The 55,464-nt window shown below is 29.5% G+C and carries 62 protein-coding genes, 1 tRNA gene and 1 other RNA gene (1 of these 64 cut by a window edge); 28 read left to right on the top strand and 36 right to left on the bottom strand.

Going from position 1 to position 55,464, the window contains the following annotated elements:
* Nucleotides 1-360, bottom strand: partial view of a PepSY-like domain-containing protein gene (locus tag L8U37_RS04580; protein WP_133318918.1) — the 5' portion only. It extends 51 nt beyond the left edge of the window; the window shows 360 of its 411 coding nt (coding positions 1-360); its start codon is at nt 358-360; its stop codon lies off the left edge, out of view.
* Nucleotides 361-473: 113 nt separating this feature from the next.
* Here L8U37_RS04580 and L8U37_RS04585 point away from each other — a divergent pair, with 113 nt between their 5' ends.
* On the top strand, nt 474-1,004 hold the full coding sequence (locus L8U37_RS04585; protein WP_263728706.1) for a rhomboid family intramembrane serine protease: 531 nt from the start codon (nt 474-476) through the stop codon (nt 1,002-1,004).
* Nucleotides 1,001-1,492 (top strand): SixA phosphatase family protein, encoded by a 492-nt coding sequence (locus L8U37_RS04590; RefSeq protein ID WP_133318916.1) that lies wholly within the window; start codon nt 1,001-1,003, stop codon nt 1,490-1,492. The genes L8U37_RS04585 and L8U37_RS04590 overlap by 4 nt, the downstream gene beginning before the upstream one ends.
* A gap of 422 nt (nt 1,493-1,914) precedes the next feature.
* Here the strand turns inward: L8U37_RS04590 and L8U37_RS04595 are convergent, their stop codons facing one another.
* Nucleotides 1,915-2,115: a molybdenum cofactor biosynthesis protein gene (locus L8U37_RS04595; RefSeq protein WP_133318915.1), complete on the bottom strand. Its 201-nt coding sequence runs from the start codon at nt 2,113-2,115 to the stop codon at nt 1,915-1,917.
* 93 nt (nt 2,116-2,208) lie between these two features.
* Here L8U37_RS04595 and L8U37_RS04600 point away from each other — a divergent pair, with 93 nt between their 5' ends.
* Together L8U37_RS04600 and L8U37_RS04605 are read left to right on the top strand one after the other, a co-directional pair.
* A complete protein-coding gene (locus L8U37_RS04600; protein WP_263728707.1) occupies nt 2,209-2,892 on the top strand; it encodes an aspartate/glutamate racemase family protein in 684 nt (227 codons plus the stop codon).
* Nucleotides 2,892-3,959, top strand: coding sequence for a tyrosine-type recombinase/integrase (locus L8U37_RS04605; RefSeq protein WP_220566363.1), 1,068 nt, complete (start codon nt 2,892-2,894; stop codon nt 3,957-3,959). Before L8U37_RS04600 ends, L8U37_RS04605 begins: the two co-directional genes overlap by 1 nt.
* A gap of 34 nt (nt 3,960-3,993) precedes the next feature.
* On the opposite strand, the gene L8U37_RS04610 is transcribed toward L8U37_RS04605, so the two are convergent.
* A complete protein-coding gene (locus L8U37_RS04610) occupies nt 3,994-4,851 on the bottom strand; it encodes a DMT family transporter (RefSeq protein ID WP_263728708.1) in 858 nt (285 codons plus the stop codon).
* 84 nt (nt 4,852-4,935) lie between these two features.
* Here L8U37_RS04610 and murA point away from each other — a divergent pair, with 84 nt between their 5' ends.
* Together murA and L8U37_RS04620 are read left to right on the top strand one after the other, a co-directional pair.
* Nucleotides 4,936-6,192 carry a UDP-N-acetylglucosamine 1-carboxyvinyltransferase gene (gene murA, locus L8U37_RS04615; protein WP_263728709.1) on the top strand — a complete coding sequence of 419 codons (1,257 nt, stop codon included), beginning with the start codon at nt 4,936-4,938 and terminating at the stop codon, nt 6,190-6,192.
* A complete protein-coding gene (locus tag L8U37_RS04620; RefSeq protein WP_263661345.1) occupies nt 6,189-7,349 on the top strand; it encodes a molybdopterin molybdotransferase MoeA in 1,161 nt (386 codons plus the stop codon). The genes murA and L8U37_RS04620 overlap by 4 nt, the downstream gene beginning before the upstream one ends.
* Nucleotides 7,350-7,379: 30 nt before the next feature.
* Here L8U37_RS04620 and L8U37_RS04625 read toward each other — a convergent pair whose 3' ends face one another.
* Nucleotides 7,380-7,676 (bottom strand): hypothetical protein, encoded by a 297-nt coding sequence (locus L8U37_RS04625; RefSeq protein WP_263728710.1) that lies wholly within the window; start codon nt 7,674-7,676, stop codon nt 7,380-7,382.
* Nucleotides 7,677-7,784: 108 nt separating this feature from the next.
* On the opposite strand from L8U37_RS04625, the gene L8U37_RS04630 reads away from it, so the two are divergent.
* The 9 genes from L8U37_RS04630 (at nt 7,785) to L8U37_RS04670 (ending at nt 14,901) form a co-directional block, all read left to right on the top strand.
* Nucleotides 7,785-7,859: transfer RNA gene (locus tag L8U37_RS04630), tRNA-Gly, on the top strand.
* A 72-nt stretch (nt 7,860-7,931) separates the two neighbouring features.
* The gene (flgA, locus tag L8U37_RS04635) at nt 7,932-8,600 is read left to right on the top strand and encodes a flagellar basal body P-ring formation chaperone FlgA (RefSeq protein WP_263728711.1); all 669 of its coding nucleotides are present in this window, start codon (nt 7,932-7,934) and stop codon (nt 8,598-8,600) included.
* Nucleotides 8,597-9,175, top strand: coding sequence for a UbiX family flavin prenyltransferase (locus L8U37_RS04640; protein WP_263661346.1), 579 nt, complete (start codon nt 8,597-8,599; stop codon nt 9,173-9,175). Before flgA ends, L8U37_RS04640 begins: the two co-directional genes overlap by 4 nt.
* Nucleotides 9,175-9,654, top strand: coding sequence for a pantetheine-phosphate adenylyltransferase (gene coaD, locus L8U37_RS04645; RefSeq protein ID WP_263661347.1), 480 nt, complete (start codon nt 9,175-9,177; stop codon nt 9,652-9,654). The genes L8U37_RS04640 and coaD overlap by 1 nt, the downstream gene beginning before the upstream one ends.
* On the top strand, nt 9,645-10,229 hold the full coding sequence (gene tmk, locus L8U37_RS04650; RefSeq protein ID WP_263661348.1) for a dTMP kinase: 585 nt from the start codon (nt 9,645-9,647) through the stop codon (nt 10,227-10,229). The genes coaD and tmk overlap by 10 nt, the downstream gene beginning before the upstream one ends.
* Nucleotides 10,222-11,448 carry a histidine--tRNA ligase gene (hisS, locus tag L8U37_RS04655; protein ID WP_263728712.1) on the top strand — a complete coding sequence of 409 codons (1,227 nt, stop codon included), beginning with the start codon at nt 10,222-10,224 and terminating at the stop codon, nt 11,446-11,448. The genes tmk and hisS overlap by 8 nt, the downstream gene beginning before the upstream one ends.
* On the top strand, nt 11,445-13,274 hold the full coding sequence (gene speA / locus L8U37_RS04660) for a biosynthetic arginine decarboxylase (protein WP_263659697.1): 1,830 nt from the start codon (nt 11,445-11,447) through the stop codon (nt 13,272-13,274). The genes hisS and speA overlap by 4 nt, the downstream gene beginning before the upstream one ends.
* Complete coding sequence (gene cysE, locus L8U37_RS04665; RefSeq protein WP_133318905.1) at nt 13,271-13,873, top strand: serine O-acetyltransferase; 603 nt, start codon at nt 13,271-13,273, stop codon at nt 13,871-13,873. The genes speA and cysE overlap by 4 nt, the downstream gene beginning before the upstream one ends.
* The gene (locus tag L8U37_RS04670) at nt 13,870-14,901 is read left to right on the top strand and encodes a UDP-N-acetylglucosamine--N-acetylmuramyl-(pentapeptide) pyrophosphoryl-undecaprenol N-acetylglucosamine transferase (RefSeq protein WP_263728713.1); all 1,032 of its coding nucleotides are present in this window, start codon (nt 13,870-13,872) and stop codon (nt 14,899-14,901) included. The genes cysE and L8U37_RS04670 overlap by 4 nt, the downstream gene beginning before the upstream one ends.
* Here the strand turns inward: L8U37_RS04670 and L8U37_RS04675 are convergent.
* From L8U37_RS04675 to L8U37_RS04695, 5 genes are read right to left on the bottom strand one after another with little or no spacing between them, the layout of a single operon-like run.
* The gene (locus L8U37_RS04675) at nt 14,894-15,511 is read right to left on the bottom strand and encodes a YggS family pyridoxal phosphate-dependent enzyme (RefSeq protein ID WP_263728714.1); all 618 of its coding nucleotides are present in this window, start codon (nt 15,509-15,511) and stop codon (nt 14,894-14,896) included. The two genes, L8U37_RS04670 and L8U37_RS04675, sit on opposite strands and share 8 nt — an antisense overlap.
* Nucleotides 15,512-15,517: 6 nt before the next feature.
* Nucleotides 15,518-16,765, bottom strand: a complete 1,248-nt coding sequence (locus L8U37_RS04680; RefSeq protein WP_133318902.1) for an RNA polymerase factor sigma-54 — start codon at nt 16,763-16,765, stop codon at nt 15,518-15,520.
* Nucleotides 16,765-17,490, bottom strand: a complete 726-nt coding sequence (gene lptB / locus L8U37_RS04685) for an LPS export ABC transporter ATP-binding protein (RefSeq protein ID WP_039618272.1) — start codon at nt 17,488-17,490, stop codon at nt 16,765-16,767. Before lptB ends, L8U37_RS04680 begins: the two co-directional genes overlap by 1 nt.
* The gene (gene tsaE / locus L8U37_RS04690; protein WP_220566375.1) at nt 17,483-17,890 is read right to left on the bottom strand and encodes a tRNA (adenosine(37)-N6)-threonylcarbamoyltransferase complex ATPase subunit type 1 TsaE; all 408 of its coding nucleotides are present in this window, start codon (nt 17,888-17,890) and stop codon (nt 17,483-17,485) included. The genes lptB and tsaE overlap by 8 nt, the downstream gene beginning before the upstream one ends.
* Nucleotides 17,887-18,135, bottom strand: a complete 249-nt coding sequence (locus L8U37_RS04695) for an RNA-binding S4 domain-containing protein (protein WP_066007995.1) — start codon at nt 18,133-18,135, stop codon at nt 17,887-17,889. Before L8U37_RS04695 ends, tsaE begins: the two co-directional genes overlap by 4 nt.
* 115 nt (nt 18,136-18,250) lie before the next feature.
* On the opposite strand from L8U37_RS04695, the gene L8U37_RS04700 reads away from it, so the two are divergent.
* The 8 genes from L8U37_RS04700 (at nt 18,251) to rnpB (ending at nt 24,503) form a co-directional block, all read left to right on the top strand.
* A complete protein-coding gene (locus L8U37_RS04700) occupies nt 18,251-19,471 on the top strand; it encodes an argininosuccinate synthase (protein ID WP_263728715.1) in 1,221 nt (406 codons plus the stop codon).
* A gap of 11 nt (nt 19,472-19,482) precedes the next feature.
* Nucleotides 19,483-19,926, top strand: a complete 444-nt coding sequence (rplI, locus tag L8U37_RS04705; RefSeq protein ID WP_039618280.1) for a 50S ribosomal protein L9 — start codon at nt 19,483-19,485, stop codon at nt 19,924-19,926.
* Nucleotides 19,926-20,468 carry an ATP-dependent protease subunit HslV gene (gene hslV / locus L8U37_RS04710; protein WP_133318899.1) on the top strand — a complete coding sequence of 181 codons (543 nt, stop codon included), beginning with the start codon at nt 19,926-19,928 and terminating at the stop codon, nt 20,466-20,468. Before rplI ends, hslV begins: the two co-directional genes overlap by 1 nt.
* Entirely contained in the window at nt 20,465-21,784 is a 1,320-nt protein-coding gene (gene hslU, locus L8U37_RS04715) for an ATP-dependent protease ATPase subunit HslU (protein ID WP_263672560.1), read from the top strand. The genes hslV and hslU overlap by 4 nt, the downstream gene beginning before the upstream one ends.
* On the top strand, nt 21,781-22,653 hold the full coding sequence (gene era / locus L8U37_RS04720) for a GTPase Era (protein ID WP_263662445.1): 873 nt from the start codon (nt 21,781-21,783) through the stop codon (nt 22,651-22,653). The genes hslU and era overlap by 4 nt, the downstream gene beginning before the upstream one ends.
* The gene (locus L8U37_RS04725; protein WP_263728716.1) at nt 22,643-23,653 is read left to right on the top strand and encodes a hypothetical protein; all 1,011 of its coding nucleotides are present in this window, start codon (nt 22,643-22,645) and stop codon (nt 23,651-23,653) included. Before era ends, L8U37_RS04725 begins: the two co-directional genes overlap by 11 nt.
* Nucleotides 23,616-24,155, top strand: a complete 540-nt coding sequence (locus tag L8U37_RS04730) for a hypothetical protein (RefSeq protein WP_263662447.1) — start codon at nt 23,616-23,618, stop codon at nt 24,153-24,155. The genes L8U37_RS04725 and L8U37_RS04730 overlap by 38 nt, the downstream gene beginning before the upstream one ends.
* Nucleotides 24,156-24,181: 26 nt before the next feature.
* An RNA gene (rnpB, locus tag L8U37_RS04735) (RNase P RNA component class A) lies at nt 24,182-24,503 on the top strand.
* On the opposite strand, the gene L8U37_RS04740 is transcribed toward rnpB, so the two are convergent.
* The 17 genes from L8U37_RS04740 to L8U37_RS04820 all read right to left on the bottom strand — a co-directional run bounded on the left by L8U37_RS04740 (nt 24,498) and on the right by L8U37_RS04820 (nt 39,471).
* On the bottom strand, nt 24,498-24,713 hold the full coding sequence (locus L8U37_RS04740) for a hypothetical protein (protein WP_263659841.1): 216 nt from the start codon (nt 24,711-24,713) through the stop codon (nt 24,498-24,500). The two genes, rnpB and L8U37_RS04740, sit on opposite strands and share 6 nt — an antisense overlap.
* Complete coding sequence (fliS, locus tag L8U37_RS04745) at nt 24,710-25,081, bottom strand: flagellar export chaperone FliS (RefSeq protein ID WP_133318893.1); 372 nt, start codon at nt 25,079-25,081, stop codon at nt 24,710-24,712. Before fliS ends, L8U37_RS04740 begins: the two co-directional genes overlap by 4 nt.
* Nucleotides 25,082-25,099: 18 nt before the next feature.
* Entirely contained in the window at nt 25,100-27,406 is a 2,307-nt protein-coding gene (gene fliD, locus L8U37_RS04750) for a flagellar filament capping protein FliD (protein ID WP_263662448.1), read from the bottom strand.
* Between the two features lie 2 nt (nt 27,407-27,408).
* Entirely contained in the window at nt 27,409-27,750 is a 342-nt protein-coding gene (locus L8U37_RS04755; RefSeq protein ID WP_133318891.1) for a FlaG family protein, read from the bottom strand.
* A gap of 117 nt (nt 27,751-27,867) precedes the next feature.
* Entirely contained in the window at nt 27,868-29,661 is a 1,794-nt protein-coding gene (locus L8U37_RS04760; protein WP_263728717.1) for a menaquinone biosynthesis decarboxylase, read from the bottom strand.
* A complete protein-coding gene (gene hemC / locus L8U37_RS04765; RefSeq protein WP_263728718.1) occupies nt 29,662-30,588 on the bottom strand; it encodes a hydroxymethylbilane synthase in 927 nt (308 codons plus the stop codon). It abuts the gene before it with no gap.
* On the bottom strand, nt 30,579-30,974 hold the full coding sequence (locus L8U37_RS04770; protein ID WP_133318888.1) for an FxsA family protein: 396 nt from the start codon (nt 30,972-30,974) through the stop codon (nt 30,579-30,581). Before L8U37_RS04770 ends, hemC begins: the two co-directional genes overlap by 10 nt.
* Entirely contained in the window at nt 30,971-32,671 is a 1,701-nt protein-coding gene (locus L8U37_RS04775) for a proline--tRNA ligase (protein WP_263728728.1), read from the bottom strand. Before L8U37_RS04775 ends, L8U37_RS04770 begins: the two co-directional genes overlap by 4 nt.
* Complete coding sequence (gene hemA / locus L8U37_RS04780) at nt 32,658-33,965, bottom strand: glutamyl-tRNA reductase (RefSeq protein ID WP_263728719.1); 1,308 nt, start codon at nt 33,963-33,965, stop codon at nt 32,658-32,660. The genes L8U37_RS04775 and hemA overlap by 14 nt, the downstream gene beginning before the upstream one ends.
* Entirely contained in the window at nt 33,965-34,858 is an 894-nt protein-coding gene (locus L8U37_RS04785; protein ID WP_263661363.1) for a polyprenyl synthetase family protein, read from the bottom strand. The genes hemA and L8U37_RS04785 overlap by 1 nt, the downstream gene beginning before the upstream one ends.
* Before the next feature lie 47 nt (nt 34,859-34,905).
* Complete coding sequence (locus L8U37_RS04790) at nt 34,906-35,313, bottom strand: exporting protein (protein WP_263662481.1); 408 nt, start codon at nt 35,311-35,313, stop codon at nt 34,906-34,908.
* Nucleotides 35,314-35,342: 29 nt separating this feature from the next.
* Entirely contained in the window at nt 35,343-35,606 is a 264-nt protein-coding gene (locus L8U37_RS04795; protein WP_258107334.1) for a DUF2018 family protein, read from the bottom strand.
* A gap of 2 nt (nt 35,607-35,608) precedes the next feature.
* Entirely contained in the window at nt 35,609-36,235 is a 627-nt protein-coding gene (locus tag L8U37_RS04800) for an HAD family hydrolase (protein ID WP_263659848.1), read from the bottom strand.
* Nucleotides 36,232-36,564 (bottom strand): hypothetical protein, encoded by a 333-nt coding sequence (locus L8U37_RS04805; protein WP_263728720.1) that lies wholly within the window; start codon nt 36,562-36,564, stop codon nt 36,232-36,234. The genes L8U37_RS04800 and L8U37_RS04805 overlap by 4 nt, the downstream gene beginning before the upstream one ends.
* On the bottom strand, nt 36,561-38,186 hold the full coding sequence (locus L8U37_RS04810) for a cation:proton antiporter (RefSeq protein WP_133318882.1): 1,626 nt from the start codon (nt 38,184-38,186) through the stop codon (nt 36,561-36,563). The genes L8U37_RS04805 and L8U37_RS04810 overlap by 4 nt, the downstream gene beginning before the upstream one ends.
* 25 nt (nt 38,187-38,211) lie before the next feature.
* A complete protein-coding gene (locus L8U37_RS04815) occupies nt 38,212-38,586 on the bottom strand; it encodes a heat shock protein transcriptional repressor HspR (RefSeq protein ID WP_039668403.1) in 375 nt (124 codons plus the stop codon).
* A gap of 12 nt (nt 38,587-38,598) precedes the next feature.
* On the bottom strand, nt 38,599-39,471 hold the full coding sequence (locus tag L8U37_RS04820; RefSeq protein ID WP_263659850.1) for a J domain-containing protein: 873 nt from the start codon (nt 39,469-39,471) through the stop codon (nt 38,599-38,601).
* 152 nt (nt 39,472-39,623) lie between these two features.
* Between L8U37_RS04820 and L8U37_RS04825 the strand changes: the two genes are divergently transcribed.
* From L8U37_RS04825 to tpx, 5 genes are read left to right on the top strand one after another with little or no spacing between them, the layout of a single operon-like run.
* Complete coding sequence (locus L8U37_RS04825) at nt 39,624-41,039, top strand: DegQ family serine endoprotease (RefSeq protein ID WP_133318880.1); 1,416 nt, start codon at nt 39,624-39,626, stop codon at nt 41,037-41,039.
* A gap of 12 nt (nt 41,040-41,051) precedes the next feature.
* Nucleotides 41,052-41,726 carry a response regulator transcription factor gene (locus L8U37_RS04830; protein WP_039626094.1) on the top strand — a complete coding sequence of 225 codons (675 nt, stop codon included), beginning with the start codon at nt 41,052-41,054 and terminating at the stop codon, nt 41,724-41,726.
* A complete protein-coding gene (locus L8U37_RS04835) occupies nt 41,723-42,964 on the top strand; it encodes an ArsS family sensor histidine kinase (protein ID WP_263728721.1) in 1,242 nt (413 codons plus the stop codon). Before L8U37_RS04830 ends, L8U37_RS04835 begins: the two co-directional genes overlap by 4 nt.
* 7 nt (nt 42,965-42,971) lie before the next feature.
* Entirely contained in the window at nt 42,972-44,993 is a 2,022-nt protein-coding gene (locus L8U37_RS04840) for an ATP-dependent helicase (RefSeq protein WP_263666537.1), read from the top strand.
* Nucleotides 44,994-45,053: 60 nt separating this feature from the next.
* Nucleotides 45,054-45,578 carry a thiol peroxidase gene (gene tpx / locus L8U37_RS04845; protein WP_263665710.1) on the top strand — a complete coding sequence of 175 codons (525 nt, stop codon included), beginning with the start codon at nt 45,054-45,056 and terminating at the stop codon, nt 45,576-45,578.
* A gap of 58 nt (nt 45,579-45,636) precedes the next feature.
* Here tpx and msrA read toward each other — a convergent pair whose 3' ends face one another.
* From msrA to L8U37_RS04895, 10 genes are all read right to left on the bottom strand, one after another.
* Entirely contained in the window at nt 45,637-46,137 is a 501-nt protein-coding gene (msrA, locus tag L8U37_RS04850; protein ID WP_220567195.1) for a peptide-methionine (S)-S-oxide reductase MsrA, read from the bottom strand.
* Complete coding sequence (locus L8U37_RS04855; protein WP_220567194.1) at nt 46,127-46,492, bottom strand: hydrogenase maturation nickel metallochaperone HypA; 366 nt, start codon at nt 46,490-46,492, stop codon at nt 46,127-46,129. Before L8U37_RS04855 ends, msrA begins: the two co-directional genes overlap by 11 nt.
* Nucleotides 46,492-47,463: a hydrogenase expression/formation protein HypE gene (gene hypE / locus L8U37_RS04860; RefSeq protein ID WP_220567193.1), complete on the bottom strand. Its 972-nt coding sequence runs from the start codon at nt 47,461-47,463 to the stop codon at nt 46,492-46,494. Before hypE ends, L8U37_RS04855 begins: the two co-directional genes overlap by 1 nt.
* Nucleotide 47,464: 1 nt before the next feature.
* On the bottom strand, nt 47,465-48,556 hold the full coding sequence (gene hypD / locus L8U37_RS04865) for a hydrogenase formation protein HypD (protein ID WP_263728723.1): 1,092 nt from the start codon (nt 48,554-48,556) through the stop codon (nt 47,465-47,467).
* The gene (locus tag L8U37_RS04870; RefSeq protein WP_012661500.1) at nt 48,543-48,824 is read right to left on the bottom strand and encodes a HypC/HybG/HupF family hydrogenase formation chaperone; all 282 of its coding nucleotides are present in this window, start codon (nt 48,822-48,824) and stop codon (nt 48,543-48,545) included. Before L8U37_RS04870 ends, hypD begins: the two co-directional genes overlap by 14 nt.
* The gene (gene hypB / locus L8U37_RS04875; RefSeq protein ID WP_261530076.1) at nt 48,824-49,558 is read right to left on the bottom strand and encodes a hydrogenase nickel incorporation protein HypB; all 735 of its coding nucleotides are present in this window, start codon (nt 49,556-49,558) and stop codon (nt 48,824-48,826) included. The genes L8U37_RS04870 and hypB overlap by 1 nt, the downstream gene beginning before the upstream one ends.
* A gap of 63 nt (nt 49,559-49,621) precedes the next feature.
* Nucleotides 49,622-51,820, bottom strand: coding sequence for a carbamoyltransferase HypF (gene hypF, locus L8U37_RS04880; protein WP_263728724.1), 2,199 nt, complete (start codon nt 51,818-51,820; stop codon nt 49,622-49,624).
* Nucleotides 51,801-53,315 carry a hypothetical protein gene (locus L8U37_RS04885; protein WP_263728725.1) on the bottom strand — a complete coding sequence of 505 codons (1,515 nt, stop codon included), beginning with the start codon at nt 53,313-53,315 and terminating at the stop codon, nt 51,801-51,803. The genes hypF and L8U37_RS04885 overlap by 20 nt, the downstream gene beginning before the upstream one ends.
* A gap of 76 nt (nt 53,316-53,391) precedes the next feature.
* Complete coding sequence (locus tag L8U37_RS04890) at nt 53,392-54,057, bottom strand: M48 family metallopeptidase (protein ID WP_263728726.1); 666 nt, start codon at nt 54,055-54,057, stop codon at nt 53,392-53,394.
* Nucleotides 54,033-55,349, bottom strand: a complete 1,317-nt coding sequence (locus L8U37_RS04895; protein WP_263728727.1) for an MATE family efflux transporter — start codon at nt 55,347-55,349, stop codon at nt 54,033-54,035. Before L8U37_RS04895 ends, L8U37_RS04890 begins: the two co-directional genes overlap by 25 nt.
* Nucleotides 55,350-55,464: the final 115 nt, after the last annotated feature.

Consider the following 55,464-nt stretch of genomic DNA (forward strand, 5'->3'; position numbering starts at 1 on the left):
TTTCATTTGATTATTAAGTTCTATTTTGTAATATGAAATTTTTCTTTCTATTTCAATAATCGCTGCATTTGGATAGGTATTTTTAATGGTATTTTGTATTGCTAAAGGCAAAATAGCATAATTTAAAGATCTGAAATTTTCAGCTTCTTTAAATTCTCCATTGAGTGAAAACTCAATTTCACTTCCATCACTTAAATAAATTTCGTAAGAATATCCATCTTGTTCTACTAGACCAATCTCTGCATTAAAGTAATCTTTAATAAATTGTTTGATATTTACCGGCAAAGAATCAGGTGCTATGACTATACCAGCATTAAGAGTATTTAAACTAATCAAAAAAGCTAAAGCTAGTTTTTTCATTTTTAACCTTATTGTATTTTTGACGATATTGTATCTTATTAATGTGAATTTTATGTGTAAGCTAGAATTTAAATAGCTTTTTGTTATAATTATCAAAAATACAAAGTAGGGCAATGGTAGCTTCATTTTTAATCGCTTTTAATGTTATTGTATTTATTTTTGTAAATTATCTTTATTTTGGTTCTTTAAATTTAGATACTATTTTGGGTTTAAATTTATTTTTTTTTCAAGGATTTTATTGGCAAATTTTAAGCTCAATATTTATGCATGGAAATTGGCCTCATTTGATTTTAAATATGATAGTGCTTTTTCAATTTGGCTCTATGCTTGAAAAATACTTAAAAAGTTTTAAATTTACCCTGCTTTATTTAATCGGTGGAATTCTTTGCTCTTTGCTTAGTGCTTTTTATGTGTATTTAAGTTTTGATGGTAGTTTTGTAAATGTAGTGGGTGCAAGTGGTGCTATATGTGTTTTAATGGGGTATTATGCATATTTGGATAAAACCGCCACCAAAGGACTTATCGTGGCTATATTATTAATGAGTTTTGTGCCTATTTTTATGGGTGTTAATATAGCTTGGTATGCACATATTTTTGGCTTTATATGTGGATATGCTTTGGGTAAATTTAAGGTTATAAGATGAAATATATCTATTTTATTCGTCATGCTAAAGCTCAAAAAGAAAATTACGATCAAGATTTACAACGAGAACTTAGTTCTAGTGGAAAAGATGATTTAAAAACTATGATTTATAGGATTAAGGATTTAGAATTTAAAGCCCAAAGCATTATCTCAAGTCCTGCTAAGCGCTGTATAAAAACAGCACAAAAACTCTGTAAAAGCTTTTCTTTAAAAGAAAAAGATATCAAGATAGAAAAAAGCTTTTATGATGGTAATTTAAAGGATGTGTTAAATTTTATAAAAGAATCAAAAGAGAGTAGGGTAGTGCTAATTATGCACAATCCTTTATTGCAAGAACTTTGTGAGTATCTAGCTCATATAGATTTAGAAAACTTTCCAACTTCTGCTATTTTATGTATGCAATTTGATATAAAAGAATTTAAAGATATAAAAGAACACAGCGGGGAAGTTGTGTTTTTTGATTATCCTAAAAGTCAAGAAAATAACTAATCTACATTTTTAAACTTCAAATTTATTTAAGCAAAAATATAAACTAAAATTTAGTTGAAATGAAAAATATACATCTTTAGTCTTTTATAGCTGCATAAAATAACTTATAATATTTTTCAAAAAATTATACTTATTTTTTTATGGATAAATTATTTTCATCCAAAAAATAAAATGCTTTAAAATATTATATTATAGGTATTTTTAAATATATTTTACTTATGTATAAACAGATAAATATAAAAGTTTGAAAATTATAGTTTTCAATACAAAATATATATAATTTCAATATTTTACTATTTATCATATAATTTTACATATATATTAAGTTTAAGTTAAAATATTTTTATAGACTAAAAAAAGTTAAAATGATGAGTAAAAAAAGAAATTAATACAAAAGTTTAACTTGTGTGGAGTTTTTGATTTTATTTGGATTTTTGAATCAATCTTGAAAGTTGTTTTGCTAAAAGTTTAGCACTATTTTCATTTTTGCTAAGTTTTTTCATATTTTCTCTAAATTCGTAAAGTCTTTTTTCTTGTGCAAAGTCATTATTTAAAGTATTATCTTGTTTTGAAATATTGTTTTGTTTTACTTGCTTTTGCGCGGTTTTTTTCTTAAAAAACATATCATCACCCTATTTTGTTTTTATAATTATAGCTTGATATTTTTTAAGTAAGATTTTTTTATAATTTTTATATTAATTTTAAAAGGAAAAAAATTGAAAACCATAGGTTTAATAGGCGGAATGAGTTATGAAAGCACACTTAGTTATTATGAAATTATCAATAAATTAACAAATGAAAAATTAGGAAAATTACATAGTGCCAAGATAGTTTTAACTAGCGTTGATTTTGAAGAAATAGAAGAATGTCAACGAAAGAATGATTGGCAAAAAGCAAGTGAAATTTTAACCCAACATGCCCTACTTTTGCAAAAAAGTGGAGTTGATTTTATATTAATTTGCACTAATACTATGCATAAATGTTATGAAAATATACAAAAAAACATTCAAATTCCTATCTTACATATAGCCAAAGCTATGCTTTTAGAACTTCAAGAGCAAAATATCGATAAAGTATTGTTATTGGGGACAAAATACACTATGCAAGAAGATTTTTATAAACAACTTTTAATTGATTCAAAGATTGAAGTTTTTATTCCCAAAAATGATGATATTTTAAAGCTTAATGACATTATTTTTAATGAACTTTGCAAAGGTATTATAAATGAAAAATCAAAAAGATATTTATGTGATTTGATTGCTCAATTTCCGGAGATTCAAGGAGTGATTTTGGGTTGTACTGAACTTGGTTTGATTATAAAAGAAAGCTCTAAAAAGCTATTTGATAGTGCTTATATCCATGCAAAAATGGCTACTTTGAAAGCTTTGGAGAATGAGTGATGAAATATCCTCTAGATTGTGAAGAAAATTTTGAAAAGTCATTTTTATTTTGGCTTTGTAGATATGTGAAATTTAAACTAAATTCTTTATCAAATAAAGAATTAAAAGACCCCCAAGCCTTGGCTGTAGTAAATTTAGCCTTAAGTAAGGGTGTTAAAAATATACAAGAGCTTGATGCTTATGTAAAAAAAGCAAGAAATGCAGGACTTAGCGGTGTAAATACATATTTTAATCCTTTGAAAAAACTTTATGAGTATTTGTTATTTTATAAGCTTTATTCGCTAAAACAAATCGATGAAGAGCTTTTAGTAGAAATTTTAGCAAGTATTAGTGCTTCTTTGTCTGATGCGAGTAAGAAAAACTACCGCATAGCTGTGATTAATTTTTTTGCATTTTTAGATAAACAAAATGAAGAAGATCAAAAGGCACACATTTTTGATATTAATCTTAAAAATTGGGCAGGTGTAAGTGGTTCTAAGGGAGTTAAGCTACCTGAGTATATGAGTGAAGATGAAGTGAGTAAATTTTTAGATGCTATTGACAATACAGATTTTAAAAGTAATACCATACGCAATCGCTTGATTATTAAAATCATCATTTTTACAGGAATTAGGGTTAGTGAAGCTATTAATATAAAATTAAAAGATATTAGTGAAGAAAATGATCTTTATATTATACGCATTAGAGCTAAAGGTAATAAATACCGCGTTGTGATGATTAAAAAAGAGCTTATAGAACATCTTTTAAAAGATGTAAAGGTAAATTATCTTTCTTATGATGGACTTTTATTTGTTAATCGCAATGGCAAAGCCCTAACCCAAGCTTATGTTTCGCGTATAGTAGAACAAATTTTATTTAAAGCAGGAATTCGCAAGCAAAAAAATGGAGCCCATATGCTAAGACATACCTTTGCTACCCTGCTTTATAAAAAACAAAAAGATTTAGTTTTAGTCCAAGAAGCACTAGGGCATGCGAGTTTAAATACTTCAAGAATTTATACGCACTTTGATAATGAAAAGCTAAAATTAGCTGCAGAGGTAGCCAAAAAACTTCACGATAGAACCTAGATAGTTTTATCTAGTATTTTTTAATCACTTATTCTTAGTGTTTTTTGGCATTTAAAAACACACTAAGAATGATCAAAGCAAAAGCAAAAAGATCAATCACGCTATAAATAGTTCCTAAAAATAAAAAACTCATAAAAGCAGCAGCCACAGGTTCTATACAAGCTATCATACTAGCTTTAAAAGCTCCTATTAATTCAACTCCTTTTAAATATAAACAAAAAGCCCCTATTGTGCCTATAAATACAATCGCGCTCATAGCCAAAAAGGAATTTAAAGAAAAATCATGTTTTGGGATATTTCCTTGTAACAATACAAAAAGCAAAAAAGAAGCAAATAAACTAGCTAAACCCATGATTAAAAATAAGCCATATTTTGCTATGATAAGCCTAGCACTCAAAGAATAAAACGCTACTCCAAGAGCTCCAAAAAAAGCCCAAATAACACCTCTTATATCAAGTTTTAATGTATTAATATCCCCATTTGTTATAAGTAAAAATAAGGCAAAAAGTATTAAAAACAAAGCGATTAGCTCTATTTTTTTAGGAAAAATTTTATTTTTAAAACACATAAAAAGCATTATGATTAATGGTGCGTTGTATTGTATCATTGTGGCAGTTCCTGCATCGGTATAATAAATAGCTTTAAAATAACCATATTGAGTTATCAATAAACCAAAGATAGAAAAAATTAAAAGAGAGCTAAGTTCTTGTTTTTGCTTTAGTAGTTTTAGTTTGAAATTTTTTACACCCAAAATTATTAAAATAACGCCGGTAAAAAGCAAACGATAAAAACTTACCCATTCAGCAGAATAATGATTTTTAAACAAATACTCAGCCAAAACCCCACTTATGGCCCAAAATATCCCACCAAGTATGACTAGAAAAACTCCCAAAAAACACCTTTAATCTTATTAATTTATATAATATTTGTAGTAAAATATTATTATATCATTATGTATATATTTTAAGGAAAATTAATGACTTATTTAGAGATTGATGGTGTTGAAAAGTTAAATGGAGAAGTGATAATAAGTGGTGCAAAAAATGCAGCACTTCCTTTGATAGCTTCAAGTATTTTAGCTAAAAATGAAGTGCAAATTTCAAATTTACCAAATGTAGCAGATATTTGTACCCTACTTTCTTTACTTGAAAATTTAGGGGCAAATTATACTTTTAAAGACAATTTTGCAAAAATAAATACAAAACACTTAAATAAAACCATAGCAAAATACGACATCGTGCGTAAAATGCGTGCCTCTATACTTACCTTAGGGCCTTTACTAGCTAGATTTGGAAATTGTGAGGTTTCTTTACCAGGAGGTTGTGCTATAGGCCAACGCCCTATTGATTTACACCTTTTAGCTTTAGAAAAAATGGGAGCTAATATTGAGATTAAGCAAGGTTATGTGGTAGCTAGTGGAGAGCTTAGAGGCGCTGATGTGATGTTTGATAAAATCACTGTTACAGGCAGTGAAAATATCATCATGGCAGCAGCTCTAGCTCATGGTAAAACTAGACTTTTAAATGTTGCTAAAGAGCCTGAAGTGGTGCAACTTTGTGAGGTTTTAGCTAGGGCTGAGCTTGATATACAAGGCATAGGATCTTCTGAGCTTGAAATTTATGGTACAAGTGGAGAGCTTTTAGAATTTAAACCTTTTGAAATCATTCCTGATCGTATTGAAGCAGGAACTTATTTGTGTGCAGGAGCTATCACTAACTCAAAAATCACTCTAAAAAAAGTCAATGCAAGCCATCTTAGCGCAGTTTTGGCAAAGCTAGAGCAAATGGGTTTTAGCTTTGATATTAATGAAGATAGTATTAGTATAAATCCTGCTAAAGAAATCAAACCGGTTGAAATTTTAACTAGCGAATACCCAGGCTTTCCAACGGATATGCAAGCACAATTTATGGCTTTAGCTTTAAAAGCAAATGGTACAAGTATTATTGATGAAAGATTATTTGAAAATCGTTTTATGCATGTAAGTGAGCTTTTAAGAATGGGAGCTGATATAAGATTAAACGGGCATATTGCTACTATAAATGGTACTAAAGAGCTTTTGGGAGCTGATGTTATGGCTACTGATTTGCGTGCATCTTCTGCTTTGATTTTAGCGGCTTTAGCAGCTAAAGGCACAAGTAAAATTCATAGAATTTATCATCTTGATAGAGGGTATGAAAATTTAGAAGAAAAATTTAAAAAACTAGGTGCAAGTATAAGAAGGCTTGAAGAATGAGAGATATTTTTGCAACTTTAGATTTTTTAAAAGAACAAATCAAAGCAAAAAATGAATTTCAAAAAGTAAATTTGACACAAGCTTTGGGGTGTATTTTATATGAAGATGTTTTTGTGAAAAAAAACCTACCCGCTTTTGATAATTCTGCCCTAGATGGTTATGCACTAAATTATACACATAAGAATGAATTGCTAGAAATTAAAGGAAGTATTTTAGCAGGCGATAAAAATGATTATATTATAGAAAAAAATGAATGCTATAAAATCATGACAGGAGCTAAAATTCCTCAAAATGCAAATACTATTTTAATGCTTGAAGAAGCTTCGCTTGAAGATGAAAAGCTCAATGCTAAAAATGCTAAAGAAAACAATGCCATCCGCTTTAAAGGCGAGGAAGCAAAGCTTGGAGAATTTTTGTTTAAAAAGGGGCAAAAAATCACTTCAGGCATGGTAGCTATGCTCGCTGCTCAAGGAATTTATGAGTTAAATGTCGTTAAAAAATTGCGTGTTGGGATTTTTTCAAGTGGAGATGAGCTTGTAGAACCTTGGGAAAATGCTGATGAATACAGCATATATAATGCAAATGCTTTTGGAATTTATGCTATTTTGCAAGATTATGCTGATATTGAGTATTTAGGACTTATAAAAGATGATTTAAATACATATAAAAAGCTTTTAGAAAATAAAGAATTTGATATGCTTATAAGCAGTGGTGGAGCTAGCGTGGGTGAGGCTGATTTTATCAAACAAGCTTTGCTTGAGTGTGATTTTAGCCCTATTTTTGAAAAAGTAAATGCTAAACTTTGTAAGCATGTAAAACTTTTTAACAAAATCGATATGCTTTTTCTAGCCCTACCAGGAAATCCTTTAGCCTCTTTAGTTTCAACGCATATTTTTGCAAAAAATATACTCAATTTACTTTATGGTAAAGAACTTTTGGAATTTGATAAAGCAAGATTGACTAAAGATTTAAATTTCAAAGGTCAAAGAAATGATTTTGCTTTTGGAAAATTAGTCGATGGATATTTTAAACCAAGTGAAGCTAAATTTGGCTCAGGTATGCTAAAACCTTTATGTGAAAACACGCATATTTTAATCACGCAAATTGATGATACAAAATTAGTAAAAGATCAAGAAGTTAAAGTTTTAAAAATTTAATAGGGTATTGCACTACCCTATTTTGAATGATTAACTTCTTGCTTTATCTAAAGTTTTAAAAAGATTGTTTAAGATATTTTCTTCATTTTTTTGGTATTTGCTTTGGTGTAATTTCTCCCAAGCATATACGCTATAATCTTTAGAAATCGAACCTATATTTAAATCTGTATTACTAAAAGCATTGTTGCTATCTTTTTTATACTCTTTTTCCTCTTTGTCTTTAAGTGCATTAAGTGTAGCTTGAAATTCATCTGAAGATGTGTTTTTTTCTTTGATTTTTGTCATATTGTTTAAGGCTAGCGGACTATTTTTATCATTTACTTGCATGAGTTGCTCCTTTTAAAATTTAATAATCACAAGCAAAAAACATTCCTTAATTTTAAAAACTTGACAATAAAATAAAGTTTTGATAAAATCACACTTTACTTTCAAAATGCGGGAATAGCTCAGGGGTAGAGCACAACCTTGCCAAGGTTGGGGTCGCGAGTTCGAATCTCGTTTCCCGCTCCACTTCTTTTAACCAAAATCAAACTTTTTTGATGTATTATATAATTAATATATTTTATATAAGAGGTTGCTGTATTGTTTTTTAAACAAATCATTCTAGTTTTATTTTTCTATACTTTAAGTTTTGCTTCGAATTTTGATGAAGTAAAATTAGCTTTGATTAAAGAATTTAAAATAAATTATCCGCAGTTAGAAATCATTTCTTTAGATCTTAACACTCAATCTAGTTTGCCTGCTGATTTTAATCAATATATTTTTTTAAAGCTAGGTAATCATAATTTTGATAGAGCCGATGGCTTTATAAAGGCTGAATTTAAAACTCCAGAGCAGTTTAAAAAAAATATATTTTTTAAGTATTTTTTAAAGGCAAAATTAGAAGTTTTACAAACCACGCGTCCTATTGCGCGTAATGAAAATTTAAGTCCTGCTAGTTTTAAAATTTTAAAAATTCCTTTTGATAAAGCTCCCCAAGGTGTATTAAAAAAAGATGAAATCGCAAATTTAATAGCCAAAAGCAATATAAGAGAAAATATGATTTTAAAATATAATATGTTTAAAACCAAAACCCTTATACAAAGAAATGATTCTGTTTATGGTATTATCAAAGATGGGGATTTAAGCATGATGATAGAATTAAAAGCCTTGCAAAGTGGGAATTTAAACCAAAGAATTCGCCTTAAAAATAAAGATGGAAAAGTCGTGCATGGTAAAGTTATTAGTAAAAATTATGTGGAGCTAAAATGAGAAAAATTTTAGTAGGTATTAGCGGAGCTAGTTCTTGCGAGCTTGGCTTTTTATTATTAAAACATTTAAAAGAAAAAGGACAAATTTATGCTATTGTGAGTAAAAATGCAAAAATAAGCTTTATAAAAGAAAATTCCCTTTTGCAAAATATAGACTTTTTGCAACACATAAAAGATAAATTTGAGCTTGAGCATGTAAATTTTTTAGATAATGAAGACATTAGTCAATGCGTAGCAAGCGGATCTTTTGGCATAGAAACGACTTTTATCACACCTTGCTCGATTAATACTTTAGCAAAAATTGCTTGCGGTATAAATGATACTTTACTTACAAGAGCTGCAGGAGTGGCTTTAAAAGAACGCAAAAAGCTCATACTTGGAGTAAGAGAAATGCCCTATTCTACTTTAAATTTAGAACAAATGGCTAAACTTTCTAGCTATGGAGTTATCATCTCTCCTCCTGTAATGGCAAGTTATGCTAAGATTGATAATTTAGAAAAATTATATGAATTTATCATAGGAAAATGGCTTGATTTAGCAAATATTGAGCATAATTTATACCAAAGGTGGCAGTGATGGCTAGTTGTATATACCCAGGAACATTTGATCCTATCACTAATGGACATTTAGATGTGATCATTCGAGCTAGCAAGATGTTTGAAGAGGTGGTAGTTGCTATAGCTAAAAGTGAAAGTAAAAAGCCTATGTTTAGCTTGGAACATAGAGAAAAAATGGTAAAAATTGCTACAAAAGACTTAAAAAATGTTAAAATTACAACTTTTGATAACTTACTAGTAGATCTTGCTAAAAATTTGCAAATAAATATCATTATAAGAGGCTTAAGAGCGGTGAGTGATTTTGAGTATGAATTACAACTTGGCTATGCAAATCACATGCTTTGGGAAGATTTTGAAACTATATATCTTATGCCAAATTTAAAAAATTCTTTTATTTCAAGCTCCATAGTAAGATCAATTTGTGCTCATAATGGTGATGTGAGCAAGCTTGTGCCAAAAGAAATTATACCTTTATTAAAGGAGAGAGATTGTATATAGCTTTTGAAGGGGTTGATTGTGTGGGTAAAAGCACACAGATAGAACTTTTAAAAAAATATTTTCATAATGCATTTTTTACTAAAGAACCAGGTGGAAGTGAACTTGGAGTGCATTTGAGAAAAATTTTATTAGAAAGTAAAATGCAATTTTCTAAAAAGGCTGAACTTTTGCTTTTTTTAGCAGATAGAGCAAATTTAATCGACATGCATTTAGCGCAAAATAAAAACAAACTTATCATTTCAGATCGTAGTTTTATTTCTAATATGGCTTATGCAAGATGTGATTTTGATCAAAATATTTTATTTGAGTTAAATTCTTTTGCTACAGGTGGACTTTTTCCACAAAAGGTTGTGTTTTTGCATGGTTCTAAAGAGCTTATTGAGCAAAGACTTTTTAAAAAAGATCTAGATAGTATTGAAAAAAGAGGGGTTGAATATTTTTTAAATATACAAAATGCCCTAGAAGAAACTTTAGAGTTTTTAAAAACTAAGATAGATATAAAAATTTTAAAATTAGATGCTTCTTTGAGTATTGAAATTTTACATGAAAAAATTAAGGAATTTATAGATGATTAATGCTTTAAAAGGAATGAAAGATTTACAAGATGATCAAGCTACTCTTTATGAAAAAGTGATAAAAACTTGTGAAGAAGTAGCTAAAAACTATGGTTTTACTTTTATTAATTGTCCGCATTTGGAACTTACTAAGCTTTTTAAAAGAAGTGTTGGAGAAAGCTCTGATATAGTTGGCAAAGAAATGTATGAATTTGTTGATAAAGCAGGCAATGAAGTGTGTTTAAGGCCTGAAGGGACAGCTGGGGTGGTAAGATCATACATAGAAGCTAAAATGGACAAGGCTCAAAGTGTTAAAAGATGGTTTTACCATGGCTCTATGTTTCGCTATGAAAGGCCACAAAAAGGAAGATTGCGTGAATTTCATCAATTTGGAGTAGAAAGCTTTGGCATAGCAAGTGTGTATGAGGATGCGAGCATTATTTTAATGCTAAATGAAATTTTTAAACGCTTAGAAATTCATACAAGCTTGAAAATTAATTCTTTAGGCTGTAAAGAATGTATGGGTGTATATAAAGAAAAACTCATAGATTTTTTAAATTCTAAAGAAGGTTTTTGCGAAGATTGCTTAAGAAGAAAAGACTTAAATCCTATTAGAGTGCTTGATTGCAAAAATGATCATTGTCAAAGTTTAATCGAAAATGCACCAAAACTAAGTGAAAATTTATGCTCATGTTGTAAGAAAGATTATGAAAAATTGCAAAAACTTTTAAAAGAAAATGATGTTGAATTTGAATGTGATGAAAAATTAGTGCGTGGGCTTGATTATTATTCTAAAAGTGCATTTGAGTTTGTTAGCGATGAAATCGGTGCAAAAGCTGCCGTAGCAGGTGGTGGAAGGTATGATAGATTGATTGAATACTTAGATGGTAAAAGTGGTTATGGTGTGGGTTTTGCTATGGGTATAGAAAGGATTATGGCTATTTTAGAGCAAAAACAAAGCATAAAATCAAGAGAAGGAATTTATCTTTGTGCCATGGATGAAGCTTATATAGATACTATTTTTAAATTAGCAAATACTTTAAGAAAAAAACATAAGGTATATTTAAGCTATGAAGCAAAAAAACTTGCAAAGCATTTAAACCAAGCAGATAATGCTAATGCTGAAATCTTTTTGTGTATAGGCGAAGATGAAATGCAAAAAGAAGAGATTTTTTATAAAAATTTAGAAAATAAAGATACTAAAAATATAAAATTAGTAAATTTGGAGAATGAGTTATGATTGATTATGGTATTAATATTTGGGGTGCAAATAATTTTATCATTGAAAATGGCAAAGTATGTGTAAATCATGGTAAAAAACCTGCTATTATAGATATAGTAAATACTTTGCGCGATGATGGTTATAAGGGGCCATTGTTGCTTCGTTTTCCTCATTTAATCCATAAACAAATTGAGCAAATTTATAATAAATTTGCTAAAGCAAAAAAAGAATTTAACTATAAAGGTTCTTTTAACGCTGTATATCCTTTAAAAGTCAATCAATATCCAGGTTTTGTAAAAAATTTAGTTAATCTAGGTAAAGAATACAATTATGGCTTAGAGGCAGGAAGTAAGGCTGAGCTTTTACTAGCTATGGCTTATAATAATGAAGGCGCACCTATAACAGTTAATGGCTTTAAAGATAAAGAACTTATAAATATGGGCTTTATAGCGTGTGAAATGGGTCATAATATCACTTTAACTATGGAAGGACTTAATGAGCTTGAAGCAATGATTGAAATTGCTAAAAATCGTTTTAAGCCAAAGCCAAATATAGGCTTAAGGGTGCGTTTGCATTCAGCTGGAGTAGGAATTTGGGCAAAAAGTGGTGGTATAAATTCAAAATTTGGTTTAACATCCACTGAACTTATTGAAGCGGTAAATCTTTTAAAAGCTAATAAACTTTTAGAGCAATTTACTATGATACATTTTCATTTAGGCTCACAAATTACTGAAATTCATCCTTTGAAAAAAGCTCTAAATGAAGCGGGTAATATCTACACCGAGCTTAGAAAAATGGGGGCAAAAAATTTAAAAGCTATTAATCTTGGTGGAGGTTTAGCGGTAGAATACTCTCAGTTTAAAAACGAAACAAGCAGAAATTACACCTTAAGTGAGTATGCAAACGATGTTGTGTTTATTTTAAAAGGTATTGCAGAACAAAAAAAAGATTTAGAGCCTGATATTTTTATAGAAAGTGGGCGTTTTGTAGCAGCTAATCATGCTGTTTTAGTAGCGCCTGTTTTAGAGCTTTTTTCTCAAGAATACACAGAAAGCAAGCTTTTATTAAAAGATAAAAACCCAAAACTTATTGATGAACTTTATGATTTGTATAAAAACATTAAAGCTTCTAATGCGCTTGAGTATTTACATGATAGCATTGATCATATGGAGAGTATTTTAACCTTGTTTGATTTGGGTTATGTGGATTTACAAGATCGCTCTAATAGTGAAATTTTAGTGCATTTGATTATGAGAAAAGCTATTTCTTTGGTGGGTGATCAAGCTGATTTATCGAGTTTGCAAAATGAAGTGCAAGAAAAATATTTAGTGAATTTTTCAGTATTTCAGTCTTTACCTGATTTTTGGGGTTTAGAGCAAAATTTCCCTATCATGCCACTTGATAGACTCAATAAAAAGCCAACTAGAAGTGCAAGTATATGGGATATAACTTGTGATAGCGATGGGGAAATTTCTTATTCTAAAGATAATCCTTTGTTTTTACATGATATTGATGTAGAAGCTGAAGATTATTTTTTAGGATTTTTCCTAGTGGGAGCTTATCAAGAAGTGCTTGGTATGAAGCATAATCTTTTTACACATCCAACCGAAGCTTGTATAAGTATTAATGAAAAGGGTTTTGAAGTAGAAAGCGTGCTAGAGGCTCAATCTATTTTAGATACCTTAGAAGATCTTGATTATGATGTGCATGCAATTATGGACAATATTAATGAAAAAATTTATGCTTCAAAACTTGTAAATGAAAATCAAAAAAAACATATTTTGGGTGAAATTTATTTATTCTTAAATGATAATGGATATTTAAAAAGCATAGGTTCTAAATGAGTATTTTTAAACTAATCAAAGAAGATTTTTCTATGCCAAAACAAAAAGATCCTGCATATAGATCTTGGGTGGAATTAGTTTTTAACTATCCTGGTGTTTGGGCTGTGGTAAATTATCGTTTTGCACATTTTTTTTATATCAAAAATTATAAACGCATAGCAAGAATGATTAGTGGAATTTCTCAGTTTTTAACAGGAGTTGATTTGCATCCTGGAGCTACGCTAGGTAGAAGGATATTTATAGATCATGCAATAGGTGTGGTAGTAGGTGAAACAGCTATAATTGGTAATGATGTGATTATCTATCAAGGAGTAACCTTAGGTGGTACAAGTTTAGATAAAAATACCAAAAGACATCCTACTATAGAAGATGGTGTGATCATAGGCTCTGGGGCTAAAATTTTAGGTAATATTACCATAGGTAAAAATGCAAAAATAGGTTCAAATGCAGTTGTATTAAAAGATGTTGGGGCAAATTTAACAGCTATTGGTATACCTGCTTATATTAAAGAATTTCAAATAAGCCAAAAAGAGAGAATTCAAAAACTAGAGGAAAGAATTAAATTTTTAGAAGAAAAACTAAATAAAGAGGACAAATGATAGCAATTACAGGTGGAGGCACGGGAGGGCATTTGGCTATAGCTAGATGTTTATTGCAAAGTGCAAGAAAACAAGGCATAGAATGTATTTACATAGGAAGTGAAAATGGCCAAGATAGACTTTGGTTTGAAAATGAAAATGGTTTTTATAAAAAATATTTTCTAAGCTCTCAAGGCGTTGTTAATAAAAAAGGCTTAGCTAAAGTTCAATCATTTTTACATATTTTAAAACTTGCAAGAAAAACAAAACAAATTTTAAAAGAACATAATATTAAAGCAGTTTTTAGTGTGGGTGGATATAGCAGTGCTCCAGGCGCTTTTGGTGCTTTAATGGCAAATACTCCACTTTTAATCCATGAGCAAAATTCAAAAATAGGAAGTTTAAATTCACTTTTAAAGCCTTTTTCTAAAGCTTTTTTTACTGCTTTTGATGATCAAATTAACAAAGCAAATACTTTCTTTTGTCCTTATCCTATCAGCGAGATTTTTTCTCAAAAAGCAAGAGTGAGAAAAGAATTAAAAAATATTATTTTTCTTGGTGGCTCTCAAGGGGCTAAATTTATTAATGACCTTGCTTTAGAAAATGCTTTATACTTTAAAGAAAAAGGTATAAATATCATTCATCAATGTGGTAAGAATGATCATGAAAGATGTAAAAAAGCTTATGAGGATTTAAATGTCAAAGTAGAGCTTTTTGACTTTGATAAAAACATTATGGATAAAATTTTTAAAGCAGATTTAGCTATATCAAGATCAGGCGCAAGTAGTCTTTTTGAGCTTAGTGTAAATTTACTTCCTTGTATTTTTATTCCTTATCCATATGCGGTTAAAAATCATCAATATTTTAATGCTTTGTATTTAAAAGAGCGTAATTTATGTGAAATTTTAACCCAAGAAGAAAAACATCAATTTTTAAATTTAGTAGAAAATTTCTCATTAGAAGAAAAATCTTTAGCCTTGCAAGGATTAAAAAGCGAAAATGGCGCAGATTTTATGATAGAAAAAGCAAAACAAATGGGGTTTATTTAAATAAAATACTCCCCAAACGCACCATATTTGAACCACATTTTATAGCTAGTTCAAAATCCCCACTCATACCCATGGAGCAAATTTTTGCCCCGTGTTTTTGTAAAATTTCATAGATTTTAAAAGTTTGCTCAAAGCTTTCTTGAACTTTTTCCTCATCCATAGAGCCTATACACATAATGCCTGTAAGGTTTAAATTTTTACACTCTTCTTGTATTTGTAAATATTCTTCTATGGCCTTATTTTGCTCTATACCACTTTTAGAACTTTCATTGGCAGTATTAATTTCTAATAAAGTATCTAATTTATAATCAAGTCTTTTATCTACGGCTTTGGCGATTTTTAAGCCATTGCAAGATTGCCAAAGTAATGGGTTTTGTTTGATTAAAAGATTGATTTTGTTACTTTGAAGATTGCCTATAAAATGCCATTTGATTTCTAAATCTTGAAGTTTTTCTTTTTTTAAAGCTAAAGCTTGGACTTGATTTTCTCCAAACTCTACAACACTTTGCTTAAAAAGCTCTCGAATTTGTTCATCTTGAACATACTTGCTAGCTGCTACTAAACGCACATTTTGTTTTATGGTTTTTTCAAAAATACTTTCTAAATTCATCTTTTCCTACATCAATTCATATAATTTTTTACGCTCACTTGAGCTTCCTATACCAAGTTGCATACGATATTTAGTGATAGTCCTACGCCCTAGTTGCACACTTGGGAATTCTTTTTGAGTGAGTTCAAGAATTTTCAAATCACTCAAAGGTTTTTTAGGATTTTCTTTTTTAATTAAATTACTAAGAAAATCTTTGATTGTAGCATTAGAAGTTTCGCCATCATCAACTGCGGTGGTAAAGAAAGATTTTAAAGGTATTAAACCTCTATCACAACTTAAGTATTTGTTTGCAATTGCCCTTGAAATAGTAGAAGCATTTCTTTCAAGATCTTGTGCTAAATCTTTAAGCTGCATAGGTTTGATATCCCCACCCATGAAAAAATCATATTGATATTCTATAATCATAAGCCCTAGTTTATAAAGGGTAGCTTTACGCATAGCTAGTGCATCGATTAAATTTTTTGCATCTTTTAAATAAGCACTTAAAAACTCATGATCTAAACCATCTGCTTCAAAAGCAATTTCAGGATAATAATCATCATTAATTTTAATTTTAATTTCACCATTTTCTTGATAAATAAATATATCAGGAATGATTTCCATGCTCTCTTCAAAATACTCCAAAAAAGGTGGAATGGAGATTTTTTTAATTATCGCTATAGCCTTTTTATACAAAGGATCTTTGATAAAATCTTTTGCATTTTCTAAATTTAAAATTAACATTTTGCAAAACTCATAAAGCTCATCATCTAAGTCAAAATGTTCTAGTGCAAAAATAAAAGCTTCTTGATTGTCTTTTGCACCTACTCCAATAGGCTCAAGATACTTAAATCTTTGTCTGATTTTTTCTACTTCTAAAGGATCAAATTCACCTAAAATTTCTTCATCATATTCAAAATAACCTTCATGATTTAAACATTCTATGATTTTTTCAGCAATGGTTTGGGATTTTTTAGTGGGAAAAAATGGTGGTATGATTTGCTCGCTTAAAAGTTCATATACATTTTTTACTTCCAAGCTTTTTGCATCAATCATTTGCGTAGTGGTATTTTTACTAAAATACTCTTGATAATACTTGTTTTGATTGTTTGTAATGCTTGAGTTTTCTTTGATCTCTATAAAAGGATTTTCTTTAGCAAATTCATCTAAACTTTCTTTTAGATCTTCAATATTAGCTTGCAATATAGGAAGCCAAGATCTTAAGGTTTGTGATAGTTTTGCTTTTTGTGTTATAGAGGTTTTTTGTTTAAGCATTATTCAAGTCTAAACTCACTTCCAAGATAATATTTTTTAACATCTTCATTATGCGCAATTTCATTAGCATTACCACTAGCTAGCAACCTTCCACTTCTAATCACATAAGCTCTATCGCAAATTGCTAAAGTTTCTCTTACATTATGATCAGTGATTAAAACACCTATATTCATAGCTTTTAAATCATTAATCAAGCTTTGAATTTCACTCACTGCGATAGGATCAACCCCAGCAAATGGTTCATCTAAAAGTAAAAATTTAGGATCACACATAAGTGATCTTGCGATTTCACAACGCCTTCTTTCACCCCCGCTTAAGCTCATACCTTTTCTGTGCCTAATAGGCTCTATGCTAAGTAATTCTAGCATTTGTTCTATCTTTTGTTCTAATAAATTTTTATCCTTATATATTACTTGGGCGGCTAAAAGTAAATTTTCTTCTACGCTTAAGTCTTTAAAAACACTACTTTCTTGAGGTAAATACCCAATGCCAAGCTTTGCTCTTTTATTAAGCGGTTCTTTTGTGATATCTTGTGAGTCTAAAAACACCTGTCCACTTGTTGGTAAAATAAGCCCACATATCATATAAAAACTCGTAGTTTTTCCTGCTCCATTAGGCCCTAAAAGTCCTACAACTTCTCCACTTTGCACTTCTAGCGAAACATCGTGTATGATTTTAGTTTTTTTAATGATTTTTTCTAAATTTCTAGCTTCTAGCTTACTCATGTATTATATACTTTCTTTTATTTTCATAAGGAATGATTTGTAAAATTATATTAAAAATTTGATATTTATCTAAATATTTTTTTAATTTTTCATCACCCCACTCTACCAAATGCAAACCATCTTCAAAAAAATTTTCAATCAAGCCATTTTTTAAAAGCCCATCAAAACCTTCTTGATAAATATCATAATGATACATTTTACCTTGTTGAAAATCATACTCTTGCATGATAGAAAATGTAGGAGAATTAAGCGTTTTTTCTACTCCAAGAAATTGAGCATAATTTTGCACTAAAGTAGTTTTACCGCTTGCTAAATCCCCTTGAAGTAAAATAACTCCATTTTTAGGTAAAATTTCACAAAGCTTATAAAGCTCATTTTGGCTTAAAATCATTTCTTTCATTGGATTTTTACCACATATTTTTCTTGCATAGCTTTTGGTATGCTTTTGGTTGTTGGTATATCTAAGACTTTATAGGTATTGGTATATTCTATAAATTTAATGCTTATTTCATCGCCAATTTTTACTTCTTTACTAGCTTTAACTACTTGATTGTTTATACTTACTACACCACTTTTACACATATCTTCTGAAATAGCACGACGCTTAGTAATATTAACTACATTTAAAAATTTATCTATTCTCATAAAAATATTTTATCAAAAAATACAAGAAAATGTTATAAAATGTCTAAATATTTTACATTATATTAAGCTAAATTCGTTAAATTTTACAATCATTTTTTTACAAAGAGGAAAGACAATGAAAAAAGATATTAAAAAAGTAGTTTTAGCATATTCTGGCGGACTTGATACAAGTATAATTTTAAAATGGCTACAAGATGAGTATAAATGTGAAGTAGTAACTTTCACAGCAGATATTGGACAAGGCGAAGAGCTTGAACCTGCTAGAAAAAAAGCGCTTTCTTTGGGTGTAAAAGAAGAAAATATTTTTATTCAAGATTTAAAAGATGAATTTGTAAAAGATTATGTGTTTCCTATGTTTAGAGCAAATGCTATTTATGAAGGAGAATATTTACTAGGTACAAGTATAGCAAGACCTTTGATAGCAAAAGCTTTAGTAGAAATAGCAAATAAAACTAATGCAGATGCTATTAGTCATGGAGCAACAGGTAAAGGAAATGATCAAGTGCGTTTTGAATTAGGTGCTTTGGCGCTAAATCCAAATTTAGCCATTATTGCTCCTTGGAGAGAATGGGATTTAAATAGCCGTGAAAAACTTTTAGCTTATGCGCAAAAACATGGTATTGATATAGCTAAAAAGCCAGGTAAGTCACCTTATTCTATGGATGCAAATTTATTGCATATTTCTTATGAGGGTTTAGTACTTGAAGATCCTGCTGCTAAACCTGAAGCGGATATGTGGCGTTGGGTGAAAGATTTAAAAGAAACTCCAAATGAAAGCGAAGTGATAGAGCTTGAGTTTAGTAAAGGCGATTTATGTGCTATTAATGGAGAAAAAATGTCTCCCGCACAACTTTTGGCAAAACTTAATGAGCTTGGTGCAAAACATGGTATAGGTCGTCTTGATATTGTTGAAAATCGCTATGTGGGTATGAAAAGTAGAGGTTGTTATGAAACTCCGGGTGGAAGCATACTTTTAAAAGCACACCGTGCTATAGAAAGTATCACTCTTGATAGAGAAGCAGCACATTTAAAAGATGAATTAATGCCAAAATATGCAAGTTTAATTTATAATGGCTATTGGTTCTCGCCTGAAAGATTAATGCTTCAAGCTTTAATTGATGAGTCGCAAAAATATATAAATGGCAAAGTTAAACTTGAATTATATAAAGGCAATGTAATGGTAATAGGCAGAGAAAGTGCGAATGATAGCTTATTTAGCGAGGCTTATTGTACTTTTGAAGAAGATGCTGTGTATGATCAAAAAGATGCAGCAGGCTTTATAAGATTAAATGCTTTGAGATTTATCATCGCAGGTAAAAATGGAAGAAAATTTTAAAAAGGAAAACAATGAAAGTATTATTAATTAAAGATGTAAAAAGCTTAGGAAAAGCAGGAGAAGTTAAAGAAGTAAAAGATGGATATGGACAAAATTTTTTGATTGCCAAAGGTTTTGCCAAAGCTGCTACGCATGAAGTTTTAAAACAATATGAAGCAGAGCAAAAGAAAAAGGCTGAAAATTTAAGATTTGAACTTGCAAATTTGGAAAAATTAAAAGAGGAATTATCTAAAATCACTATTTGTATAGCTAAGCCTGTGGGAGCTAATGGAAGCTTGTTTGGTGGGGTTACTAAAGATGAAATCGCACATGCATTAAAAGATCAAAAAGGTATAGAGCTTGATAAAAAAAGCTTAGAATGTGATACCATAAAAGAGCTTGGTGTGCATGAAATTTCAGCAAAATTAGGCCATGCAATTCATGCTGTATTTAAGCTAGAAGTTAAAGGAGAATAATGTTTCACGCAACTACAATTTTAGCTTATAAAGGTAAAAATAAGTCTGTAATTGGTGGAGATGGACAAGTAAGTTTTGGAAACACTGTTTTAAAAAACAATGCAGTTAAAATTAGAAAATTAAACAATGGAAAAGTATTAGCAGGTTTTGCAGGAAGCACCGCTGATGCTTTTAATCTTTTTGATATGTTTGAAAAACTACTTTCTAGTTCTAAGGGTGATTTATTAAAAGCTGCAATAGATTTTTCAAAAGAATGGCGTAAGGATAAATACCTAAGAAAACTTGAAGCAATGATGTTGGTATTAGATAGAGATCATATATTTTTACTTTCAGGAACTGGAGATGTAGTTGAGCCTGAAGATGGTGCTATAGCCGCTATTGGTAGTGGGGGTAATTATGCACTTTCTGCTGCAAGAGCTTTAGCCAAACATTCAAATTTAGATGAAGAAGAATTAGTCAAAGAAAGCTTGCAAATAGCTGGTGAAATTTGCATTTATACTAATACAAATATTAAAACTTATGTAATTGAGGATGATAAATGAATTTAACTCCAAAAGAGATTGTAAAATTTTTAGATGATTATGTAATTGGACAAAAAAACGCCAAAAAAATCATAGCAATTGCTTTAAGAAATCGTTATAGAAGAATGCAGCTTAGCTCTGAACTTCAAGATGATATCATGCCAAAAAATATTTTAATGATAGGATCAACTGGGGTTGGTAAAACAGAGATTGCAAGACGCCTTGCTAAGATGATGGGACTTCCTTTTGTAAAAGTTGAAGCAAGTAAATATACTGAAGTTGGTTTTGTTGGGCGTGATGTAGAGAGCATGGTTAGAGATTTAGCTAATGCTGCTTTAAATTTGGTAAAAAACGAAGAAAAAGAAAAAAATAAAGACAAAATTAATGAATTTATAGAAAATAAAATTTTAGAAAAACTTTTACCACCTTTACCAAAGGGTGTTAGTGAAGAAAAACAAGAAGAGTATCAAAATTCTTTAGAAAAAATGCGCGTGAAATTAAAAGCTGGTGATTTAGATGATAGCACAATAGAAGTTGAAATTTCACAAAGCGTGTTTGATACTAATCCAAATTTACCACCTGAAATGGGTGCTATGCAAGATATAGTGAAAGTTATTGGTGTGGGTAACAAAAAAGTTAAAAAAGAAATGAAAGTAAAAGATGCAAGAATAGCTTTAGCTCAAGAAGCAAGTGAAAAAATTCTTGATATGGAAAGTATTAAAGGCGAGGCTTTAAGAAGAGCTGAAAATGAAGGGATTATTTTTATCGATGAGATAGATAAAGTAGCAGTTTCAAGCTCAAATTCAAACCGCCAAGATCCAAGTAAAGAAGGGGTGCAAAGAGATTTGCTTCCTATAGTTGAAGGTAGTACTATACAAACTAAATTTGGACCTTTAAAAACTGATCATATTTTATTTATCGCAGCAGGTGCTTTTCATCTAAGCAAGCCAAGTGATTTAATCCCTGAACTTCAAGGGCGTTTTCCTTTAAGGGTTGAGCTTGATTCGCTAGATGAGGATGCTTTATATGCTATTTTAACAAGACCTAAAAATTCATTACTAACACAATACATTGAGCTTTTAAAAACTGAAAATGTAGAGCTTGTTTTTGAAGATGAGGCTATTAGAGAAATAGCAAAAATAGCAAGCAAGGCTAATGAAGAAATGCAAGATATTGGCGCAAGACGCTTACACACGGTGGTGGAAAAACTTTTGGAAGATATTAGTTTTGAAGCAGATGAATATGCAGGTAAAGTTTATAAAATAGATGATTTTAAAGTGCAAGTTAAACTTGGAGATATCATAGAAAATAAAGATTTAGCTAGGTATATCTTGTGAAAAGTGGCTTTATAAGCATAGTGGGTAGAACTAATGCGGGAAAAAGTTCTATCCTTAATTCTTTATTAGAAGAAAAAGTGGCTATGGTTTCTCATAAGCAAAATGCCACAAGAAGAAAGATTAATGCAATTATAATGCATGAGAATCATCAGCTTATTTTTATAGATACACCAGGCTTGCATGCAAGCTCTAAAGCTATGAATCAGCTTATGATTGATTTGGCGATTAAAAGCATTGCAGATTGTGATGTGATTTTATTTGTAGCTAGTATTTATGATGATATTAAAGATTATGAAAATTTTTTAAGTTTAAATCCTAAAGTGCCGCATATTGTATTAATCAATAAGGTTGATTTGGTAAAAAAAGAAGTCTTACTTAAAAAATTAAGCGAGTATTCTCAGTTTAACTCACATTTTAGCGCCATTATCCCCTATTCTGCTAAGCAAAAATTTTATAAAAAAATTCTCTTAGATGAGATGATTAAGTATTTGCCTGAACATCCGTATTATTTTGATCCTGAGTTTATTACTACCACAAATGAAAAGGATATCTATAGAGATTTTATTTTAGAAGCCATATATGAAAATTTAAGTGATGAAATTCCTTATAGCACTGAAGTAAAAATAGAAAAAATCAAAGAGCTTGAGCAAATTTATTATATTAACGCTATCATCATTACAGATAGTAATTCTCATAAAGGAATGATACTAGGTAAAGATGGAGCTACAATTAAGCGTATAGGTAAAGAAGCTAGGATGAAGATAGAAAAATTAGCGCAAAAAAAGGTAATGCTAAAATTGTTCGTTCAATTAGAAAAAAATTGGCATAAAAACGAGCAAAATCTCAAAAAAATCCTTTATGATGAGTAAAAAAATCACCAAAAAAGATTTTCTTACTTATGAAAAACTTTTATATGTAAAACTTACAAATCCTATTAGTGAAGATGAAATCTTAAAAAAGAGCTTTGAGGAACTTGGTCTTAAAGATGATTTTTCATATGAGCTAAAGTATTTTCAAGATAAATCTTTTACTCATGTATTTTTGTGCAAATATGAAGATATTTTAGATGTTGATTATGTAATCCCAGAACCCCTGCTCTTTGAAGTGTATTTTAGGAATGATATAAATAGTGAAAATCTTGCATTATTATTTAAGAAAAAATACATAGTTTTAGTGGAGTATTTGGGATGTGAATTTCAAAATTGCAAAGTTATGCCATTAAATACTTATAGTAAAATATATGATGAAAAATTAAAAAATACATATAAAAACATCATAAGTATAGACGATACTCAAAATCTTAGCAGTTTTGATAAATTTAATAGTAATACTTTCTATCAAAAATTATTAAAAAAATATGATCGAGTTAAAATTAATTTTGCCAATAAAGCAAAAATAAATCATTTAAAATCTTTTAGTTTTAAAATTTTATTAGCTTTTACATGCGGGATTTTACTAGCCTTAGTTTATCCTTTGTATTTATATACGCAAAAATCATTTTATGAAAAAGAAAAAATAAAATATGAAAATTTAATCAAAAATCAAGATGATATCTTAGAGCAAGCAAAAATAAATCAAAAACAAAATCAAGAAGTTGAAAAATTACAAGAAAAAAATGAACAAAAAGTTGATTTGTTACAAAAATTTTATGCAAATACGCTCTGCTATAAGGATTTTTATAATTTTTTAAAAGTCTTAAATTCTCATCAAAGTTATATAGAAGCTTTATATATAAAAAATAATGATTTTATCATAAAGCTTAATAAAGATTATGATTTTTATGATGATTTTAAAAAATATCATTTTGTGCTAAAAAATAAAGAAATTAACGATGAAAAAATTACTCTTGTTTTTGAAAAATCTTTATGAAAATTTAGAAAATATCTTTACGAGATTATCTAAACGCGAATTTATATTGACTTTGATAATGGCTTTTGTATTTGGTTTTTTTATAATCTATATGAGTATTTTTGAGTATTTCGAAAAACAAATGAAATTATCAAAAGATGAGTTATTTATTTTACAAGCAAAATATGAGCAAAAACAAGAATTGATTTTTGATTTTAAAGATGAAAAATTGCAATCTTTTGATAATGAAATATCCTTAGAAGAAAGTAAAGATTATCAAAGTGTTTTAAAAAATATAGAAAAAAATCTCACTAAAGTAAGGTTTTTACAAATCCAAAGTCATGAAAGTCAAGATCGGTATTTTACTTATTATGATTTAAGATTGAGTTTTAATGGTGATTTTTATTTTTTAATGCAATTTTTGCAAGAACTAGATCCTTATATAAAAGTCAAAAATTTAGAGCTTGTAAAATATGAAAATGAATTAAAAATTACATTAAATCTTATTTTTACTCTAGTATAAAAATGATTTTTTTGATAAAATTTATCTAAACATGGCAAGCGATCGCTTCTTTTGAAGAGGAAAGTCCGAGCTGCAATAAGACAAGGATTCCATCTAATGGATGGCTAGGGTAACCTAAGGGAAAGTGCAACAGAAAGAAAACTACCATATTATATGGAAAAGGTGAAACGGTAGAGTAAGAGCCTACCAGTAGCTTTGGTAACAAAGCTAGCTATGTAAACCCAATCCGCAGCAAGAAGGGGTGGTTTTAGTCTTATAATATAACCCTTCGCTTGAACTTGTTTGCAAAAACAAGTCTAGATAAATGATCGCTCTTGACAGAACTCGGCTTATCGCCATGTTTTATTTTATATAAGCAGATGCTTTTTTGAGTTTTTGTAAATTTTTTGCTACTTCATCTTGCTTTTTTTTCATAAAAGCTATTGCTTCATTAGTAAGAGCCAAAGCCTCATTGGGACAATCTTTAAAATCAGGTTTTTCTATGAGTTTAACTATTTTTTCCACATCTTCAGTATATACAGCTAGTTTAAACTCATCTATCCATTTTTTTTCACTCATTTTTGATGAACTTCTCTCCAAGCCTCTAACAAGCCTTTGACTACATTGATAACTTCATCTACTCTTGCTTCACTATTTTCTATATTTGCCAAAGAAAGAAGTTGTAATTCTCTAGTGTATAGGCCACTTAAGTAGTGTGCTATTTCTCCGCCTTTTTCATAATCAAGGCAATTTAACAATTCTATAAAAATAGCACTAGCTCTTTTTACATAATACACTCTTTCTTCTATATTTCCATTTTGAATAGCTATTTTTATCCTACTTGCAAAGCGTAAAATCCCGCTATATAACATCTCTATAAGTTTTTCTTGGGATTCTACACCAGTTTGATTTTGTGAATACGCATTATATACTGCACTATTTAGCATTTAAATCCTCTCTATTTTTTAAGAATTTTGATTATTTGCTGCATTAATCATATTTGTAATAACACTTGCTTGGTTATTTAATTTTGCAATTATACCATCATATGCTGCCCATCTTGACCACATTGTGTCATATCTGCTTTCTATGGATTTTTTAGTATTTTCTATAGTTTCGTTTAGATTTTTTGATTCTTTGGTTAAAGAGTCTTTATAACCCCCAAAAGAACCATCAGAGCTCATCATCTCACCCATAGTGTTTTTTAATACCCCAAAGGTTCCAGTTTCTTCTTTATAAACTGAATATATAGTTTTTGGACTTAAGCCAAATTTTTTCAAAAAGTCTTTATCGCCTTGAATTTCTAGGTTACTTCCTGATGTTCCTTTGATTCTAAATTGAATTTGCTGATTATCGTTACCTTGATTAATGATTTCAAAACTAGCCTCTAAACCTTCTAAGCCAAAACTATTTATATGATCAACTAAATTTTTAGCTTTTTCTATATCATCTTTTCCTGTTAGTTTAAAAGGATCTCCATTGGCAGTTTTACTTAAATCTATAGTTTCATCATTATAAGTAATGGTAAAACTACCTTCTTTGAATTCTATATCATTTTCACCAAACTTACTTACTCTATCTCCTGTTAGATCGATGTCTTCAAAGCCATTGTGTCCTACGAAAAATTTCTCAGCCATTTCAGGATCTTCGTTAAATTTAGCATTAAATTTTCCGGAGTCAAAGGTTAAAACCCCATCATTTAAAGTTAAACCATAATCAGCTAGAGATAAACTTACTTTTGAAGAAACTTTAACACCATCTGAAGTATCACTATCTCCAACTGTGATTGTTCCATCTACTGTGATAGTTTGAAGCAAAATATTGTTAATTTGTGATTTTATATTATAAATCGAGCTTACACCTACGAAATTTCCTTTTGTCCCTGCATCAGGATCGTATTTTGTCGCTGCATTAAGATTGATCATCAAATCATTATAAGCAGTAGCTAAACTTTCTAAAGATTGTGCTATGGCTTCAGTATCTTGAGTAACATTGAAACTAATTTCACCCTTTTGTTTAAGCTCTAGGGTAATATCAGGTCCTATATCTGTGATGGTATTAGTTGATCTAATCATCTTAACACCATCTACACTAAAGATAGCATCCATACCTTTTTGGATATGGTTTTCATTGTCTTTGGAAACATTGTAGCCTTGTGGTGTGCTTGTATCTAATTCAATGCCAAATTTATTTTTCAATAGTGAAGTAGCTTTGTTATCTCTAGCATAATTAGCTTGGTCAATATTTCCTTCAGCATCAGTTGCATAGCCACCATCAAAAAGACTTAATTCACCACCATTAGTAGCTCTAAATGTAAAAGTCTTTTTACTCTCATCAAAGCTTAATTCCACTTTTCCATTAGTTTGTTTTTTTAAATCTTCTGCTAAGCTCTTATAAGTAGTGTTCTCGTCTATATCAATAGTAAATCTATCATATCTTTCACCATTTTTAATAACAAAAGTAAAAGAAGTGCTTTCTTCTGCCGAACTAAGTAATTTATCTTCAGGATTTCCGCTAAATGTTCCACTTATTTTATCTTTATCTTTATTTTCAGTACCTGTTGGTCTAAAACCATATAAACCACCCGCACTAATGCTATTTTTATCAAGCTCCCAACCCATAGCTTTTAAAAGCTTATCATCACCTGAAAAAGAAATATTATTTTTAGTTCCTGTTTCAGTGCTTTGTACTACTAAACGATAAGGATTGTCTCTATCTCCAGTATTTACTAGCTTAGCTTCTATTTTACCACCTGTGGCGGAATTGATTTTTTCAGCAAGTTGAGCTACGGTTGTACTTTTATCGATTTCTATTTTATAGTCTTTTCCATCTTGGGTGATAGTAAAAGAAGCTTTGCCGTTAGAATCACCTTCTATACCTAAACTGCCCATGACGGTAGAGGTTTTGTCTTTAAAACCATTGCTTTGATAAACATCTTTTTGAGCAAGTTGATCGACTATGACTTTCATATTTGAAAGATTAGATAAAGAGCCTACAACCAAGCTAGCAGCAGCACTATCGCCACTTACACTAGGAGAAACTTTCTTTTTATTAAATTGAGAAGTATCGCCAAGACTATTTACAGCAGTTTGAAAAGCAAGTAGTTTAGCTTCAAGCTCTGCTAAGTCTTTTTGTCTTGAAGTGTTAGTTTCAAGTTGCGTGTTATAAAGCTTTAAGTGAGCATTCATTTCTGCTTCTTTAAGCTTATTAAGTGTATCGCTTGTTAAAACTCCTGAACCTATACCTAAGCTTCCTAAACTACCTACTGCCATGATTAACTCTCCTTATCAAAAATGGTGCCAATAACACCTTTAAAATGTTCTATTAATTTCATAACTTCTTCACTAGGAATTTTGCGTATTAACCTACCTGTGTCTTTTTCGGTGACATTTACATACATTTCGTTTATTTTATCATTATACGCAAAACGCACATTTGTTTCCAATGTTTCCATTTGTCTATTAAGTTTTTCTGTTGCGTTTTTTAATTTTTCATTTAAATTCTCATCTTGATCATTTAAATCAACCTGTTGCTTATTCTCTTGAGATGGCTTTTCAACACTTTTTGTGTTAAAATGAGTTATATTTGTATCTCTTTGAATATTGCTAATGTCCATTTTAAACTCCTTTTTAAAAGACTCTAAAACACATTATCGACACAATTTTAAAAAACTTAATATTTAAATTAAAAATATATATTTAATAAGCAAAAAGTGTTCTCAAAAAGTTTAAAATTAAAAAATTTCAAACTTTTTGAAGAATTTTTCATCATTTACAAGTAATTTTTTTGCAATAAGTCTGTCTATAACTTCTTTGGAGCAATTTGTCATTAAAGGCCACTCTTTATGATAATCTTCTAATGATCCTTTATTTGTCGCATCAATTGCAACACAATCTTTTTTGATAAATATATCTCTTTTTGCATCGATATTATTTACCACACGCCAAATTAACATATAAGGATTTTCCAAAATAGCATCTGAATCTAAAAAAACTAAAATTCTAAAATGTTTTTTATAAATTTGTAGTTTTTCAAAAATTTGAGCAATTTTTTCTTTTTTATCAATTAAGATCACACAAATTGGAGCAAAGGTTTGGGTGTAAAATTGTTTTAATTTTAAAATATTTTGATCTTTTTCTTTAAAAAGTGAAAACAAAGCTTCATCACTTAGAATTTCAAGTTCAACTTTTTTCTCATCACCACACGCATCAAGTCCTGCTTTACCACCGTAACAATAAGTGCTTGAAGCATGATCGAGTTGATCGCAAATTCCTTCACTTATGAGTAATTTTTCTTCATCAAAGCGATTAAGTATATAAGGTATGAGCTTGTCATAATCTTGCAAGCAAGGTGCATTTTCATCGACAAAAATAGCATGTTTTACAAAACTCATTTGCCCTACTCCCCAAAAAGTATGCATTACTTGTTTTGCATGAGCTGGATATTTTGCTTCTATTTTGGCTAAGATTAAATTATGAAAAACTCCATTTTCAGGCATGTTATAATCTATCAAATCAGGTGCGTTAGTTTGAAGTAAAGGTAGAAAAACTCTTTCTGTACCAAGCCCCATGTATTTATCTTCTAAAGGCGGTTTTCCTACAACCGTAGCTTGATAAATCGCATTTTTTTTAGCAAAGATTTTTTCTACTTTTAAGACAGGACAAAGTTCAATAGGAGTATAAAAGCCTGTATGATCTCCAAAAGGTCCCTCGGGTGCAAATTCATTTGGATTTACAAAACCTTCAATCACAAAATCACTATCATAAGGCACATAGAGGTGATTGCTTTTGCATTTTGCCAAAATAGCAGGTTTTTTCTTAATAAAACCATAAAGTAAAAGTTCAAAAATACCTTTTGGTAAAGGCGCTTGAGCACACCAAATATATAAAGGATCTCCACCTATGGCTATACTTACTGGCATTTTTTGATTTGCTTTTTTATACTCATGAAAAAAATGGCTCGCGTCTTTGTGAATTTGCCAATGCATAAGCAAGGTTTTTTCATCAACTACTTGCAAGCGATACATTCCAAGATTATTTTGTTTTCCATTTATGCTTTGAGTATAAACTTGCCCCATAGTGATAAAAGGTGCAGCGTCTTTTTCCCAAGTTTTTAAAATAGGTATTTCATATAAAGAATTTAAGCTTTTGTAGTTAAATTCTCCATCTTTTTTGATGCGTTTTGGTGGGATATTTTTTAAATCAAGCAAGGTTTTTAAAAAATTTAATTTCGCACCAAAGCTTTGCGGTATGTGCATTTTAAGTAAAGAGCTAATTTCTTTAGCTACATCTTCATAATCTTTTCCAAATGCTAAATTTAAAGCTTTTTTGCTGCAAAAAGTATTTAATAATACAGGATAATCGTATTTTTTGCCATTTTTTACTGCATTAGTAAAAAGCAAGGCTTTAGAGTCTTCTTTTTTAACTTCTATATAAGCTAAATGTGCCATTTCAAGTTCTACATCTACTGGCTCATGGATGGTTTTTAATAAATTATTTTTTTCTAAAAGCTCTATGAATTTTTGCATTTATATCATACTCTCTGCTTCTTTTAAAATTTCTTTTGCACCTTTTGCTATCATTTCTTTGGCTAAAAGCTCGCCTGCATTTGAGTAATTTTGCTTATCAATCACTCTTTTTTCTTTTAAAATTTTACTTGCATCGGGTAAGCCCACTATGGCGCGAATTTCTATTTTTTCATCAATGATTTTTGCATTAATTCCTATAGGTACTTGACAACCACCTTCTAGGGTTTTTATAAAATCTCTTTCTATATAAGTTTCTACAAAGGCATTTTTATCGTTTAAGCATTCAAGGTATTTTAAAATTTGTTTATCATCAATGCTTTCTATACCTAAAGCTCCTTGAGAAGCTGCAGGTATCATCTCATCAAGTTCAAAAGCCCTAATGTACTTTATTTCTTTATCTAAATCCAAGCGTTTAATGCCAGCTAGAGCTAAAATAATAGCATCAAATTCCTTAGCTTTAAGTTTTTCTAAGCGTGAGTTGATATTACCTCTTAAAGAAATGATATTTAAATCAGGTCTTAACGCTAAAAGCTGCATTCTTCTTCTAAGACTTGTAGTGCCTACTTTTGCACCTTTTGGAAGAGCATTTAAGCTTTCATAATACTCACTTAAAAAAGCATCATTTACCACTTCTCTTTTTGAAATAGCAGCTAAAACTAAGCCATCAGGAAAGAAGCTTGGCACATCTTTTAAGCTATGCACAGCTAAGTGTGAATCACCTCTTAACATACTTTCTTCAAGTTCTTTTGTAAAAAGTCCTTTTCCGCCTATTTTAGCTAAAGGAGAATCAAGTAAAACATCACCTTTAGTTTTAAAACCCTCTAAAGAAATTTCTAAATCAGAATGTGTTTGTAATAATTTATTTTTTATATATTCACTTTGCCATAATGCAAGTTGGCTTTTTCTTGTTGCGATGATTAATTGCATTTTTTATGCTCCTGTATGATTTCTACATCTATGATTTCTTCTTCGTTGTTTGTTTGATGATATTTTCTTTTTTGTTTTGTAAATAATTTTAATATCATCATAAAAAATAAGAGTAAAATTCCCAAAAATGTGCTTAAAATTCCTGGTATTAAAAGTAAAATTCCAACTATAGTTAAGGAAAATAATTTAATCATACCAAATAAATTAGTATTGGCATTTTGCATAGTTATGAGATTTGTCCAAGTCTTTGCTAAAAACATTGCTCCTAAAAACATACTTGCAAAAACTATCATAAAAAAATTTAAAAAACCAAAAAAGACTATAAATAAAATACTAGCAATCAATTCTAAAATCAAAAAAGCACTTAAATTTGTTTTTGCTATCATAAAATTTTCTCTAAGTGTGAAATTACTTCTTGGGTTTTTAAAACTTGTTTTTCTAAGGTATTTCTATGGATTAACTCTACTTCATCGCTTTCTAAGCCTTTACCTATAACTAAAGCATAAGGAAAGCCCATTAATTCAAAATCATTAATCTTTACACCAAAACGCTCATTTCTATCATCAAACAAAATTTCTTTATCTTTAAAATGAGTATAAATTTGCTCGGCAAATTCCATAGCTTTTGTATCTTTTATATTAGAAACGATAATATCTAAAACAAAAGGAGCTAGAGTTTTATTCCAAATACAACCTTTTTCATCATGGCTTGCTTCTATAGCAACAGCTACTAAACGGCTCACCCCCATACCATAACAACCCATAGTGAAAAATTGAGCTTTACCATTTTCATCTAAATAGCTTGCATTCATTGCTTTTGAGTATTTATTTCCAAGTTTGAAAATATGTCCTACTTCAATACCTTTGCTTTGTTTAAGCTTGTGCTGACATTTTGGACAAAGATCATACTCTTTAACTGCGGTAAGATCTTTAAAGCGTTCTTTATTTAAATTTACAACATTGATTCCGACTAAATGATAATCTTTTTTATTTGCTCCAATAATCATATTTGTTTCATTTTCAAGCTCACGATCAATATAAAAATCAACTCCATTTAATCCTACAAAGCCGATAAATCCTGGTACCAAACCTGCTTTTTCTAATTCTTCTTCACTTATATCAACTAATTCTAATGCATTTGCTGCATTTAGTGCTTTAACTTCTTGCAGTTCATCATCGCCGCGTATAAAAAATACTACAATTTTTTCTTCATTTTCATAAATAGCTTTTTTAGCAATAGCTTTAACAGTATAGTAAGGATTAATTTTAAAAAATTCTGCCAATTCTTCTATAGTTTTTACATTTGGAGTGTGAAATTGTGTAGCAAAATCAGCTTCTGGCCTTTCATCTTCACAACTTTTTTTAGCTCTTTTTGCTGCTTCAATATTTGCAGCATAATCACAATGCTCGCATAATAATATATCATCTTCGCCATTTTTAGCCAAAACCATAAATTCTTTTGAACCGCTTCCACCAATAGCCCCACTATCAGCTTCAACAGCTCTAAATTCAAGCCCTAATCTTGTAAGAATTTTACTATAAGTTTCATGCATAAGATTAAATTCTTTGTCTAAATCAGCTTCACTGCTATGAAAACTATAACCATCTTTCATTAAAAATTCTCTACATCTTAAAAGTCCAAATCTAGGTCTAGCCTCATCTCTAAATTTAAGTCCTATTTGATATAAATGCAAAGGAAGTTGTTTGTAAGAATTTACTTTATTTCTAACCAAAGCTACTATGGCTTCTTCATGGGTTGGTCCTAAGACAAAATCATTTTCTTTTCTATCTTTAAAGCGTAAAAGCTCTTTACCAAAAACATTAAATCTCCCACTTTCTTTCCAAAGTTCAGCTGGGGTATTAAAACTTAAATTTACTTCTAAAGCCCCTGCTTTATCCATTTCTTCTTTGATGATATTTTTAATCTTATCTAAAACTCTTTTTCCTAAAGGTAAAAAATTATACAAACCACTTCCAATTTGTTCTACAAAAGCACCCTTAACTAAAAATATATGACTTGGCAGGGTAGCATCTTTTGGATTTTCTTTTGTGCTTATGGCATAAAATTTACTAAATTTCATGATTATTCTCCAAATTAAATTCACATTTATAGAAGTTTAAACCTTCCATGCTTTCATTTTTTAAATCAAACACATAACGCATGGCATTTACAACAGAGTCATTTTGCATAGTTCCACTTAGTTTTTTTAAATTTACACTAGGATGATGTAAAAATACATTCATCACCTGTCTTATAAGCTTTCTTGCTTCTTCATGATTTGAGTGTTTTAAATATCCTTTATCTATGGCCTTTTGTAATTGTTCTTTAGCGATTTCATCAGCTTGCAAGCGTAATTGCTTAACCAAAGGTAAGGTTGCTAGTTTGCTTAGATGTTGGAAAAACTCATTTGTCATAGTGCCTACTATAGAATAAGCAATCTGGGCTTGATGTTCTCTTAGTGTTAAATTTTTTCTTACAACTTCTTCTAAATCATCAACAGCATAAACTATATTTTTTTCATTTGCTTTTACATCAATATCCCTAGGCACTGCTATATCAAAAAAATATCTTTTATAATCTTTTTCTTCTAATATGTCATTAGTTATGATAGCATGTGGAGCATTTGTGGCGCTAAAAAATATCTCATATTTATTTAATGCTTCTTTTAAATTTGCGATACTTTCACAACTTGCATTTTCACCCAAATCCTCACAAAGCTTTTGGGCATTTTGTATATCTCTATTTAATATCAATACTTTGGCCTTAGCATTTAATAAATGTTTACAGGCTAACTCGCTCATTTCCCCTGCACCTACTACAACTGCAGTTTTATTTTCTAAATTGATAAGCTCTTTGGCTTTTGCTACCGCTACTGAAGCAACTGAAATAGGATTTTTGGAAATTTCAGTTTGATTTCTAATATTTGCTGCACATTTAAAAGCATAATGGACTGCTCTAGTTAAATGCACACCACATCTTTGTTCTTGTAGAGCAAATTTATAAGCATCTTTTAATTGTCCAGCAATTTGTGTTTCTCCAATAACTAAACTATCAAGTGAGCTTGCCACAGAAAATAAATGATGGATAGCTCCACTATCTTCATAAAAATCAGCTTTTGTGCTTAAATTTTCTTTATCAACCCCACAAAGTAAACTAAGTGTTTTTAAAATATGTTCATTGATATTTTCAATTTCTCCGATAAAAAGAAAAATTTCAACTCTATTGCAAGTGCTAAGCACTAAACTTTCTAGAATTTTATTATTAGTATGGATTAATCTTAATAATTCTCTTTTTTTATCTTCATTGGAAAAGGAAAGTTTTTCTCTAGTAGCAATATCTGTATTTTTGTGCGTAAAACTGATACAATAATAATGCATTAAAATTCCCTTTCTATCATACTTTTAATAATATCTTCTAAATCTTTTATATTGTATTTTTCTATGGCTTTTAAGGCATTATTTGCATAGGTATTTAATTCTTGACCAATTTGATTAAAAATTTCATGCTCTTGCATTTTATTTTTAATCCAAGTAAGTTCATCTATGTTTAAATCTTTCTTGTAATAAGACTTAAGTATTTCTTGATCTTGTGGATTTAATTTTTCATATAAATACATATAAGCAAGGGTAGTTTTACCTTCTTTAAAATCATTCATGGCGGGTTTGCCTAAGGTTTGTTCATCGCCTTTGATATCTAAAATATCATCTACAATTTGAAAAGCCAAGCCCAAGTTTTTACCATATTCTGCAAAATCATCTTCATTTAAATTAGCAAGTATAGCCCCACATCTTGCACTAGCTTCGATTAAAACGGCTGTTTTGTTATATATCATTTGCAAATAAGCGTTTTTATCGGTATTGAAAGTTTCGCTTAAATTTACATCCATTAATTCGCCAACGGAAAGCTTTACAACAGCATTGGAGATGATTTTTGCTAATTTTAAATCTATTAAAGAAAGTTCATAGAAGGCTTTTGAGTATAAAATATCTCCAAGCATGATAGCATTTTTGGCTCCAAATTGTTCATTGATAGATTTTACACCTCTTCTTAATCTTGCTTCATCAATCACATCATCATGTAATAAGCTTGCAGCATGGATTAATTCTATAATGGCACAAATTTTATAACTAATATCGTTTTCGCTAGCTATTTTTAAAAGTAATTTTGAGCGTAATTTTTTACCGCCTTGAAGTTTTGAACTCATTGTTAAAATAGGCTTGTAATTTAATTCAGATAAAAATTCATGCATATATTGATCTATCTTTTGCACCATGCTTTCCTTAATTTTCTTATAATTATATTTTATTAAATTTTACTTTAGTTTTGATTAAGAGTGACTTTTCTAGGATCTAAAAATTCCACTTCTAATCTTTTATCTCTATCTTCTATGTAGATAGTGAAAATAGCCTCACTTTTTTTAAAATCACTAAATTCAAGTATTAATCTTGCTCTATCTATGTGTGGATTTTTATAATCAGGCACTAAAGTTTGATCTACCCAATTTAAATTTCTTCTTAAAGACATCACAAATTGCCTAGGGTATTTTTTATACCTTGAATGAACGATGATATTAGTTTGATCAAATAAAGTCCATGAAAAATCAAAATAATAAATCTCATCAGGATAATCAATTTCTTTTATTTTTACACTTGCTTTTTCATCTTTACTTAAGGTAAATTTATAAGTATAATCAAAAAATACTTCAGCTTTTAAAAAATTAAACATCAAAAATAAAGATAAAAATAAACGCAAAATCAACCCTCATGCCCTAAAATTTCAGCACTTAAGCCTATATAAAAATCATTTTTTCTCTCATCTATTAAGAGTGAATTTTCCATTTGAAATTGTGCTACATCATTTTCATTTAAATTATTTTTTTCTAAAAGCTCTATCATAGCGATATGATCGGCTAATAATTTTTCTAAAACATTTTCTAATGCACCTAAATTTGCATATTTTATTGTTTCGATAAATTTTTCTTTAGGGCTTTTTGCAAACATTTCATCAAAAATATCCATTTTTAACCTTTTATGTAAGTTTGAATTTTTTCTATTAAAGTAGTTTTATCGTTAGCTTCATCTAAGTCTTTAATTTCTTTTTGCCAAGAAATATGTATATAATCCATCTTAGCATTTTTAGCACAAAGTCTGTCTTTTAAGCTATCGCCTATGAAAATACTTTTTTCATATTTTGCTTCATCTGCGATTAATCTTAGCATCATAGGATCAGGCTTAGCTTCTATACCATAACTAACACCTAATATTTTATCAAAATATGAAAGAATGTTTTGTTTTTTTAAAATAGGTACCAAGCTTTCTTGAGGTGCATTTGTGGCTATAGCTAAATAGCAATCATTTTTTTTACAAAATTCCAAAACCTCAAGCACACCATCAAAAAGCACCACGCTTTGATCATAATGCTTAATAAAATACTTCTCATAACCTTCTTTAAAGCTAGTATGTGAGTAAGTATCAACCCCGTAAAAAATCTTAGCATAATTTTGCCCAGGAGTATTGATAGTATCTAAAATAAACTCTCTTTTTAAAGGTTCTAAATTTAAATCCGCTCTTATTTCATTTACCGCACATACTATAGCATTAGCACTATCTATAAGCGTGCCATCCATATCAAAAATTACATTTATCAATATTCATCCTTAAATTTAATTTTATGTTTGTCTTTTTTATAACTTTGATTATTTTTTAGCTTATATAAGGCATTGGCTTTTGAAGCTAAGGTTTTTTGGTCCAAACTTTCATCTAAACACTCATTTACAAAAATCTCCAAAGCCTTAGTATAAGTAGAATCTAAAAACACTGCTTGAATTTTCTCAAAGATTTTAGCATTTTTTTGCATTCTTTTCCTAAAAAGAGTTAAATCAAAATCTTCTCTTTTTAAAGCACTCACAGCAGAATTAGTAAATTTTTCTAAAGCTCTTACATATTTTACTCTTAAAGCTTTTTCATCATTTTTCATTCTGCTGCACTTGTATTGATTCTACATTGTAATGCTTCTTGTACTAAATTTCTTGCTATTGAAGCTTCAGCATCTACAATGTGTAAATGTTTATCAGTATGTGGGAAAATGATCTTAGCACCTGTACCACTTGTTTTTAAAACCGTTTGTATGGGTTTGTTAAAGCTAGAAAGCACTTGATAGAGCATATCAAGCTTAGCTTCATTACTTATAGTTATAATAGCAACTGAGCATTCTTCTATATTTGCTACTTTTAATGTTTCTACTTGGGCTACATTTGCAAAAAAGATATTTTCATTTCTACTGCGGCCAAGTTCAACTAAATTTAAATCACTTTCTAAAACCAAATATGGAATACCTGTTTTTTTGATCTTTTGCACCACTTCTTGACCTAATCTTGTATAACCAAAAATGATAAAATGATCTTTCATTTTTTGATCACATAAATAAAATTTAGCCATATCATTTTGCTCGCCTTCGGCTGCGTTGGCTATTTTTCTAAGATTATTTAAAATAAAAGGCGTTGCAACCATAGTGACGATAGAAACTATAATAAAAATTTGTGCTGTTTTTTCATCTATAAGTGAATTTACTTGCATTAATGAAAATACTGCTAGCGCAAATTCTCCAATTTGAGAAATACTCAAAGCGGTTTTTAACGCTACTCTTTTTCTTGTATAAAGAATTAAAAGACCATAGATTACTACAAATTTTATCAATAAAACCAAGCTTACAAAAACAAAAATCAAAAACCAATTTTCAAAAACTATATGAAAATCAATTTGCAAACCAACACTGATAAAGAAAAATCCTAAAAGCAAATCTCTAAAAGGAACCAAATCTGCTTCTATTTTATGTTTATATTTAGTTTCAGCTATCAAGGCTCCAGCTATGAATGCTCCAAGTGAGTATGAAAAACCAAAAGAATGAGCCAAAAAACTCGCTCCTATTACGGTAAAAAGTATGGTAGCGATGAAAATTTCATTTGCATTAGTTTTAATGATGAATTTTAAAACATAAGTAAAAAGGTATTTGCCTATAAAATAAAGCAAAACAAGTAAAATCACAGCACTGACTAAAGTTGTAAGTAAAAGTTTTGAAATATCAGCATTTTGAGAACTAAATATATCAATCATTAATAGCAGTGGTATCACAGCAATATCTTGAAAAAGTAAAATTCCTAAAGCTTTTCTGCCGTATTCTTCGTTGATATCGCCATTATCATTAAGTATTTTTAAAACTATAGCAGTGGAAGATAAGGCTAGAGCAAAACCTGCTATCATTGCGATATGGCTTGCTATACCTAAAATATAAGTTACAAGTAAAGTACAAACCAAACCACAAGTTAGCATTTGCAAACTTCCATTTAAAAATACTTCTTTTTTCATTGCCAAAAGATGTTTAAATGAAAATTCAAGCCCTATGGTAAACATTAAAAAAACTATGCCAAATTCAGCTACATGTATAACAAATTCATTAGTGCTAAAACCATAAAATTCACGCACAAATAAACCTGTAGCTATATAACCTATAATAGTTGGAATACCAAATTTTTTAAGTATGACATTAAGTATGACAGCAACTGCTACTGCGGTTAAAAATAAAGTTATAAAAGCATCCACTCACCAACCTTTTGTAATGTTTTTATTATTTTATTTTTTCTAAAAAAATTAAATCAAAATTACTTCTATGTTTAACTACTGCTCTTGATTTTGAAGGATTATCTCTTCTATCAAGTTCTAATCTTAACTCTTCAATAGTGTTTTCAAACTCATCAATTTTTGTTTTTAGTTTTAAAATCACATCAACACCAGCTAAATTAACCCCAAGATCTCTTGTTAAGCGTAAAATCATTTTGATTCTATCTATATCTTTTTGAGAATAAAGCCTCATTTTACCATCGGTTCTACTTGGCTCAACTAAACCTTCTTTTTCGTATTGTCTTAGAGTTTGTGGGTGTATACTTAAAACTTTTGCAACAACACTTATAAGATACACCGGTTCATCATAACTATGCTCCATTACTCACTCCTTTCAAGGTAATTTTTCTTCTAAAATTTTTACAAATTCAGGATCAAGGCTATTAATATCAGGTATTTTTACATTTAAAATTAAATACATATCCCCATAAAGATCTGTTTTTCTATTTTGCACTCCATAGCCTTTAAGTCTAATTTTTTGATTGTTTTTAGAATTTGGTGGTATGGTAATTTTAACTTCTTTTCTTGGGGTATGCACACTGATTTTATCTCCAAAAAGCGCTGTTTTTAAGCTAATTTCAACCTTTTTGTACAAATCATCATCTTCTCTTTCATATTCATCGCTTTTTTCAAGTTCAACTTTTAAAATCAAATCCCCTCTTTGCCCTTGAAAGCTTTTTCCTTTACCTCGTATGCGTAGCTTTTCGCCATCTTTTATGCCATGTGGAATTTTGATTTTAACTTGCTCGTTATTTATATTTACCAAATGCTCACCACCTAAAATTCCTTTTTCAAAAGGAATTTTAACACTTGCTTGCAAGTCTAAATCTTCTTCAAATCCTCCAAATCCCCCAAAGCCACTTCTAAAATTATTACTAGAACTAAAACCGCCACTAAATCCTCCAAAGCCTCCACCAAAAATATTTTTTAAAATATCATTGATGTCAGCTCCACCTGCATTTCTTGAAAAATCATGAAAACTTTGCCCGCCAAACATAGAATCGCCATATCTATCATACTGAGCTCTTTTTTTCTCATCACTTAAAATTTCATAAGCGGCGTTAATTTCTTTAAATTTTTCCTCAGCACCATTTTCTTTGTTAATATCGGGATGATATTGTCTTGCTAATTTTCTATAAGCTTTTTTTATCTCATCTGCACTAGCGTTTTGCGAAACTCCTAGTGTTTCATATAAACTATTACTCATTTTTATTATTCCTTAATTTTTTATAAGATTATATCAAAAACTTTAGTCTTAGTCAATCAACTTTTATAAGTTTTAAAACTAAAGGTTTTATTTACAATTGTGTAAAAATAAAATTTTATACTTGCATTAAATGATTTTACAAAGGATAAAACATGAAAAAAACTATGATTCTTTCTTTGGCATTGGCAACTAGTCTTTTTAGTGCTAGTATTGATTTTAAACAAGCAGATGATAATGTAAAAAGAACTTTACCAACTGATAATCAAAATACTATACTTTCTTATCATGATTCCATACAAAAAGTTAAAAATTCAGTTGTAAATATCTCAACTTCTAAAACTGTTCAAAGTAGTTCATTTGGAATTGATGATTTTTTCAATGACCCTTATTTTAGACAATTTTTTGGTTTTGATTTCCCACAAGCTCCAAAAAATAAAAAAAATAAAGAAGTTGTAAGCTCATTAGGTTCTGGTGTAATTATTTCAAGCGATGGTTATATTATAACAAATAATCATGTTATAGAAGATGCTGAAAAAATCACTGTAAATTTACCTGATTCTAGCACTGAATATAAAGCTAAATTAATCGGTGCTGATCCTAAAACAGATTTAGCAGTGATAAAAATAGAAGCAAAAAACTTACCCGCAGTAGTTTTTGCTGATTCAGATAAATTACTAGAAGGTGATGTAGTGTTTGCTTTGGGTAATCCTTTTGGTGTTGGAAGTAGTGTTACAAGTGGGATTATTTCGGCCTTAAATAAAAACAATATAGGTCTAAATCAATATGAAAATTTCATCCAAACTGATGCTTCTATTAATCCTGGAAATTCAGGCGGAGCTTTGGTAGATAGTAGAGGAGCTTTAGTTGGGATAAATTCAGCCATACTTTCAAGAAGTGGTGGAAATAATGGCATAGGTTTTGCAATCCCTTCTAATATGGCAAAATCTATTGCACAAAAACTTATTGAGCATGGAAAAATTGAAAGAGGATATTTAGGCGTAGTCATAGGAGCTTTAACTCAAGATATTAAAAAAGCCTATACTAATCAAGAAGGTGCTTTAATCACTGAAGTACAAAAAGATTCAGCAGCTTATAATGCAGGGTTAAAAAGAGGAGATTTGATTATAAAAGTAGATAAAACTGTGATTAAAAGCCCTATGGATTTAAAAAACTACATAGGAAGTATTGATCCAAAACAAGCAGTAGAAGTAACTTATGAAAGAGATAATAAAGTCAAAACAGCTAAATTTATGTTAAAAACAGATGAAAAGTCGCTACAATATGAAAAAGGTTATATTGATGGTCTAAAATTAGTGGAACTTGACTCTAAGAATAGACAGCAATACCGCATACCTGAAAGTATTAGTGGTATTTTAATTACCGAAGTTACTCCAAAATCAAAAGCTGAAAAAATAGGTTTTGAGCAAGGTGATATTATCATAGGTGTTGATCAGTATGAAATTTCAAATTTTAAAGAATTATCTAAGGCTTTAGAATTAAATAAAGGTAAAGAGTATGTTAAAATTTGGATTAATAGAGGCGGATTTGTAAGAGCTTTACTTTTTTAAGAAAGGAAAAAAATGACAAATATTTTAATGATAGAAGATGATTTAGAATTAGCAGAGATTATAGCTGAATATTTAGAGCAATTTGATATGAAAGTAGATATTGCTCATGAGCCTTATATAGGTCTTTCAAGACTTGCTTTAAATCCTTATGATTTAATCATTTTGGATTTAAGCTTACCTGGACTTGATGGACTTGAAGTATGCGAGGAAATTCGTAAAAAATATGATACACCTATTATCATTTCAAGTGCAAGGCATGATATTAGCGATAAGGTTGCAGCGCTTGATTTGGGTGCAGATGATTATTTACCAAAACCATATAATCCTCAAGAACTTCAAGCAAGAATTAAAAGTCATTTAAGAAGAATTTCAAACACAAAAACTGCTCAAGCTCAAGTTAAAAAAGATCTTGTATATGATAAATATAAACATACTATCACTATGAAAGATCAAGAAATTAGCTTTACTAATGCTGAATTTGATATTTTGAGTTATTTAATTAAAAAAGAAGGTGGAGTGGTAAGCCGCGAAGAGCTTGTGTATAATTGTAGCTCTATTAGTGAAGATTCTAGTAATAAAAGTATAGATGTAATCATTAGTAGAATCAGACAAAAAATCGGAGATGATCCTAAAACTCCAAAATACATTCATTCAATCAGAGGTATAGGATATAAATTAACTCAATGAATAAATCATCAATTTTTTATACTATAACCTTTGTTTTTTTACTTGCAAGCGTTAGTGTAATTTTAGCTTTTTTATGGCTTATAAAATATGATCAACAAAATTACACTAATGAGCTTAATGCAAAATATTCTTTTATAGCTAATGCAAGATTATTATATTTTAATCATGTGATTAGTGAAAGAGAATTTTATGAGCAAACAAAAAATTACAAAATGATAGAATTAACAACTCCATCAGCCATAAGACAAATTATCTATAAAGCTGAAACTATAGCACGGGCTCAAACTAGCACAGGTGTAGTTGAAATCATTACTTTAGAAGATAATGTGTATTTAAAAATCATTTTTGATGGTAAGCTTTATTTGTACAAAGATTTAGAATATCAAGGTTATCGTTATTTTGTGATTAAGCTTATTGCTAGTATAGTGGTAATGGTTTTATTGATTTTATATATTTTTATCATTAGAAAATTAAAACCACTTAGAGCTTTAAAAAGACAAATAGATAAATTTGGCGAAAACAAACTCAATGAAATTCAAAATGTCAGTAAAGGCAATGATGAAATTTCTCAAGTAGCAACAGCCTTTTATGAGTCTATTTTAAGAATTCAAAAACTAAATACTTCAAGGCAGTTTTTCTTAAGAAATATTATGCATGAGCTAAAAACCCCAATTACTAAAGGTTTAATTACTTTAGAAATGCTTGAAGATAGCAAATATAAAGAAAGATTAGTGGGTGCTTTTAATCGTTTAGAGATTTTGATTAATGAATTTGCAGCCATTGAGCAAATTACTTCGGGTGCTGGTTTGATTAATTTAAAAAAATACAATATCTTAGATCTTTTAGATGAAGCTAAAGATATAGCTATGAGTGATGATGAAAAGGTAAAAATTAGTATAAAAGAAAGTTTTAGTGTTAATGTAGATTTTAAACTTTTTACCACTGCAATGAAAAATATGATAGATAATGCGACAAAATACTCTGATGAAAATTGCGTTACTATAGAAATAACTAAAGATTATCTTTGCTTTAAAAACAAAGGAAAAGCCTTAGATAAAGACTTGAAATACTATACTCAAGCCTTTACGCAAGGCAAGAAAAATAAAGATAGTTTTGGACTTGGATTATACATTGTTAAGACTATTTTAGATTCTCATAAACTCACGCTTTATTATGAATATAAAGATGGTGTTAATCATTTTTATTTTAATGATATACAAAATATAATTTTAAACTAGGAAATTCATGCCCTTATCGCGTTTAAATGAAGAACAATATAAAGCCGCTAGTGCTCCTTTTGGACATAATCTAATTATAGCAAGTGCAGGCACGGGTAAAACTTCAACTATAGTTGCAAGAATAGCTTTTTTACTTCAAAATGGTATAAAGCCTGAAAAAATTATGCTTCTAACCTTTACAAACAAAGCTAGTAAAGAGATGATAGAAAGACTTAGTAGGTATTTTGATAAAAGCATTACTTCAAAAATCACAGCAGGAACTTTTCATAGTACTGCTTATTCTCTACTTAAAGAGTTAAATCACGATATTATTTTAAAACCTGCGAGTGAGCTTAAAATTCTTTTGCGTTCTATTTTTGAAAAACGCACTTTTCATCATTTAAGCGATACTAAACCTTATATGCCAAGCTATTTGTATGATGTGTATTCTTTATTTCAAAATACTAATGCAAACTTAGATGAATTTTATAATTGGTTTTGTCAAAATTACGATGAACAAGCTGTTTATGCTGAAATTTATGAAGATATTTTAAAAGAATACGAAGAAGAAAAAATGCGTTTTAACTATGTGGATTTTAATGATTTATTGATCAAATTAAAACATGTTTTAGCTTCACATCATTTTGAATTTGATGAGATTTTAGTAGATGAATACCAAGATACTAACACCTTGCAAGGCTCGTTAATTGATGCTTTTAAAAGTAAAAGTTTGTTTTGTGTGGGTGATTATGATCAAAGTATTTATGCTTTTAATGGGGCTGATATTTCTATTATAGGAAGTTTTAAAGATAGATTTGTCGATGCAAATATTTTTACTTTAAATAAAAACTATCGTTCTAGTAAAAATATACTTGCGTTAGCTAATAAGGTTATTTTAAACAATGAAAGATTATATCCTAAAGAATTAATTGTAACTAGAGAAGGAGATTTTAAAGCGCCAAGTTTGCTAACTTTTAATGAATTATTTGATCAATACTCTACCATAGCAAAAATAATCTTACAAAGCGGGGTTAATCTTGATGAAATTGCTGTGATTTTTAGAAACAATTCTAGTGCAGATGGAGTAGAAGTAGCCTTAAGAGAACTTGGCATAGCAAGCAAAAGAAAAGGTGGAGGAAGTTTTTTTGAAAGCTTGGAAGTTAAAAACTTTTGCTCTATGCTTGCAATCGTGCTTAATCCAAAAGATATCATGGCTTTTATACATTTACTTGAATACACCAAAGGAGTTGGTGGGGTTTTGGCAAAAGATATTTTTGATGCTTTATTAAAATTAGGACATTCTAGTTTAATTAAAGGCTTTTTAAATCCTGATAGTAGCGTAAATTTAAAAAAATACAAAAAACAAAGTTACCAACTAGGACTTTTTGATGATATTGAGGAGCTAGCCTCGCCTTCAAGATTTAACTTAGAAAGCGAATTTAACACCCACCCTATTTTAAGCTTACCCAAAATCAACGAGCTTTGTGCAAAAAATCTTGAAAAAATTTATCTTTTTATTAAAAAAGCAAGTGAGTGTAAAATCTCGACCCAGCTTGTAGATTTGATTTTAGAAAATGATTATTTTAAAGAAATTTGTGATATTTTGGCAACTAAAAGAGCGACTAATAAAAATTCCAATGTTGATTTAAATAAAAAAAATGAAATTTTAGAAAAAATCAACGCGAAAATGTTTGTATTAAAAGAACTTGCTAAAAATTATAGTGATAATTATAAATACTATAACTTTCTTACTCTTGGTGCTAGTGAAATGAGTAGTGGTAGTGGGGTTAATCTTTTAAGTATACATGCAAGTAAGGGGCTTGAGTTTGAACTTGTATTTATAATTGATCTTGCACAAGGAAGATTTCCCAACCAAAAACTCATGAGCATGGGCGGAAGTTTAGAAGAAGAAAGAAGGCTTTTTTATGTAGCTGTAACTAGAGCTAAAGATACTTTATACTTAAGCTATGCAAAATATGATAAGATTAAAAAAAGCAATTATCAACCCTCGTGTTTTCTAATCGAAGCAGGTATGTGCAAAGAAGAATAAAAATAAGACTTTATTAATCTTTTTATATTATGATTAATAAAAATCATTCAAGGAGAAAAAATGAATAGTGTATTATTCAAAGGAAATAAAGTAAATTTAAAAGGAAACAACATCCAAGTTGGCGACATAGCTCCAAATATCACTTTAAAAGCCAAAGATCTTTCAGGTGTTGAAATTGCTCCAAAAGGTAAAACTCAAATTATTATCAGCGTACCAAGCCTTGATACTCCAGTATGTGCAACTGAAGCTAGAGAATTTAATAAAAAAGCAGCAGCAAGTGGTGTAGAAGTAATCGTAGTTAGTATGGACTTACCATTTGCTATGGGTCGTTTTTGCTCAACTGAAGGTATAGATAATTTAACTGTCGCGAGTGATTTTGTTTCTAAAGAATTTGGTGAAAAATATGGTGTTTTAATGGCTGATGGTCCGCTTGAGGGAATTTTAGCTAGAGCAGTGTTTGTAATTAAAGATGGTGTAGTTGCTTATAAAGAATTAGTAAATGAAGTAACAGAACTTCCTAATATGCAAGCTTTAGAAAATTTCTTTAGTCAAAGTTGTGGATGTGGTGGTTGTGGTTGCCACTAAATTTTAAAAGCCTGTAAAAGGCTTTTAAATCTAACTGCAAAAATACTTAAAAACAATATTAGCAATTAACCTTTTCTAATTTTGGAGCAATAACAAATCTACAATAAGCTTGACTAGGATTATTTTTAAAATATTTTTGATGATAATTTTCAGCCTTATAAAATTTTTCTAGTTTTAAAACTTGCGTAACTATGGCTTTAGCGTAATATTTTTGTGCTTTTTGTAAAAAATTGCTAATAATTTTTAACTCCTCATTAGTTTGATAAAAAATAACTGATCTATACTGCGTTCCTTCATCAGCTCCTTGTTTATCTAAGCTTGTTGGATCGTGCATTTTGAGAAAAATTTCTAAGATTTTTTCTAATGAAATTTGTTTTTCATCATAAATTATCTTAGCCACTTCTATATTCCCATCACCATTTATCACGCTTTCATAACTTGGATTTGGCTTACCACCGCTATAACCTACTTCTGTATAAACTACGCCTTTGATTTCATCAAACACGGCTTGAGTACACCAAAAACAACCCGCACCTAAGATAATTTCCTTATTTGTCATTATTTTCCAAATCCTTATTTTCTTTTAAAACAAGTTGCATAAGATAAAGCTCTTCCCCATCTATGATTTTTAAATCTTTATCTTCGCATTTTGGGCACCAAAAGATATTATTTTCAAGCACTCCACTAAAATGGCATTTTTGACACTCAACTACTACTTCTTGAATATGTATAATAAATTTAGCATTCTTACATAAGGGACTATTTTCTTTAAAAGTTTCAAAGCTTCTTTGCAAAAGTGGAGGTTCAATCCCACTTAAACGCCCTATTTTAACATGCACTTCTTCAATAACTTTTCCTTGAGCATATTCTTCACAAAGTTCTAGCAAAGATTCTGTAATACTTAACTCATGCATTAGCAAATTCTTGGTAAAAGCTCGCCTTTTGGAGCTTCTAAAATGCGTTTTGCTCCATAAGCATTTTCTAAAACCACTCTTGCTTTTTTATTAGCTGTGATTTCACCTATAATAGCTGCATTAGTATTAAATTGTTTTAAAATTTCTAATGCTTTTTGTTCATCTTTTTTATCTACACAAATAATAAAAGTTCCTTCATTTGCAAGCTCATAAGGCTCATACCCAAAAAGCTCACAAACCCCTAAAACTTCATCACAAACTGGGATTTTTTCTTCAAATATTAAAAGCTCTAAATTACTTAATTTAGTCCATTCATTTAAAACTGCACTAAGCCCACCACGCGTAGCATCACGCATTGCTTTTATGGAAATATTTGCATTTAAAAGTGTTAAAACTTCATCTTTTAAGCTTTTACAATCACTTTGGATATTTGCCTCTAAATTATTTCTTTCAACCAAAACCGCACAACCATGAGCTCCAATATCCCTTGAAACTAAGATACTACAACCACTTTTTAAGTTTTTGGTATTGATTTTTTGTATATTTTTACCTATACATGAAGTATTAATGTATATTTCATCGCCTTTATTTTTAGGAACAACTTTAGTATCCCCGCAAACTAGCTTTACTCCCGCTTTATCGCATTCTTCTTTTATAGATTTTAGTATAATTTTTAACTTTTCTAGCTCAAAACCCTCTTCTAAAATTAAAGCTAATGATAAATATAGTGGTTTTGCTCCCACCATTAATACATCATTTACGCTACCACAAACTGCTAATTTTCCTATATTTATATCTTTTAAAAAGATAGGATTTAATACAAAAGAATCAGTACTAAAAGCCAAATCATCTAAAATAGCAGCGTCATTTGCTTCTTTTAAAACATCATTTTCAAAAATAGAAAAAATTTCACTTATCAAAGCATTCATTTCTTCGCCACCGCCACCATGGGCTAAAGTAATTTGCTTCATTTTATGCCTTATCTTGATAGTATTTATAATAAGCTGCGCAAGCTCCTTCACTAGAAACCATACAGCTACCTATGGGATTTTTTGGAGTGCAAGCTTTTGCAAACACCTTACAATCGTAAGGCTTGGCTAAGCCTCTTAAAATTTGACCACAAATACAAGCCTTGCTTTCGTTTTTACTTTGTACTTTACAATCAAACACTTTGCTAGCATCTAAGTGTGCAAATTCATCTTTTAGACAAAGCCCGCCATTTACAATCACTCCAAGACCTCTAAATTCAAAATCACAAGGTTTAAAGTATTTTTCCACTAAAGCCTTAGCTTTTAAATTTCCTTCTTTGCTAACTACTCTGTGATATTCATTATAAACTTCAAAAGTATTTGCATTCATTTGCTCTACTATATTCAACACACTAAGCATTATATCAACTGGCTCAAAACCACTCACTGCTATAGGAGTTTTGTATTTTTTAGCAATAGGTTCATAAATGTTTGATCCTGTGATAACGCTTACATGGGAAGGTCCTAAAAAGGCGTCAATTTTTACATTTTCATCTTGCATGATAGCTTCTACTGCAGGTGGAACCAACACATGATTAATATGAAAAAATAAATTTTTTAAATTTAAAGCTATACCTTTTTCTATAATCACCCCACTCATAGGTGTAGTTGTCTCAAAACCTATGGTAAAAAAGATTATATTTTTTTCAGGGTTTTTTAAAGCTATATCTATCACATCCAAAGGTGTATAAAGTGCTCTAATATCAGCCCCTTTAGCTCTAAGATCAATTAAGCTTTCATAACTTCCTGGCACTTTAAGCATATCGCCTAATACGCAAAAGATAGTATTTGGCATACTTGCAAGCTTTAAAGCCACATCAATACGCTCTCTTGGCATAACACACACAGGACAGCCTGGGCCATGAACAAAATTAATTTCTTTTGGCAATAAATCAGGCAAACCAAATTTCATAATACTATGCGTATGTCCACCACAAATTTCCATGATGTTAATAGGCTTAGTAATTTTAGAAGCAATAAGTTCTTTTAGGGTTAAAATTCTTTCTTTATCTCTAAAATCATTAATTAAATCCATTTTTTAGCCCCATATCGCCTTCATTTTCATCGATTTGTCCATTTTGCATTTTCTCTGCTATATCAGCATAAATTTTTAAACTCTCTTGTGCAGCTTGAGTGTCGATTTTCTCCATAGCAAAACCCACATGTATAAGCACATAATCGCCTACTTTTAAAGGCTCACTTATTAAATCCAAACTTACTCTTCTTTTAACCCCTAAAGTTTCTACTATGGCTGAATTTAGCTCATCAATTTCTAAAATTTTAGAAGGTATAGAAAGACACATTAGTTAAGCTCCTTTTTCATTTTTAGATAATTTATCCAAAGATCAAATCCTGTTTTTGTTTTACTATCTAAAATCATAATATCTATTTTAGGATTTAGCCTTTTAGCTGCCATAGAAGCTGCTTTGAAATCAAAGTCAAAATGTTGAGCCAAATCGGCTTTAGTAATGACTAATAAATCAGCCTTTCTAAACATCACTGGATATTTTTCCACCTTATCGCTACCTTCTGTTACTGAAAGTAAAACTACATTTAAATGTTCACCCAAATCATAACTTGCAGGACATACCAAATTTCCCACATTTTCAACAAAAACTATATCGAGTTCGCTAAGTTTAAAATGATGTAAAGCTTCATGCACCATAAAAGCATCTAAATGACAAGTTTGTCCTGTAGTAATTTGATGAGCTAAACCTCCTGCTTTAATAATGCGATTTGCATCATTATTGGTTTCTAAATCTCCTTCAACCACAGCTATTTTTAAATCATCTTTTAAAGTTTTTATAGTTTCTTCTAAAAGCGTTGTTTTGCCGCTTCCTGGGGAACTCATTAGATTAATACAAAGAGTATTATACTCATTAAAATGCTCTCTATTATGAGCTGCTTGATGATCATTTTTTGATAAAATTTTACTAATAACATTAATAGTTTTTTCATCTTTTAAAACTGGATTTTCATGATGGTGATCATGATGATGTTCATGTCCATTAATAGAACAGCCGCAATCTTTACACATAATCTTTCCTTTATATTTTTATTTTATTGTATATAAAAAAGTATTAAAAAAATATGAGTTTTATTAAGTTTTTAAAGATAAATAATGCACAAGTTGCCCAAGTGCAATAGAACTATCATTACAAGGAAATTGTAAAGAAGTTTTATAAGCAAAATTTTTTCGATCTAAAATTTCAAGCAAGGTTTTATTTTGAAATACCCCACCACATAAAAGCACTTCTTCTTTAAAATCTTTTGAATATTCTATAATTAAATTTGCAATGCCATTAAGCAAACCTGTGCTAATTTTAACTTTATCTTTATCTTCTAAAGCTTGCAAAAAAGCATTTTTAAAACAAATTTCTTTTTCTTTGATGTTAAATTTGTAACTATAATCAAGATTTTTATCATAATATTTTTCCATCAAAAGCCCAGTTTGTGCTTCATAATCAAGCTTTTGTATATCAAAAGCAAAAGCGCCAAAAGCATCGATAATCCTACCAAGAGAACTCGTATATAAAGAGCTTTGAGTGTGAATTTTTTTAAGATTATTTAATTTTACTTGAGAAAATTTAGCTAAAAACTCGCTAGCTTTGCTTTCTAAATTAAAATCAAAAATTAAAGCTAAAGCTAAATTTGCGATATTTTTAATATCTGCATTAATTAGTTTGAAATTTTTAAAATGATTTAGCCTTTCATAGCTTTTTAAACTCGCTCTAAAAATCTCCCCACCCCAAATTTTTCCATCATCTCCATAACCTGTTCCATCAAAAACAAAGGCTAAAACATTATTTTTGTAAATTTTGTGTTCAAATAAACAAGCACACAAATGTGCATAGTGATGTTGCACGCGAAAATTTTTATAATCTCTAAATTCTTTTACATAGTTAAATTGTGGGTGCTTATCGCTTAAAATCTGATCAAAATTTAGTTTATAAGAGTTTTGAAAGAAAGTTAAAATTTTAAAAAATCTCTCTTGTATGTCTAAACTTTTCATATCGCCTATATAAGGAGAAATGAAAATTTGATTTTTAAAAAAACAAGCAAATTCGTTTTTTAACTCACTTCCTAGAGCTAGAATATTTTCTTTTGTATTAAAAATACTTGCTGTATTGATATAAAGTGGGTTAAGGCCTCTTGAAGTCCTTAAAAACATAGTTTTTTCGCTAATAACTTGAGCAATGCTATCATCGCTTGAGTTGTGTATTGTTCTATCATAATCAAGATAAAAATCAAATACATCACTAAGTTGCTCTAAAAGTTTTGTTTCTTCATAAATAATGCTTTGTGAGCTTAGATTAGCACTTGTTGCAATGATAGGTTTTTTAAAATGTTCAAAAAGCATTAAATGCGTTCCCATATAAGCTAACATAATACCTATTTTATTGGTATCTGGTGCTAAGCTTTTATGGATATTTTTGCTATTTAAAATAACTATGGGTTTTAAATTTGAAGTTAAAAGTTTTGCTTCAGCTTCATTAATAAAAGCTAATTCTTGAGCCATTTTAAGATCTTTTACCATGATAGCAAAAGGCTTTTTAGGGCGATTTTTGCGTATTCTAAGTTCATTTATAGCATTTTCATTTGTGCTATCACAAATTAAATGAAACCCACCCATACCTTTAAAAGCTATGATTTTACCTTCTTCTAAAAGCTTTGCAAGCAAGATAAAAGCTTTTTCATCTTTGGCTAAAATATTTTGATTTTTATCTTTTAAAAAAATAGTAATTTTACATTTTGGGCATGAGAGTGGTTGGGCATGAAAACGACGATTAGTAGGATCTTCATACTCGCTTTGACAAAAAGAACACATTTTAAACTCATCCATAGTCGTATTAACTCTATCATATGGGAGTTTTTTTATAATAGAAAATCTTGGTCCACAATTTGTACAAGTGATGAATGGATATTTAAAACGCGGATTTTTCTCATCATAAAATTCATTATAACAATCCTCACAAAGAGCAAAATCACTTAAAATCGGGCTAAATTTTTCACTATCTTGTGAAGTACTTATGATAAATTCATTATAAGTTTTTTGAAGTTTTTTATAAGAAAAGCTAAAATCATCTATCCTAGCTAAAGGTGGTAAATTAGCAAAAAGTTTTTCTTTAAAAATTTTTAAATCATCATTGCTACACTCAAGGATTACAACAACACCTAAGCTATTATTATAAACTTCACCTTTTAAATTAAGCTCTTTAGCTATGTTAAAAACAAAAGGACGAAAGCCAACGCCTTGCACTAGCCCTTTAATATGAATTTCATATCCAAAGTGGGACATCACTTAACTTAAAAAATGGTATGTGTTTAAATACATTTTTGCTAAGGCTTTTATGCTCAAACAAGCTCCCACTAAGCACGGCACAATCAACTTGCTCTTTAGCCTTTAAATCATCAAATAAATCCCTTAAAAAATACGCCAAACTCTCAACAACACCTAAGGCTATGATTTGATTTTCTACTCCAGCAAGCTTAAAACTCATCACACTTCTTAAGGTTTTAGTGTAATCAAATTCTTTTTGCTCATTAAGCTTAAAGTCTATCCTAACACCTTTTGCCATTTTACTCTCATCAGCTAAGGCCAAAAGTGCTAATGCTGCTTTTTTCTCATCCTCACCAAGCTCTAAAATCATCCCTACCATGCCAAAAAGATTAAAAAAATTATTAGCCATATTTAGTTCTTTTCGCACAAGAATAAATTCTTTTTCGTAATTAGCTAATAATCTCTTAGCAACATCATCTTGACTTATAGTTTCATAAAACTCATCAAAGCTTTTTGGTAAATTTAGTTTTAAAAGATTGATTTCTTTATCAAGTAAAATAATATCATCATTTCTTTTGCTAAGTTCTAAAAGCAAAGGCTTTTTGTCTTTAAAATCAGACAATATACAAGAAATTCTTGCGAAATTTTTATCCTCTTTTTGAAAAATCAAATTTTTAAACTCGGTTAAAATATAATCATAACCCCTACAAACTACTAGTTCATTTTCGATTAAAGCTACTTCAAAATCATCTTCAAAATGTTCTAGCTTTTTAAAATTTAAAAACTTAATTCCTTCTTTTTCAAGTTCAAAACATAAAGCAAACAAGAAAAGATTATCATATATTTTGATTTTAAAATATTCATGATTTAATTGATGATTTTGTCTAAAAATAGCATTAAATTTAAGCTTCATTAGAGGCTTTTCAATCCCTGCTAAGATTTTAAATTGCTCGTTATTACAAGAAAAAAATGCATTGATATGTTTTGGGTCGCAAGGTATTAAAAAATCATCCAATGCTTCATTAAAAATTTCAAAAGCATATATTCCTTTTGGACTTTTAAAATGCATTTTTTCTTTGTTTTTTAATTTTTCCAAGGCTTTTTTTAAATTATCGTAGAAATTTTCTTTAGTGATTTTTATAAAATCTTCTTCTATTTTAAATTCTTCTTTTACAAAAATACCCCATTCATTTTCTAAAAGCTCGCCATTAGTATAAGCATTTGCATTAAGTCTTGTTAAAAAACTTCTTTTAGTGAAGTTTTTTTCTTTTTTTATAGGTGTAAAATCTTCTTCTATAACTTTTAAGTCAAATTTGTTTAAAAAAACACTATGGCTAATATTTTCTAAATTAGAACAAAAGGCTTGAATTTCATCTTTTTCGCCTTTAATCTTAATGATGATTTTTTCATCTTTTTGCTCATAATCATACACATAATCTTTAGCATAATAAGCTAACAAATACTCAAAAATATCATTTTTAGATTTATAATCAAAAGTAATTTCTAAAAGCAAGTTTAAAACCTTAAAATTAAATTTTTAAAAATATAAATATAACAATTTTAATTCTAAGGAAAGCTTAAAAATATACTTAAAAAATAAGACTTTTTAGAAAAACTTCTCTTGCTTTATAATCAGGCATTAATTTATATAAAAAATCATAAAATTCTTTTTGATGATGTGGGTAGATTAAATGTGTAAGTTCATGTAAAATCACATATTCTATAGCTTTTATAGGTTTTTGCATGAGTTTTAAATTTAAGTTTATGTATGCTTTTTGATGATTGCAAGAACCCCATCTTGAAATCATTTCCTTAATGCAAATTCTTTGCACCTTTCTTTCAAAAGCAAATTCCCATTTTTTTATATAAAACTCAAAAATCACTCTAGCACTACGCCTTAAGAAAAGATCTAAGGCTTTTTGACTTTTTGCAAAGATTTTACCTTTTTTAATAAATACTTTTTTATAATTTTCATCAAAGACTAACTTGTATTTTCTACCTAAAAAATATAGCTCATCACTTGCTATAACTACCTTTTTTAAAGAAAGTTCTTTTTCTTTAGCTCTAATCCAACTTTCATTTTTTTCTAAAAATCTTAAAACATCTCTTTGCTCATAATATAGCGGTATGCTAAGCTTGAAATTTAAATCTCTATCTATCCTAAGTCTTAGATATTTAAGTTTTTTCTTTTCAAAAGCAAAACAAAATTCTTTAAATTCTAAAATTCCTTTTATACTAGAGCTTTGCCTTGCCATTTTTTACTTTTCCATCTATATGAATTTACAATGCCACGTAAAAACTCATCCGCACAAAAACCTATCCAAACTCCTAAAATTCCAAGCCCAACATAAAAACAAAGCACATAACCAACCGGTAAAGAAACCCCAAGCATAAACACCACTCCACTTAAAAACGGAAATCTCGCATCGCCACTTGCTCTTAGCGAATTCACCATGACTATATTAAAAGTTCTTGAGATTTCTAAGAAAATTGAAAGAGTAAAAAGTGGTATCATAAGCTCTTTTAAACTCTCTTCAAGCTTTACTACACCCATGGTAAAATCTTGCAAAACATAATTAAGTAAAGCTACAAAAGCACTTGCTACCACGCTAAAATATAAAGCTATCCATGTATGTTTATAGGCCACATTTAAGTATTTTGCGCCGACTAATTTACCTATGATAATTTCATTGGCTACGCTTATAGCTTGCCCTACTAGCATGATGAGCAAAGAAATTTGAAAATAAATCGTTTGAACGCTTAAATTTTCTTTACCCAAACTTGCTACAAAAGCAAAAGCTATGGTGTATTGTATAAACCATATCAAATGCTCTCCTGCTGCAAAACCACCGATATTAAAAATCTTTTTAAGCACAGCTTTTTCAAGGCTTATCATCTCTTTGATTTTAAGATGAATTTTGAGTTTAAAACTAAGTATTGCTACAAGCATGCTAAAGGCTACCAAACGCCCAAGTATATTACTAAGCCCTACCCCAAAAAGCTCTAACTTTGTAAAATGTAATACATAAAAATTTCCTATAAATATCACAATATTCATCAATAAGGTAGTAAACATAACCCAATAAGCCATATTATACACCCTAATAATAGCAGCCAAAACTATACCCATAGCGTCAAAAAACAAACAAATTCCAAGCATGTGCAAGTAAATCGCACTATCTTTTAAAAGCTCATTTGGAATTTGTAAAAGATAAAGCAAAAACTCTCCATGCCATAAAATCAAACTTCCGCACACAAAACCAAGCAAAGCATTTAAAAATAAACTTTGATGAATTGCCTTTCTTGCTAGAGTGTAATCTTTAGCCCCTAAAGCTTGAGCAATCACTACGCTACAACCCACACTTAAAAAACTAAAAATAATGATAAATAAATCTGCTACTTGATTACCCGCACCCATAGCTCCAACTAAAAAGTTAGAATATTGCGAAACCATAACGGTGTTGATAATCAAAGAAAAATATCTTAAAAACATTTCTAGCAATATAGGCATACTAAGATGTTTGAGTGAAAGTTGTTTGCTAGCCATAAATACTCTTTTTGATAATAATCTTTTGAAAGTAAAAAGTAATTTTACTTAAAAATTACTTTTTATAAGCTTTATAATATTTCTAAAACAAATTTATCATTTTCATCTTTAAAGG

It is taken from the genome of Campylobacter sp. RKI_CA19_01122, from assembly GCF_025771325.1.
GTDB lineage: Bacteria > Campylobacterota > Campylobacteria > Campylobacterales > Campylobacteraceae > Campylobacter_D > Campylobacter_D lari_D.

What these genes read in the sequence shown, in the direction of transcription:
- L8U37_RS04895 (WP_263728727.1), bottom strand. Translation starts at nt 55,349, where the DNA reads ATGGCTAGCAAACAACTTTCACTCAAACATCTTAGTATGCCTATATTG.
- hypF (WP_263728724.1), bottom strand. Translation starts at nt 51,820, where the DNA reads ATGTCCCACTTTGGATATGAAATTCATATTAAAGGGCTAGTGCAAGGC.
- hslV (WP_133318899.1), top strand. Translation starts at nt 19,926, where the DNA reads ATGTTTCACGCAACTACAATTTTAGCTTATAAAGGTAAAAATAAGTCT.
- L8U37_RS04890 (WP_263728726.1), bottom strand. Translation starts at nt 54,057, where the DNA reads ATGGCAAGGCAAAGCTCTAGTATAAAAGGAATTTTAGAATTTAAAGAA.
- L8U37_RS04795 (WP_258107334.1), bottom strand. Translation starts at nt 35,606, where the DNA reads ATGGATATTTTTGATGAAATGTTTGCAAAAAGCCCTAAAGAAAAATTT.
- L8U37_RS04670 (WP_263728713.1), top strand. Translation starts at nt 13,870, where the DNA reads ATGATAGCAATTACAGGTGGAGGCACGGGAGGGCATTTGGCTATAGCT.
- L8U37_RS04835 (WP_263728721.1), top strand. Translation starts at nt 41,723, where the DNA reads ATGAATAAATCATCAATTTTTTATACTATAACCTTTGTTTTTTTACTT.
- L8U37_RS04830 (WP_039626094.1), top strand. Translation starts at nt 41,052, where the DNA reads ATGACAAATATTTTAATGATAGAAGATGATTTAGAATTAGCAGAGATT.
- hemC (WP_263728718.1), bottom strand. Translation starts at nt 30,588, where the DNA reads ATGCAATTAATCATCGCAACAAGAAAAAGCCAACTTGCATTATGGCAA.
- L8U37_RS04805 (WP_263728720.1), bottom strand. Translation starts at nt 36,564, where the DNA reads ATGAAAAATGATGAAAAAGCTTTAAGAGTAAAATATGTAAGAGCTTTA.
- L8U37_RS04755 (WP_133318891.1), bottom strand. Translation starts at nt 27,750, where the DNA reads ATGGACATTAGCAATATTCAAAGAGATACAAATATAACTCATTTTAAC.
- L8U37_RS04790 (WP_263662481.1), bottom strand. Translation starts at nt 35,313, where the DNA reads ATGTTTAATTTTTTAAAAGCTGAAGTATTTTTTGATTATACTTATAAA.
- L8U37_RS04870 (WP_012661500.1), bottom strand. Translation starts at nt 48,824, where the DNA reads ATGTGTCTTTCTATACCTTCTAAAATTTTAGAAATTGATGAGCTAAAT.
- L8U37_RS04770 (WP_133318888.1), bottom strand. Translation starts at nt 30,974, where the DNA reads ATGATAGCAAAAACAAATTTAAGTGCTTTTTTGATTTTAGAATTGATT.
- L8U37_RS04725 (WP_263728716.1), top strand. Translation starts at nt 22,643, where the DNA reads ATGATGAGTAAAAAAATCACCAAAAAAGATTTTCTTACTTATGAAAAA.
- L8U37_RS04625 (WP_263728710.1), bottom strand. Translation starts at nt 7,676, where the DNA reads ATGCAAGTAAATGATAAAAATAGTCCGCTAGCCTTAAACAATATGACA.
- murA (WP_263728709.1), top strand. Translation starts at nt 4,936, where the DNA reads ATGACTTATTTAGAGATTGATGGTGTTGAAAAGTTAAATGGAGAAGTG.
- hypB (WP_261530076.1), bottom strand. Translation starts at nt 49,558, where the DNA reads ATGTGTAAAGATTGCGGCTGTTCTATTAATGGACATGAACATCATCAT.
- L8U37_RS04675 (WP_263728714.1), bottom strand. Translation starts at nt 15,511, where the DNA reads ATGAATTTAGAAAGTATTTTTGAAAAAACCATAAAACAAAATGTGCGT.
- L8U37_RS04820 (WP_263659850.1), bottom strand. Translation starts at nt 39,471, where the DNA reads ATGAGTAATAGTTTATATGAAACACTAGGAGTTTCGCAAAACGCTAGT.
- fliS (WP_133318893.1), bottom strand. Translation starts at nt 25,081, where the DNA reads ATGCTAAATAGTGCAGTATATAATGCGTATTCACAAAATCAAACTGGT.
- hypD (WP_263728723.1), bottom strand. Translation starts at nt 48,556, where the DNA reads ATGGATTTAATTAATGATTTTAGAGATAAAGAAAGAATTTTAACCCTA.
- hslU (WP_263672560.1), top strand. Translation starts at nt 20,465, where the DNA reads ATGAATTTAACTCCAAAAGAGATTGTAAAATTTTTAGATGATTATGTA.
- L8U37_RS04825 (WP_133318880.1), top strand. Translation starts at nt 39,624, where the DNA reads ATGAAAAAAACTATGATTCTTTCTTTGGCATTGGCAACTAGTCTTTTT.
- L8U37_RS04840 (WP_263666537.1), top strand. Translation starts at nt 42,972, where the DNA reads ATGCCCTTATCGCGTTTAAATGAAGAACAATATAAAGCCGCTAGTGCT.
- coaD (WP_263661347.1), top strand. Translation starts at nt 9,175, where the DNA reads ATGGCTAGTTGTATATACCCAGGAACATTTGATCCTATCACTAATGGA.
- L8U37_RS04620 (WP_263661345.1), top strand. Translation starts at nt 6,189, where the DNA reads ATGAGAGATATTTTTGCAACTTTAGATTTTTTAAAAGAACAAATCAAA.
- L8U37_RS04590 (WP_133318916.1), top strand. Translation starts at nt 1,001, where the DNA reads ATGAAATATATCTATTTTATTCGTCATGCTAAAGCTCAAAAAGAAAAT.
- tpx (WP_263665710.1), top strand. Translation starts at nt 45,054, where the DNA reads ATGAATAGTGTATTATTCAAAGGAAATAAAGTAAATTTAAAAGGAAAC.
- tsaE (WP_220566375.1), bottom strand. Translation starts at nt 17,890, where the DNA reads ATGAAAGAAATGATTTTAAGCCAAAATGAGCTTTATAAGCTTTGTGAA.
- L8U37_RS04595 (WP_133318915.1), bottom strand. Translation starts at nt 2,115, where the DNA reads ATGTTTTTTAAGAAAAAAACCGCGCAAAAGCAAGTAAAACAAAACAAT.
- cysE (WP_133318905.1), top strand. Translation starts at nt 13,271, where the DNA reads ATGAGTATTTTTAAACTAATCAAAGAAGATTTTTCTATGCCAAAACAA.
- hypE (WP_220567193.1), bottom strand. Translation starts at nt 47,463, where the DNA reads ATGAAGCAAATTACTTTAGCCCATGGTGGCGGTGGCGAAGAAATGAAT.
- fliD (WP_263662448.1), bottom strand. Translation starts at nt 27,406, where the DNA reads ATGGCAGTAGGTAGTTTAGGAAGCTTAGGTATAGGTTCAGGAGTTTTA.
- L8U37_RS04815 (WP_039668403.1), bottom strand. Translation starts at nt 38,586, where the DNA reads ATGGAGCATAGTTATGATGAACCGGTGTATCTTATAAGTGTTGTTGCA.
- L8U37_RS04605 (WP_220566363.1), top strand. Translation starts at nt 2,892, where the DNA reads ATGAAATATCCTCTAGATTGTGAAGAAAATTTTGAAAAGTCATTTTTA.
- L8U37_RS04585 (WP_263728706.1), top strand. Translation starts at nt 474, where the DNA reads ATGGTAGCTTCATTTTTAATCGCTTTTAATGTTATTGTATTTATTTTT.
- hemA (WP_263728719.1), bottom strand. Translation starts at nt 33,965, where the DNA reads ATGCATTATTATTGTATCAGTTTTACGCACAAAAATACAGATATTGCT.
- rplI (WP_039618280.1), top strand. Translation starts at nt 19,483, where the DNA reads ATGAAAGTATTATTAATTAAAGATGTAAAAAGCTTAGGAAAAGCAGGA.
- L8U37_RS04760 (WP_263728717.1), bottom strand. Translation starts at nt 29,661, where the DNA reads ATGCAAAAATTCATAGAGCTTTTAGAAAAAAATAATTTATTAAAAACC.
- L8U37_RS04740 (WP_263659841.1), bottom strand. Translation starts at nt 24,713, where the DNA reads ATGAGTGAAAAAAAATGGATAGATGAGTTTAAACTAGCTGTATATACT.
- L8U37_RS04855 (WP_220567194.1), bottom strand. Translation starts at nt 46,492, where the DNA reads ATGCATGAGTTAAGTATTACAGAATCTTTGCTAGAACTTTGTGAAGAA.
- speA (WP_263659697.1), top strand. Translation starts at nt 11,445, where the DNA reads ATGATTGATTATGGTATTAATATTTGGGGTGCAAATAATTTTATCATT.
- L8U37_RS04730 (WP_263662447.1), top strand. Translation starts at nt 23,616, where the DNA reads ATGAAAAAATTACTCTTGTTTTTGAAAAATCTTTATGAAAATTTAGAA.
- msrA (WP_220567195.1), bottom strand. Translation starts at nt 46,137, where the DNA reads ATGACAAATAAGGAAATTATCTTAGGTGCGGGTTGTTTTTGGTGTACT.
- L8U37_RS04695 (WP_066007995.1), bottom strand. Translation starts at nt 18,135, where the DNA reads ATGAGAATAGATAAATTTTTAAATGTAGTTAATATTACTAAGCGTCGT.
- lptB (WP_039618272.1), bottom strand. Translation starts at nt 17,490, where the DNA reads ATGAGTAAGCTAGAAGCTAGAAATTTAGAAAAAATCATTAAAAAAACT.
- L8U37_RS04640 (WP_263661346.1), top strand. Translation starts at nt 8,597, where the DNA reads ATGAGAAAAATTTTAGTAGGTATTAGCGGAGCTAGTTCTTGCGAGCTT.
- L8U37_RS04700 (WP_263728715.1), top strand. Translation starts at nt 18,251, where the DNA reads ATGAAAAAAGATATTAAAAAAGTAGTTTTAGCATATTCTGGCGGACTT.
- hisS (WP_263728712.1), top strand. Translation starts at nt 10,222, where the DNA reads ATGATTAATGCTTTAAAAGGAATGAAAGATTTACAAGATGATCAAGCT.
- L8U37_RS04680 (WP_133318902.1), bottom strand. Translation starts at nt 16,765, where the DNA reads ATGCTTAAACAAAAAACCTCTATAACACAAAAAGCAAAACTATCACAA.